The organism is Cobetia sp. BMC6, from assembly GCF_029991385.1.
Taxonomy (GTDB): Bacteria; Pseudomonadota; Gammaproteobacteria; order Pseudomonadales; family Halomonadaceae; genus Cobetia.
Genome location: NZ_JAKUMF010000004.1, coordinates 170,763 through 228,433 on the forward strand (window position 1 = coordinate 170,763; position 57,671 = coordinate 228,433).

At 63.0% G+C, this 57,671-nt stretch carries 46 protein-coding genes and 1 other RNA gene (1 of these 47 only partly in view); 24 read left to right on the top strand and 23 right to left on the bottom strand.

Going from position 1 to position 57,671, the window contains the following annotated elements; translation table 11 throughout:
- Positions 1-154 precede the first annotated feature (154 nt).
- Both secB and MKZ40_RS10300 read right to left on the bottom strand, forming a co-directional pair.
- A complete protein-coding gene (gene secB, locus MKZ40_RS10295) occupies positions 155-658 on the bottom strand; it encodes a protein-export chaperone SecB (RefSeq protein WP_043331620.1) in 504 nt (167 codons plus the stop codon).
- A gap of 126 nt (positions 659-784) precedes the next feature.
- Positions 785-1,204: a rhodanese-like domain-containing protein gene (locus tag MKZ40_RS10300; protein ID WP_043331622.1), complete on the bottom strand. Its 420-nt coding sequence runs from the start codon at positions 1,202-1,204 to the stop codon at positions 785-787.
- 444 nt (positions 1,205-1,648) lie between these two features.
- Here MKZ40_RS10300 and gpmI point away from each other — a divergent pair, with 444 nt between their 5' ends.
- The 3 genes from gpmI to MKZ40_RS10315 all read left to right on the top strand — a co-directional run bounded on the left by gpmI (position 1,649) and on the right by MKZ40_RS10315 (position 6,120).
- Entirely contained in the window at positions 1,649-3,211 is a 1,563-nt protein-coding gene (gene gpmI, locus MKZ40_RS10305) for a 2,3-bisphosphoglycerate-independent phosphoglycerate mutase (protein ID WP_175088951.1), read from the top strand.
- A gap of 118 nt (positions 3,212-3,329) precedes the next feature.
- On the top strand, positions 3,330-4,499 hold the full coding sequence (locus MKZ40_RS10310; RefSeq protein ID WP_175088950.1) for a peptidoglycan DD-metalloendopeptidase family protein: 1,170 nt from the start codon (positions 3,330-3,332) through the stop codon (positions 4,497-4,499).
- A gap of 235 nt (positions 4,500-4,734) precedes the next feature.
- The gene (locus tag MKZ40_RS10315; RefSeq protein ID WP_175089067.1) at positions 4,735-6,120 is read left to right on the top strand and encodes a S41 family peptidase; all 1,386 of its coding nucleotides are present in this window, start codon (positions 4,735-4,737) and stop codon (positions 6,118-6,120) included.
- Between the two features lie 210 nt (positions 6,121-6,330).
- On the opposite strand, the gene MKZ40_RS10320 is transcribed toward MKZ40_RS10315, so the two are convergent.
- The 4 genes from MKZ40_RS10320 to MKZ40_RS10335 all read right to left on the bottom strand — a co-directional run bounded on the left by MKZ40_RS10320 (position 6,331) and on the right by MKZ40_RS10335 (position 11,302).
- Positions 6,331-7,656, bottom strand: coding sequence for a UbiH/UbiF/VisC/COQ6 family ubiquinone biosynthesis hydroxylase (locus tag MKZ40_RS10320; protein ID WP_175088949.1), 1,326 nt, complete (start codon positions 7,654-7,656; stop codon positions 6,331-6,333).
- 217 nt (positions 7,657-7,873) lie between these two features.
- The gene (gene ubiH / locus MKZ40_RS10325) at positions 7,874-9,136 is read right to left on the bottom strand and encodes a 2-octaprenyl-6-methoxyphenyl hydroxylase (protein WP_175088948.1); all 1,263 of its coding nucleotides are present in this window, start codon (positions 9,134-9,136) and stop codon (positions 7,874-7,876) included.
- A gap of 4 nt (positions 9,137-9,140) precedes the next feature.
- Positions 9,141-10,484 (bottom strand): Xaa-Pro aminopeptidase, encoded by a 1,344-nt coding sequence (pepP, locus tag MKZ40_RS10330; protein ID WP_175088947.1) that lies wholly within the window; start codon positions 10,482-10,484, stop codon positions 9,141-9,143.
- Between the two features lie 176 nt (positions 10,485-10,660).
- Positions 10,661-11,302 (bottom strand): UPF0149 family protein, encoded by a 642-nt coding sequence (locus tag MKZ40_RS10335; protein ID WP_064503223.1) that lies wholly within the window; start codon positions 11,300-11,302, stop codon positions 10,661-10,663.
- 260 nt (positions 11,303-11,562) lie between these two features.
- Here MKZ40_RS10335 and MKZ40_RS10340 point away from each other — a divergent pair, with 260 nt between their 5' ends.
- The 3 genes from MKZ40_RS10340 (at position 11,563) to MKZ40_RS10350 (ending at position 12,935) form a co-directional block, all read left to right on the top strand.
- Complete coding sequence (locus MKZ40_RS10340; protein ID WP_175088946.1) at positions 11,563-11,940, top strand: cell division protein ZapA; 378 nt, start codon at positions 11,563-11,565, stop codon at positions 11,938-11,940.
- Positions 11,941-12,013: 73 nt separating this feature from the next.
- Positions 12,014-12,196: non-coding RNA, 6S RNA (gene ssrS, locus MKZ40_RS10345), on the top strand.
- Between the two features lie 22 nt (positions 12,197-12,218).
- Positions 12,219-12,935, top strand: coding sequence for a 5-formyltetrahydrofolate cyclo-ligase (locus MKZ40_RS10350; RefSeq protein WP_175088945.1), 717 nt, complete (start codon positions 12,219-12,221; stop codon positions 12,933-12,935).
- A 765-nt stretch (positions 12,936-13,700) separates the two neighbouring features.
- On the opposite strand, the gene ilvA is transcribed toward MKZ40_RS10350, so the two are convergent.
- Positions 13,701-15,224, bottom strand: a complete 1,524-nt coding sequence (gene ilvA, locus MKZ40_RS10355; protein ID WP_279878201.1) for a threonine ammonia-lyase, biosynthetic — start codon at positions 15,222-15,224, stop codon at positions 13,701-13,703.
- A gap of 236 nt (positions 15,225-15,460) precedes the next feature.
- Between ilvA and rpiA the strand changes: the two genes are divergently transcribed.
- Together rpiA and MKZ40_RS10365 are read left to right on the top strand one after the other, a co-directional pair.
- Complete coding sequence (rpiA, locus tag MKZ40_RS10360) at positions 15,461-16,132, top strand: ribose-5-phosphate isomerase RpiA (RefSeq protein ID WP_175088943.1); 672 nt, start codon at positions 15,461-15,463, stop codon at positions 16,130-16,132.
- Positions 16,133-16,141: 9 nt separating this feature from the next.
- Positions 16,142-16,867 (top strand): DUF3157 family protein, encoded by a 726-nt coding sequence (locus MKZ40_RS10365; RefSeq protein ID WP_175088942.1) that lies wholly within the window; start codon positions 16,142-16,144, stop codon positions 16,865-16,867.
- Between the two features lie 103 nt (positions 16,868-16,970).
- On the opposite strand, the gene MKZ40_RS10370 is transcribed toward MKZ40_RS10365, so the two are convergent.
- Positions 16,971-17,840, bottom strand: coding sequence for an outer membrane protein OmpK (locus MKZ40_RS10370; RefSeq protein ID WP_175088941.1), 870 nt, complete (start codon positions 17,838-17,840; stop codon positions 16,971-16,973).
- A gap of 348 nt (positions 17,841-18,188) precedes the next feature.
- Complete coding sequence (locus tag MKZ40_RS10375; RefSeq protein WP_043331634.1) at positions 18,189-19,457, bottom strand: NupC/NupG family nucleoside CNT transporter; 1,269 nt, start codon at positions 19,455-19,457, stop codon at positions 18,189-18,191.
- A 319-nt stretch (positions 19,458-19,776) separates the two neighbouring features.
- On the opposite strand from MKZ40_RS10375, the gene MKZ40_RS10380 reads away from it, so the two are divergent.
- Positions 19,777-20,553, top strand: coding sequence for a DeoR/GlpR family DNA-binding transcription regulator (locus tag MKZ40_RS10380; protein WP_175088940.1), 777 nt, complete (start codon positions 19,777-19,779; stop codon positions 20,551-20,553).
- A gap of 149 nt (positions 20,554-20,702) precedes the next feature.
- Here the strand turns inward: MKZ40_RS10380 and waaA are convergent, their stop codons facing one another.
- Genes waaA through MKZ40_RS10395 form a run of 3 tightly spaced genes read right to left on the bottom strand, consistent with a single transcriptional unit; the run spans position 20,703 to position 24,621 of the window.
- Positions 20,703-22,025, bottom strand: coding sequence for a lipid IV(A) 3-deoxy-D-manno-octulosonic acid transferase (gene waaA / locus MKZ40_RS10385; protein ID WP_175088939.1), 1,323 nt, complete (start codon positions 22,023-22,025; stop codon positions 20,703-20,705).
- Positions 22,026-22,027: 2 nt separating this feature from the next.
- Positions 22,028-23,458: a bifunctional D-glycero-beta-D-manno-heptose-7-phosphate kinase/D-glycero-beta-D-manno-heptose 1-phosphate adenylyltransferase HldE gene (hldE, locus tag MKZ40_RS10390; protein ID WP_175088938.1), complete on the bottom strand. Its 1,431-nt coding sequence runs from the start codon at positions 23,456-23,458 to the stop codon at positions 22,028-22,030.
- Complete coding sequence (locus tag MKZ40_RS10395) at positions 23,458-24,621, bottom strand: glycosyltransferase family 9 protein (RefSeq protein ID WP_175088937.1); 1,164 nt, start codon at positions 24,619-24,621, stop codon at positions 23,458-23,460. The genes hldE and MKZ40_RS10395 overlap by 1 nt, the downstream gene beginning before the upstream one ends.
- Positions 24,622-24,625: 4 nt before the next feature.
- Between MKZ40_RS10395 and MKZ40_RS10400 the strand changes: the two genes are divergently transcribed.
- From MKZ40_RS10400 to MKZ40_RS10410, 3 genes are all read left to right on the top strand, one after another.
- The gene (locus MKZ40_RS10400; RefSeq protein WP_348994697.1) at positions 24,626-25,408 is read left to right on the top strand and encodes a 3-deoxy-D-manno-octulosonic acid kinase; all 783 of its coding nucleotides are present in this window, start codon (positions 24,626-24,628) and stop codon (positions 25,406-25,408) included.
- A gap of 202 nt (positions 25,409-25,610) precedes the next feature.
- Positions 25,611-26,456, top strand: a complete 846-nt coding sequence (locus tag MKZ40_RS10405) for a glycosyltransferase family 2 protein (RefSeq protein WP_175088935.1) — start codon at positions 25,611-25,613, stop codon at positions 26,454-26,456.
- A 2-nt stretch (positions 26,457-26,458) separates the two neighbouring features.
- The gene (locus MKZ40_RS10410) at positions 26,459-27,592 is read left to right on the top strand and encodes a glycosyltransferase family 4 protein (protein ID WP_175088934.1); all 1,134 of its coding nucleotides are present in this window, start codon (positions 26,459-26,461) and stop codon (positions 27,590-27,592) included.
- A gap of 148 nt (positions 27,593-27,740) precedes the next feature.
- Here the strand turns inward: MKZ40_RS10410 and MKZ40_RS10415 are convergent, their stop codons facing one another.
- The 3 genes from MKZ40_RS10415 to rfaD all read right to left on the bottom strand — a co-directional run bounded on the left by MKZ40_RS10415 (position 27,741) and on the right by rfaD (position 30,742).
- Entirely contained in the window at positions 27,741-28,652 is a 912-nt protein-coding gene (locus MKZ40_RS10415) for a hypothetical protein (RefSeq protein ID WP_175088933.1), read from the bottom strand.
- Positions 28,649-29,668, bottom strand: a complete 1,020-nt coding sequence (gene waaF, locus MKZ40_RS10420) for a lipopolysaccharide heptosyltransferase II (protein WP_175088932.1) — start codon at positions 29,666-29,668, stop codon at positions 28,649-28,651. Before waaF ends, MKZ40_RS10415 begins: the two co-directional genes overlap by 4 nt.
- 117 nt (positions 29,669-29,785) lie before the next feature.
- Positions 29,786-30,742, bottom strand: a complete 957-nt coding sequence (rfaD, locus tag MKZ40_RS10425) for an ADP-glyceromanno-heptose 6-epimerase (protein ID WP_175088931.1) — start codon at positions 30,740-30,742, stop codon at positions 29,786-29,788.
- Between the two features lie 169 nt (positions 30,743-30,911).
- On the opposite strand from rfaD, the gene glyQ reads away from it, so the two are divergent.
- The 5 genes from glyQ (at position 30,912) to MKZ40_RS10450 (ending at position 36,681) form a co-directional block, all read left to right on the top strand.
- Positions 30,912-31,868, top strand: coding sequence for a glycine--tRNA ligase subunit alpha (gene glyQ, locus MKZ40_RS10430; protein ID WP_107335756.1), 957 nt, complete (start codon positions 30,912-30,914; stop codon positions 31,866-31,868).
- 2 nt (positions 31,869-31,870) lie between these two features.
- A complete protein-coding gene (gene glyS / locus MKZ40_RS10435) occupies positions 31,871-33,940 on the top strand; it encodes a glycine--tRNA ligase subunit beta (protein WP_175088930.1) in 2,070 nt (689 codons plus the stop codon).
- A 376-nt stretch (positions 33,941-34,316) separates the two neighbouring features.
- On the top strand, positions 34,317-34,946 hold the full coding sequence (gene gmhB, locus MKZ40_RS10440; protein ID WP_175088929.1) for a D-glycero-beta-D-manno-heptose 1,7-bisphosphate 7-phosphatase: 630 nt from the start codon (positions 34,317-34,319) through the stop codon (positions 34,944-34,946).
- A 137-nt stretch (positions 34,947-35,083) separates the two neighbouring features.
- A complete protein-coding gene (gene luxS / locus MKZ40_RS10445) occupies positions 35,084-35,596 on the top strand; it encodes an S-ribosylhomocysteine lyase (protein WP_175088928.1) in 513 nt (170 codons plus the stop codon).
- Between the two features lie 155 nt (positions 35,597-35,751).
- On the top strand, positions 35,752-36,681 hold the full coding sequence (locus MKZ40_RS10450; RefSeq protein ID WP_175088927.1) for an alpha/beta fold hydrolase: 930 nt from the start codon (positions 35,752-35,754) through the stop codon (positions 36,679-36,681).
- A 146-nt stretch (positions 36,682-36,827) separates the two neighbouring features.
- Here MKZ40_RS10450 and gyrB read toward each other — a convergent pair whose 3' ends face one another.
- The 4 genes from gyrB to dnaA all read right to left on the bottom strand — a co-directional run bounded on the left by gyrB (position 36,828) and on the right by dnaA (position 43,262).
- Positions 36,828-39,245: a DNA topoisomerase (ATP-hydrolyzing) subunit B gene (gene gyrB / locus MKZ40_RS10455; RefSeq protein ID WP_175088926.1), complete on the bottom strand. Its 2,418-nt coding sequence runs from the start codon at positions 39,243-39,245 to the stop codon at positions 36,828-36,830.
- A 19-nt stretch (positions 39,246-39,264) separates the two neighbouring features.
- Entirely contained in the window at positions 39,265-40,350 is a 1,086-nt protein-coding gene (gene recF / locus MKZ40_RS10460; RefSeq protein ID WP_153636738.1) for a DNA replication/repair protein RecF, read from the bottom strand.
- Between the two features lie 175 nt (positions 40,351-40,525).
- Positions 40,526-41,629: a DNA polymerase III subunit beta gene (dnaN, locus tag MKZ40_RS10465; protein WP_175088925.1), complete on the bottom strand. Its 1,104-nt coding sequence runs from the start codon at positions 41,627-41,629 to the stop codon at positions 40,526-40,528.
- 145 nt (positions 41,630-41,774) lie between these two features.
- Positions 41,775-43,262: a chromosomal replication initiator protein DnaA gene (gene dnaA / locus MKZ40_RS10470; RefSeq protein ID WP_175088924.1), complete on the bottom strand. Its 1,488-nt coding sequence runs from the start codon at positions 43,260-43,262 to the stop codon at positions 41,775-41,777.
- 885 nt (positions 43,263-44,147) lie between these two features.
- Here dnaA and rpmH point away from each other — a divergent pair.
- The 6 genes from rpmH to MKZ40_RS10500 all read left to right on the top strand — a co-directional run bounded on the left by rpmH (position 44,148) and on the right by MKZ40_RS10500 (position 51,960).
- Positions 44,148-44,282, top strand: coding sequence for a 50S ribosomal protein L34 (gene rpmH / locus MKZ40_RS10475; RefSeq protein WP_043331656.1), 135 nt, complete (start codon positions 44,148-44,150; stop codon positions 44,280-44,282).
- An 11-nt stretch (positions 44,283-44,293) separates the two neighbouring features.
- Entirely contained in the window at positions 44,294-44,683 is a 390-nt protein-coding gene (gene rnpA, locus MKZ40_RS10480) for a ribonuclease P protein component (protein WP_175088923.1), read from the top strand.
- Between the two features lie 119 nt (positions 44,684-44,802).
- Positions 44,803-46,467, top strand: a complete 1,665-nt coding sequence (gene yidC / locus MKZ40_RS10485) for a membrane protein insertase YidC (protein WP_175088922.1) — start codon at positions 44,803-44,805, stop codon at positions 46,465-46,467.
- A 210-nt stretch (positions 46,468-46,677) separates the two neighbouring features.
- Positions 46,678-48,096 carry a tRNA uridine-5-carboxymethylaminomethyl(34) synthesis GTPase MnmE gene (mnmE, locus tag MKZ40_RS10490; protein ID WP_175088921.1) on the top strand — a complete coding sequence of 473 codons (1,419 nt, stop codon included), beginning with the start codon at positions 46,678-46,680 and terminating at the stop codon, positions 48,094-48,096.
- Positions 48,097-48,250: 154 nt separating this feature from the next.
- Complete coding sequence (locus MKZ40_RS10495) at positions 48,251-50,146, top strand: ABC transporter transmembrane domain-containing protein (protein WP_175088920.1); 1,896 nt, start codon at positions 48,251-48,253, stop codon at positions 50,144-50,146.
- Complete coding sequence (locus MKZ40_RS10500; RefSeq protein WP_254627023.1) at positions 50,143-51,960, top strand: ABC transporter transmembrane domain-containing protein; 1,818 nt, start codon at positions 50,143-50,145, stop codon at positions 51,958-51,960. The genes MKZ40_RS10495 and MKZ40_RS10500 overlap by 4 nt, the downstream gene beginning before the upstream one ends.
- A 114-nt stretch (positions 51,961-52,074) precedes the next feature.
- Here the strand turns inward: MKZ40_RS10500 and rlmJ are convergent, their stop codons facing one another.
- From rlmJ to rdgB, 4 genes are all read right to left on the bottom strand, one after another.
- The gene (gene rlmJ / locus MKZ40_RS10505; protein ID WP_175088919.1) at positions 52,075-53,769 is read right to left on the bottom strand and encodes a 23S rRNA (adenine(2030)-N(6))-methyltransferase RlmJ; all 1,695 of its coding nucleotides are present in this window, start codon (positions 53,767-53,769) and stop codon (positions 52,075-52,077) included.
- Positions 53,770-53,997: 228 nt separating this feature from the next.
- A complete protein-coding gene (locus MKZ40_RS10510; protein ID WP_043331663.1) occupies positions 53,998-54,660 on the bottom strand; it encodes an OmpA family protein in 663 nt (220 codons plus the stop codon).
- A gap of 85 nt (positions 54,661-54,745) precedes the next feature.
- Positions 54,746-55,945 (bottom strand): radical SAM family heme chaperone HemW, encoded by a 1,200-nt coding sequence (gene hemW, locus MKZ40_RS10515; RefSeq protein WP_175088918.1) that lies wholly within the window; start codon positions 55,943-55,945, stop codon positions 54,746-54,748.
- Positions 55,945-56,565 carry an RdgB/HAM1 family non-canonical purine NTP pyrophosphatase gene (gene rdgB, locus MKZ40_RS10520; RefSeq protein ID WP_175088917.1) on the bottom strand — a complete coding sequence of 207 codons (621 nt, stop codon included), beginning with the start codon at positions 56,563-56,565 and terminating at the stop codon, positions 55,945-55,947. The genes hemW and rdgB overlap by 1 nt, the downstream gene beginning before the upstream one ends.
- Positions 56,566-57,047: 482 nt before the next feature.
- Here rdgB and MKZ40_RS10525 point away from each other — a divergent pair, with 482 nt between their 5' ends.
- Positions 57,048-57,671 carry the 5' portion of a LuxR C-terminal-related transcriptional regulator gene (locus MKZ40_RS10525; RefSeq protein WP_052384307.1) on the top strand. The gene runs 15 nt beyond the window's last position, so 624 of the gene's 639 nt are visible here — the first part of the coding sequence; its start codon is at positions 57,048-57,050; its stop codon lies off the right edge, out of view.

The following is a 57,671-nucleotide window of genomic DNA, read 5'->3' on the forward strand; positions in this document are numbered from 1 at the left end:
CGCGGACAGAGAAGCAGTGAAAGTGAGCCGCGATGAGTCAATGCAGCATCGCAGGCAAGGCGGCGGCCATTGTCGCCCAGAAACGCAGCGACGGGCCACTGGGGCCCGTCGCTGGTCGTACCTGTCATGTGGCCCATCAAGGCCGGCTCACTGATCAGTGAGCGGTCGCCTCGGCGGCGCCCTGGGCTTCACGCTGCTTGCGCTGCGCGTACATGGCCTCGAAGTTGACCGGAGCCAGCATCAGCGGAGGGAAGCTGCCACGGTTGACCAGGTTGTCGATGGCTTCACGCGCATACGGGAACAGCACGTTCGGGCAGAAGGCGCCCAGGGTGTGGTCCAGCTGCTCGGCAGACAGGCCAGCGATACGGAACAGGCCAGCCTGCTCGACTTCCGCCAGGAAGGCAGTGGTCTTGTCTTCGCCGTTGGTGACCTGAGCGGTGACCTTGATGGAAACTTCGAACAGCTCCTCACCGACCTGCTGGTGCTCGGTATCCAGCTCCAGCGCGACCTTCGGCTGGAACGGCTGGGAGAAGACCGCCGGAGAATTCGGGGCTTCGAAGGACACGTCCTTCACGTAGATGCGCTGCAGGGCAAACTGGAGCTGATCCTGAGCCTGTTCTGCGCCTGCTGCAGCCTGTGCGTTCTGTTCTTCAGCCATGAGACATATCCTTGAGGGTTCGGAGATTTATTCTTGGTTGCGAGCCGGCTTCCAGCAGGCCCGCAAACTTGCCCAGCCAGCGGAGGCAATGACAGCTGGCAGACACTCGGCGAGCGAGCCTGCGACTCAGCGAGTCACGACCGGCAGGCTGTCGGCTTCCCACTGGCCCATGCCGCCCTTGAGCTTGACGGCCTGCTTGAAGCCATCCTTCTCGAGGCGCGCTACCAGCGGTCCCGCCGTCTGGCCGTGTTTGCAGACGATGATCACCGGGCGTTCCTTGTACTTGGCCAGCGGAGTGGTCTCGCTGGTCAGCTGACTGCTGGGAACGTTGACGGCACCGGCGATATGCCCTGCCTTGAATTCCTTGCTGTCGCGGATGTCGATGAAGACACCCTCTTCGCGATTGACCAGTCGCGTGGCCTCGCTGACGCTGACGCCGTGGTTGCCACGCATGGTTTCCATGACAATGAGGGCGACCAGCAGGGCGACGAAGGCACCGACCAGCAAGGGATGATTCTGCGCGAACTGAAGCAGCTGTTCGATCATGAGACGGGCTAACTCCGCTGTGACGTGCATGCCGACGCGTACGCGGCAAAGGAAATAGACCGCTACCTGAGGTAACGGAGCCAGCATTATACATGACAGGCCCAAGCATGAATGCCGCTGCATGGCATCAAAAAGGCGTAGCCGAGCGATGCGCCGGCTGCTGTCAGCTCAGCCGGGCCGGAGCGATCCACCGATAGCGCGACCCAATCCCGGCGATACACTTGCGACACTTGCACTCGGCACCTTACCACCCCTCTAATAGAGGGCAGAACGAGCAGGTAGTTTTATCACTACATGTCGTCTCCGCCGAGGACTCTGCCTCGCGGATGCGCCACAGCATGGCCACAGGACATGACAGCTGCATGATGTGTCTCCCGCCGAGCATCATCCTGGTATCCCGGCCCCTGCTCACCCCAGATCATTCGTCATCACAGCGAGGAAGTCATGGCAGCTCAAGCACAAGGTCCGCGTCCCGTCGCCCTAATCATTCTGGACGGCTACGGTCATAGCGAAGAGGAGAAGGACAACGCCATCCTCGCCGCCGACACGCCGGTGATGGACCGCCTGCGTCGTGAATATCCCAGCGAACTGATTCACACCGATGGTGGCTTCGTCGGCCTGCCGGACGGCCAGATGGGCAACTCCGAAGTCGGCCACATGAACCTCGGTGCCGGACGCATCGTCTATCAGGACTTCACGCGCATCACCAAGGCGGTGCGTGAGAATGCCCTCAAGGACAATGAGGTCCTGACCGCGCCCATCGATGCCGCCGTCAAGGCCGGGCGTGCCGTGCACCTGATCGGCCTGCTGTCACCGGGTGGCGTCCACTCCCACGAAGACCACACCCTGGCCATGGCCGACCTGGCCGCCGAGCGGGGCGCCACGCGCATCTATATCCACGCCATCACCGATGGCCGTGACACCGCGCCCAAGAGTGCCGAGGCCTCCATCGCGCGTGCCGATGAGCACCTCGCGGGCCTGGGCCTGGAAGACGGCCGTGTCGCCACGCTGGTCGGTCGCTACTTCGCACTGGACCGCGACAACCGCTGGGACCGCGTCGAGCAGGCCTACCGCCTGATCGCCAACGGCGAGGCCGAGCATGAAGCCGCCACCGGGGTCGCCGGTCTGGCTGCCGCCTACGAGCGCGACGAGACCGATGAATTCGTCACCGCCACCCGTATCGGCGATTCCGTCGCCATGCAGGAAGGCGATGCGGCCATCTTCATGAACTTCCGCGCCGACCGTGCCCGCGAGCTGACCCGCGCCTTCGTCGAGCCGGACTTCGCAGGCTTCGAGCGCACGCCGCCCAAGCTGGCCCACGACGGCCTGGTAATGATGACCCAGTACGCCGCCGACATCCCGGCGCCGGCAGCCTTTCCGCCGACCGAGCTGCACAACACCCTGGGCGAGGTCGTGTCCGACCGTGGCCTGACCCAGCTGCGCATCGCCGAGACCGAGAAGTACGCGCACGTCACCTTCTTCTTCTCCGGTGGCCGCGAAGAGGAATACCCCGGCGAGACGCGCATCCTCGTGCCGTCCCCGCAGGACGTGAAGACCTACGACGAGAAGCCGGAAATGAGCGCCGGCGAAGTCACCGACAAGCTGGTGGAAGCCATCGAATCCGGCAGCTACGACCTCATCGTCTGCAACTACGCCAACGGCGACATGGTCGGCCACACTGGCAAGTTCGACGCCGCCGCCCAGGCCGTCGAGTTCCTCGACAAGTGCGTGGCCCGCGTGGTCGAGGCGCTGGAGAAGGTCGGTGGCGAATGCCTGATCACCGCCGACCACGGCAACGCCGAGCAGATGGTGCACCCGGAAACCGGCAATCCGCAGACTGCGCACACCACCTTCGAGGTGCCGCTGATCTACGTGACGCAGCGCGATGCCAAACTGGCCGCCGACGGGCGTCTGTGCGATCTCGCCCCGACCCTGCTGACCATGATGGGCCAGTCGGTGCCGGAAGAGATGGATGGCAAGGTGCTGGTCGATTATGCCGAGGCCTGATAGCAGGCTGCATGGCGCGCCCTTCGGTGCGTCATGCCTCTCGCCCTGCCCGAGCACATCGCTCGGGCAGGGCGACCGCCCCCGAATCTCAAAGCGCCGGAGCCGAGTCTCCGGCGTTGTGCTGTCTGCCTGGCTGCTGAGTCTCGCCCCGCTGGCACTCGCCCCCGTAACGTCCGCCACTGCGCTGGCCGCTGACGACACCGCCACTCTGACCCAGAAGAAGCAGGCCTCCGAGGCGGACCTCAAGCGCCTCAAGCGCGAGATCCAGGCGATGCAGGGCGAGCTCAAGGCCACGGCAGCGCGGCGCAGTGACACCCGCAACGGGCTGGAGAAGATCGAGCGCCAGCTCAACGCCACGCGCCAGCAGACCGGCAAGCTCGAGGATGAGCGCGATGACATCCAGCAGCAGCTGGTGGCGCTGACGCGCAAGCGTGAAGCCCTCAGTCAGCAGCAGACGGCCCAGAAGGCGGCGGTCGCCGAAGAGATGGCTGCCCTCTATCGCCTCGGTCGTCAGCCTGAACTGAAATTGCTGCTCAACCAGGATGACCCCGCACGCCTTGAGCGCCTGCAGATCTATCTGAACCACCTGAGCGAATCACGGCGCGCGGCGCTGGAGCGCCTGGCCGAGCTGAACCAGTCACTGGCCGACACCCGCGCGCAGCTGCTGGCCCGCCAGACGCGCCTGGATGACGTACAGGCAGACCTCAAGCGGCAGGCCAGTCAGCTGATCGCGCAACAGAATGAACGCGCCGCCCTGCTGCGCAAACTGGATGCACGCTATGCCAGCCATGAGGCGAAGATCGCCGAACTGGACCAGGACCGCGCACATGCCAATCAGCTGATACAGACCCTCGAGAAGCGCCTCAAGTCGATCAAGAGCGCACCGCCGCCCAAGACCCGCATCACGCGTGCAATGGGCAAGATGGACTGGCCGGCGCCAGGCAAGGTGATCTCCGCCTATGGGCGTGGCGAGGGCGTCAACCGTGATGGCGTGCTGATTCGCGCGACGCAGGGTACCGCCGTCACGGCGCCGCACGCCGGTCGCGTGGTCTTCGCGGACTGGATGCGCGGCTATGGCAACCTGCTGATACTCGATCATGGTGACAACGTGCTGACGCTCTACGCCCACCTGGCAAGCTTCAGCGTGGGCCCGGGCGACAGCCTGTCACGTGGCCAGCAGCTGGGCAGCGTCGGCAGTAGCGGCGGGCGCGATGGCCCGGCGCTCTATTTCGAAGTGCGCCGCAGCGGTCAGCCGACAGACCCGAGTCGCTGGCTCTCGCGCCGCTGAAGTGCCTGGCAGCGGCACCTCGCGCATCGTCTGATTGTCAGACAACGCTGAATGCCACCGCTACCCAGCGGGCTAGTCGCCAGGCACTCGCGCGGGATATGCTCGCAGTAGCCTGTGACTGCGAGCATGCTGGGAGGTGTGTCCCCTGACATGCCTCGACATCCGGCCCCGGCGCTCAGCGCATTTCGGTACCAGTCGAGTCAGTATCCGTCGAGAAGGAAATCGCATGTCTGCAATGTCGCCGTTCCGTCCTGCCCCGCGCCGCCTGCGTCAGCTGGCGGTCAGCGTGCCGCTGAGTTTTGCCCTGCTGGGTGGCGGACTGCCGGCCAGTGCAGAAGATGTCACCGCGCCGGTCGACAGCGCTCAGGACGCCCGTCAGGGCACTGACCTGCCGCTGGATGAGCTGCGCACCTTCGCCGAGATCTTCGAACGCATCAAGCGCACCTACGTCGATCAGGTCGATGACCGCACGCTGCTCAAGAATGCCATGCGCGGCATGCTCGAAGGGCTGGACCCGCACTCCGCCTATCTGGATCAGGAGGACTGGCAGGACCTGCGCGAGAATACCGACGGCGAGTTTGGCGGCATCGGTATCGAGGTCGGCACCGGCGACGATGGTCAGCTGACCGTCATTGCCCCCATCGATGACACCCCGGCGGCCCGCGCGGGCCTGCAGCCGCGAGACGTCATCCTCAAGATCGACAATACGCCGCTGGATGGCCTGTCGATGTCGGAGTCGGTCAAGTTGATGCGCGGTGAGGCAGGCTCTCGCATTCGGCTGCTGATTCTGTCCGAGGGCGCCGACATGCCGCGCGAAGTGGTGCTGGAACGGGCCATCATCAAGAGCAGCAGCGTCAGTCAGCGCCTGCTGGATCCGGGCTATGGCTATCTGCGCATCAGCCAGTTCCAGAGCGCGACCGGTGACGAGGCCCACACGGCGCTGGCCAGACTGCAGGAAGACAACGATGGTGAGCCGCTCAAGGGGCTGGTGCTGGATCTGCGCAACAACCCCGGCGGGCTTCTCTCGGCCGCCGTCGAGATCAGTGACCTGTTCCTGTCCAGTGGCCGCATCGTCTACACCGAAGGCCGCCTGCCCGACAGCGAGCTCTCCTTCTCGGCCAGACCCGATACCCCGGCGGGCGACACCCCGCTGGTGGTGCTGATCAATGGCGGCACGGCCTCGGCCGCGGAAATCGTGTCCGGCGCGCTGCAGGACCAGCACCGCGCCATCATCATGGGCACCGACAGCTTCGGCAAGGGCTCGGTCCAGACAGTGATGCCGCTGGGCAATGGCGATGGGCTCAAGCTGACCACCGCGCTCTACTTCACGCCCGGCGGACGCTCGATCCAGGCCGAGGGCATTCGCCCGGATGTGGAGGTCGTGCGAGGTCGTCTCGAGCGCGACACGCGGCGTGACTTCAGCGTGCGTGAGGCTGACCTCGAGGGGCGCCTCGACAATGCCAACGCCGCCAGCGAGTCCGCCAGCAGCAAGGCACCCGACAGCCCGGTAGTGGCGGAAAGCGACTATCAGCTGGGTGAGGCGCTCAATCTGCTCAAGGGCATGAACGTGCTGGGGCGCAGCGCGGCGCTCAAGGCCACCGTGCCCACAAGCGACGAGTAAGCATCACGCCATGGTCACCAGATCATCAGGCCACAACGACAAGGCCCCGCCATCTGGCGGGGCCTTGTCGTTGCAGGGGGCATGACATACGCACTTGTATAGAAACATGCAGCGGCATGTGTGGCAGCGGTCGGTCAATCCTGCGCCCAAGCGATGATAGTTTGCGCCCACATACCCGGCAACACAGATACTACATCACCTTCATTCTTGTTACGGCCTGCAGCTGGCAGGCAACTCACCCCGCTGCCCCATTGCCTGACGCATCAGGATACGCTTCAACTCGCCTTGGCCGTCGACGAAACCAAGCCCGAAGTTGCGCAGCAGACGTACGCCCGGCTGACGGCTGCCGAACAACAGCCGGAAGCCATCCATCATCTTGAGCATCATGGCATTGTCGCTGCGACGCCGGCGACGATAGCGCGCCAGCCAGCGCTCATCGCCAAGCGCCACCCCGCGGCGATGCCCTGCCAACAGCTCGTCTGCCAACACCGCCACATCCATCAAGCCCAGATTGACGCCCTGCCCTGCCAGCGGGTGAATGGCATGCGCGGCGTCCCCCACCAGCGCCAGCCCCGGCAGCACATAGTCTTCGGCGTGGCGCTGATGCAGCGGGAAACTGAAGCGCTCACTCGCCCATTCGATGGCGCCCAGCTGGCCTTCAAAGGCGTCTTCCAGCTCACTGCAGAATGCCGCTGGTGACAGTGCCAGCAGGCGCTCAGCCTCTTCTGGTGTGGTCGACCACACGATGGAGCAATGCCGCTCTGCAGCCGAGGCTCCCTCAGCCGGCTGAGCCAGGGCGTCATTGACGGCCAGCGGCAGGAAGGCCAGCGGCCCGGTCGGCAGGAAGCGCTGACGCGCGACGGCCTGATGCGCGAGTTCGGTGCGCACCGTGGCCACCAGCGCAACCTGGCCGGTGTCGTGTTCCCGCGTGGCGATCCCGGCCAGCTCGCGCAGCCGTGAGCGCGCACCATCCGCCGCAACCACCAGCGCCGCAGTGACTGTCCGGCCATCGGTCAGCGTCAGGCTGGTCACTTCCGCCGCTTCTAGCTGGTAAGCATTCACTACTGAGGTAGCGCCCGAGCGTGGCAGCGCCATACCTGCTACACGTGCCCCGAAGCAGCGCGTGATCGCAGGGCAGGTATCGATGGCCTGCTCCAGCGCGGCGAGCGTGACCCGGTTCTCGACGATATGACCCAGCACCGGCACGCCGCTGTCCTCGGCGCTGAACTGGATCTCGCCATTGCCCTCCGCGTCCCACACCTGCATGCCGGTATAGGGCATCAGACGACTGGCGGCGATGGTCGGCCACACACCCAGGCCGCTCAACAGCTGCTGAGAGACCGGCGTCAAGGCACTCACCCGTGGCTCGGGGGCGCTATCTGGTTGCCAGCGGGTCGCGGACTCGCGACCCTCGACCAGCATGACCCGCAGCCCCGCCTGCCCCAGCAGCAACGCCAGGGTGGCACCGACGATACCGGCACCGACGATGGCGACATCGGCATCATGTGCGCTACCTGCTGATCGACCGTCCTTCATGCCTGCTCCCTGTCTCGTAGTACTGTCTCGTAGTACTGTCTCGTAGTACTGTCTCGAAGTTCTGTCTCGTAGCCTGATCTCGAAGACCAATCTCGTGCCCTGATTTCGAAGCCCTGTCTCGTGGTTAGATATCAAGGCGCTGTCAGTGAGGCCCTGTCAGTGACGCCCTGTCTGCGAGGCTCTGCCCACGAGCCAAGTCAGCGAGCACTTACCAACCTCAGCGCTCAATACCCATCGAGCGCCTGGCCAACAGGCGCTTGAGCGGCGAGACCAGATTGAGTCCGATCAGGCCCGCTGCCCGTGCATGCCCCAACCAGCGACTCTCGACCCCGAACAGGCGGATCAGGCCATCGCTGAACAGCACCACATTGTCGCGATCCGCTCCGCGACGCTCCTCGAAGTCACTCAGCACGCTGGTGGCCCCCGGCGACTCGCCACGCGTCAGGCCCGCCTCGATGGCCGCGACCAGGTCGGTCACGCCGCGCAGCGCCAGATTGAAGCCCTGCCCTGCCACCGGGTGCAGGGCGTGGGCGGCATTGCCGAGCACCGCAAGGCCGGGGCGTGTGCCTTCGCTGGCACGCACCAACGACAGCGGATAGGCGTGGCGTTGCCCGACACGGCGAAAGCGTCCGGCGCGTTCACCGAAGGCGCGCTGCAGCGCCTGCAGGAAGTCGCTGTCGGGCAGCGCCATCAGGCTTTCCGTGTCAGCGGGGGAGCGCGTCCACACCAGCTCCATGCGCTTGCCGGCCAGCGGCAGCAGGGCCATCGGGCCTTCACTGGTAAAGCGCTCATAGGCGACTCCCAGGTGAGGCTGGCTCATCTCCACCGTGGCGATCAAGGCATGCTGCTCATAGTCCTGCGCCGCACTGTGGATGCCGAGGCGCTCCTTGAGTCCGGAGCGACCGCCATCCGCCAGCACGGTCAGCTCAGCCTCGATCAGGCGACCATCCTCGAGCGTGAGGCGATGGCCTTGTGCCGTGACAGCAATCTCTGCCACGCGCGCCGGGCAATACCAGGCCAGCGGCAGCTCGGCCAGCTGGCGATGCAGCACCTGGCCCATCCAGGCATTGGGAATCACGTGGCCGAGCGCGGCCACCTCGAGTTCGGAGGCTCGCATGCGCGTCGCACCCAGGAGGCCACGCTCACTGACATGGATGGTGCGAATCGGCGTGGCGTGCTCGCACATCGCCTCCCAGACCCCGAAGTCGGTGAACCGCTGACGTGAGCCCGCCGCGATGGCGCTGGCACGTGCATCGAAACTTGGCTGGAAGCGCCGGGCATCTGCCGTCGCGGCGGGCAGCTCATTGGCCTCGATCACGGCGACACGCAACGCTGCGGCCTCACGGCCCTTCTCGTCGGACACACGCGCCATCAGCGGCGCCAGCGCACAGGCCAGGCTGGCGCCCACCAGGCCGCCGCCGATGATCACGATGTCGAAGTGTTCGGCATCACGCCCGCTCATGGCGTCAGGCTCGCTCATGACGTCAGGCCTCCGCGCGCATCAGCGCCTCGATGGCCTCGACGGACTTGGGCACGCCATGACTCAACACCTCGTGACCAGAGGCAGTCACCGCGACGTCGTCCTCGATGCGAATGCCGATGCCGCGATATTCGACGGGAATGTCGCCGTCCTGCGGAATGTAGAGACCCGGCTCGATGGTCAGCACCATGCCCGGCACCAGCGGGCGTGGCTCACCCGCTTCGCGATAGCTGCCCACGTCGTGCACATCCAGCCCCAGCCAGTGCGAGGTGGAGTGCAGATAGAAACGACGGTAGGCATCGCTCTCGATCAATTCCTCAACCTCGCCCTGCAACAGGCCCAGCTCGACCAGCCCCGTGGTCAGGTCATGCACCACCTGCTGGTGAATGCCCACCAACGTTGCACCCGGCACCACGGCGGCCACCGCGCGCTCCTGCGCCTTGAGCACGATCTCGTACAGACGGCGCTGCGGCTCACTGAAGCGGCCATTGACCGGGAAGGTACGCGTGATGTCGCCGGCATACAGGGCGTACTCGGCGCCAGCATCGATCAATACCAGCTGACCATCCTCCAGCGGCGCGCGATTCTCGATGTAGTGCAGCACACAGGCATTCACGCCCGCCCCGACGATGCTGGTGTAGGCCGGAGCCGGCGCGCCCTGCCACTGGAATTCATGCTCGATCTCGGCCTGCAGATGATACTCGTGCAGGCCGGGACGGCTGATCTGCATCGCACGCACATGCGCGCGCGCAGAAATCTCGGCGGCGTGACGCATCAGTGCCAGTTCACGCTCATCCTTGATCAGGCGCTGCTCATGCAGCAGCGGCGCGAGATCCTCGAAGGCGGCCGGCGGTCGTGCTCCGCGACGCACCGCGGCGGCCAGCTCATCGCGCAGCGCTTGAGCCAGCGCCAGAGCTTCATCATCCTCGAACAGTACATAAAGGCGCTCGCGGCCATCCAGCAGGCTAGCCATCACCTCATCACGGGCCTCATTGGTGAAGGCCTGATCGAAGCCTGCCGTGGCGACGGCACCTTCGGCGCCGATGCGGATGCCGGTCCAGGCTTCGGCCAGCGGGTCCTTCTCCTGACAGAACAGCACGCTCTCGCCTTCGGCGCGTCCGGGCAGCATCAGCAAGGCGGCCTCGGGTTCCGGCCAGCCGGTCAGATAGTGGAAGTCGCTGTTCTGACGGAAGCTGTATTCACTGTCGCGGTTGCGCTGGGCCAGGCCCGACGAGACCACCAATGCGGCAGCCCCCTGCGGCAGCTGCGCGATCAGGCGCTGGCGGCGTGCACGAAAATCCTCTGCCGTCAGGGCAGCAGGTGCGGGCAGGATGGCTGGGGCAGTCATGGCAATCTCCGTCGAGAACCCGCCGGGCATGGCGCGTTCGAATGACAAACAGGCGTGATGCTGTAGATGGGGTCACCCGCCCTCTTGCACCAGCCCTGCGTCGGACGCGGTGCAAGTGGTGGGTGACCATCGATTCAGTGGCTAGCGATTGAGCAGATGCTGCTACAGATACTGACTCAGTGGGTGTCGGTACGCGAGCTGACGCCAAGGCTGCCCTCGAGACCGCCTTCCGGCAGCTGGTCATCGCTGGGCTTCTCGACGTCCGGGTTGCCCGGGTGCTGCTCGGTATACAGCAGCAAGGCCGCCATGCGCACATGGTCAGCCAGCGCGAACAGGTCGGCCTCGTCCTCGGCGTTGTCGTCGTCGAGGTCTTCGGCGTTGGCGAGGCCACTCGAGATGGCTTCGACATCGCTCAGCGCATCCTTGAGCGCCTGGCTCCAGCCACTGCGGACATCGTCATCGGCACCGGCCAGTTCTTCCTGGAAGCCCAGCGTCCATTCGCGCAGGCTCTGACCGCGTTCGGCCAGCGAGAACATGTCATCCGGCAGCAGCGGCTCGAAGCTCATCTCGCTGGCGGCCAGACGCTCCTGATTGCGCGTGCGCCAGGTGAGGAAGACTTCACCAGCTTCACGCGTGGCCGGCTGCTCTACCCCCAGCGAGGCGCAGACACGCGCCAGCCAATCCTCGGCACTGATGTCATCCAGCGCCAGTGCGGCTACCAGCTGACCGTCGAGGAAGGAGGGATTGTTGAGGCTGCCGTGAGCCAGGAAGTGGTCAGCGACGAGCGAGAAGTCGAAGGTATCGTTGATGATCGCCATGATGCGGCCCCATTGAGTCAGTGAGAAGTGGTTCTGTAGCGGGAGAATGGCATCTGGAGGATGTGCTGCAACACAAGGCAGCCGCGCCGCGCGGCGCGTTGACCCTCCAGAAGCGGCTCTCTATAGTGGCTCGAGAATGCCCCCATCTTACCGCACTGGCCCTCCTTCTGGCTTGCCGTCCTGACTGCGACGGTGACGCACTGACAGCAGGACGTCGGCATCAATCTGGATGACGCCGGACAAGGCCCGAGAGGATCTACATGAGCGATTCCGCCACCCCACGCAATACCACCGAGATCAGCCTGCTCGGCCGCAGCTATACCGTCAGCTGTCAGCCCGGCGAGGAAGATGGCCTGACCCGTGCGGCGGCTTATCTGGATCTCGCCATGCAAGGCATCCAGCAGCGCGGCAACACCATCAGCGCCGACAAGGTCGCCCTGATGGCCGCGCTCAATATCTCACATGAGCTGATCAACAGCCGTGACAGCGAGCGCGCCCTGCAGCACGACTTCGAGACTCGCCTCACCGCGCTGGACCGTCAACTGGATGCCGCGCTCAGTCAGCTGCCAGCCGACTATGCCGATCAGGCGAAGGCGCGCGCTGCTGAGCGTAAAAACGCTTCAGAATCAAACAACTGATACATTCAGGCAACAGATTGTTCCCGACAGGATTAGCCCTTGGGCAGGCAGGCGGGGTTTGGTAGACTGGATGAGTTCTCTGGGGTGTACGACAGTTGCCGATGTCCCTCGAGCTTATAAGCTATTCCCAGGGAGTCCACTGCGCAGTGCTGTGTGCATGTCCGTGCGTCGGAACGCCTGATGCGCTGCGCGGGACTACCCACCTTGAACCGCTGGGTTCAAGGGCCCCCGGTAACACCGGCACCTTGGAGAACCCTGTCTGACGGAGATTGTCAGGCATGCACAAGCCCCCCGCGGTCTATGCCGCACCCGCGAGCCCACGCTCGCCACTCCCTTCTGCAGCACTCGATACCACGCTCTGGGCGCTGCCCAGCGAGCTCGATCACCCTCAGGCCGACCGTCGTGCGCTTCGCCGTCTGCTGCGCCAACGCCGCCGTCAGCTACCGCCTGCCATTCGCCTGCAAGCCGAAGATGCGCTCCTGCGTCAGCTGAAACGGCTGCCGGAACTGCTGCGCGCCCGCCACGTCGCCCTGTATCTGCCCTACGATGGCGAGATCGATGCCACGCGCCTGTGCGATTGGCTGCAGCGACGAGGGGCGAAGGTCTATCTGCCGGTACTGCGTCCATTCGCGGCCAATTCGCTATGGTTCGTGCGCTACGACGGCCAGACACCCCTGGTCAGCAATCGCTTCGGCATCGCCGAACCGGACACCCGTCATGGTGCTTCCAGGGCGCGGCGCCTGCCTGCCTGGGCGCTGGATATCGTGTTGATGCCGTTGGTCGGCTTCGATGGGCGCGGGGCTCGTATCGGCATGGGGGGCGGCTTCTATGATCGCAGCTTCGCCTTTACCCGCCGCCCCGGCCCAAGGCCACTGCTGATCGGTCTCGCCCATCACTGCCAGAAGGTCCCCGCCCTGCCGGTACAGCCCTGGGACATTCCGCTGGATGCCATCGTCAGTGATCGCGAAGTCGTACGCCCTGCTCGTGCTGAATGAGACGCTGGGCGTTTTGACGAGATCGATGGCACGACCACGAGGCGACTGAGAGACAGTAGAGCGCGAGGGGGAAAAGCAGGCAGAAAGGGGGCTGTTTGCGAGGAGGCGAAGCAGCAACTCAGTGAAGTCAGATGGGGGCAAGCTGAGGGGAAGTCGGGGAGCTGGAAAGCTGGGAGTTGAAAAGCCTGACAGAAGGAAGGTCATGTCATCGGGGCGTGGCGCCAGAGAGACTGGCGCCAGCAGCACCGCTACCGCCGGTGAGGGCAGCAGCGCAGGATTCAGGAACCCATTACGGTCTGGGCGTAGCCGGTTGCCACTACACCAATCCCGAAAATGAATACCAGGGCCATGACCAGATCGGGCTTACGTTTCATGAGAGCGGGCTTCTTCTTATATCGTCAGTGGCTTTCGCGTGACGGTTGTCGATGACTGTCTTCCTGACAGTGACCAGATGATAGGCATCTGACTTCTGTATGACAATCACCATGCAATCGTTTGAATGGACGCTTTTCCACGCAGCTTTTGATGTCTGGTCACCCCTGCCGACCAGAGCTTCAGTCAGAAACACCGTTCTTTTTCGCACCTGGCATGAAATGTGGAATTTCCTGCGGCATGCCCGCCGGAAACGCATGAAAAAGCCCCGGCCTTCCACGTGAAGGACGGGGCTTTTCTATCCACGAATGTGACCAATGCAGCATGATGGGTCGCGCCTCAGCTCGCCGCCTTCAACGCCAATGACTCATATAGCCGTCATCGCCCCATCGCTCAGGACAGGAACAGGCGATAGGCGGGATTGTCGCTCTCTTTCCAGAAGCGATAGCCGATCTCATTGAAATATTCCTCGACACGCACACGGTCGCCATTGGGGATCTGCATGCCGATCAATACCCGCCCATGCGACGCGCCGTGGTTACGGTAGTGGAACAGCGAGATGTTCCAGTCCGCCGGCAGGTGAGTGAGGAAATTCATCAGGGCTCCCGGGCGCTCCGGGAATTCGAAGCGATAGACCTCTTCCTCGAGATCGCTGGTCGTTCGCCCACCGACCAGATGACGCGTGTGCAGCTTGGCCAGTTCATTGTCGGTCAGGTCTTCCACCGCATAGCCCGCCTCACGCAGCTTCTCGACCACAGCCGCACGGTCCTCACCACCCGGCTTGACCTGCACGCCGACGAAGACATGCGCTTCCTCCGGATTGGCGTAGCGATAGTTGAACTCGGTGACCATGCGCTTGCCGATCACCTTGCAGAACTGCTTGTAGGCCCCCGGGCGCTCCGGCAGCGTCACGGCCAGAATCGCCTCACGCTGCTCGCCCAGCTCGGTGCGCTCGGCAATGTGCTGCAAGCGATCGAAGTTGGTGTTGGCGCCGGAGTTGATGCAGACCAGCGTCTCCCCTTCCGCGCCTGACTGCTGGACGTATTTCTTGAGGCCCGCCAGTGACAGTGCGCCACTGGTTTCGGAGACGGCGCGCGTATCCTCGAAGATATCCTTGACCGCTGCACACATCTCGTCGGTATTGACGGTGATGACCTCATCGACGGTGTGCTGGATGAGCTCGAACGGTGCCGCGCCGATCTGCGCGACCGCCACGCCCTCGGCGAACACGCCGACCTGGTCCAGCACCACGCGTTCGCCGGCTTCCATGGCGGCCTTGAGGCAGGCGGCATCTTCCGCCTCGACCCCGATGACGCGGATCTCGGGGCGCAGGTACTTCACGTAGGCCGCGACACCGGCGATCAGACCACCACCGCCGACCGGCACGAAGATCGCATCGATCTTGCCGGGGTGCTGACGCAGGATTTCCATGCCGACGGTGCCCTGGCCGGCAATGACATCCGGGTCGTCATAGGGCGGGATGAAGGTATAGCCGTGCTCGTCCATCAGGGTACGCGCGTGGGCCAGTGCCTCGGGGAAGGCATCGCCCTTGAGAATCACCCGCGCGCCGCGCTCGCGCACGGCCTGCACCTTGATTTCCGGCGTAATGCGCGGCATCACGATTACTGCCTTGACGCCCATCAGCTTGGCCGCCATTGCCAGGCCCTGCGCATGATTGCCGGCCGAGGCCGCAATCACACCGCACGCCTTCTGTTCATCCGTCAGCTGGGCCATCTTGTTGTAGGCGCCGCGAATCTTGAAGGAATAGACAGGCTGCAGGTCTTCACGCTTGATGAAGATGTGATTGCCGAAACGGCGCGACAACAAGGGTGCCGGCGAGAGCGGAGTTTCATGGGCGGCCTCGTAGACACGAGCCGACAGGATTTTCTTGACGTAATGTTCGAGCATTATAGGAATGTCCTGATGTGTCACAGCGCAGGCCGCATGAGCGCGACCGAACCCCCATTGTTATCAGACCGCTGGCGAGAGCGTCCAGCGCCATCGCGGGGTTTGCCGTTATAATGTGGCGTTTTCCGGCGTTGCGCTTCACGTCAAGCCGTTTCCAGCGCCTGTCGGCGATAAACTGCTGGCCACGCAGGGAAGACCGCGCCAATACCCACTTTCACCACCGCCCCACCAACCCGAGGTATCATATGACCCAGGATGAGCTGAAGCAGGCCGTGGCCCGCGCCGCCCTTGACGAGATTCGCCCACTGCTGAGCCGCGACACCATCATCGGCGTCGGCACCGGCTCGACGGCCAATCTGTTCATCGATGCGCTGGCGGAAGTGCGTCACGACTTCGCCGGTGCCGTCGCCAGCTCCGAAGCCACTGCCGAGCGCCTCAAGGGCCATGGCATCGACGTCTTCGAACTCAACCATGTCGGCACCGTGCCGGTTTACGTGGATGGTGCCGACGAGATCGACCCATGCCTGGCGATGATCAAGGGCGGCGGCGCCGCGCTGACCCGCGAGAAGATCGTCGCGGCCTGCGCCGAGCGCTTCGTGTGCATCGCCGATGGCTCCAAGCAGGTGGATATTCTCGGCGGCTTCCCGCTGCCGGTGGAAGTCATTCCGATGGCGCGCTCCTATGTCGCGCGTGAGCTGGTCAAGCTGGGTGCCGACCCGGTCTACCGCGATGGCGTGCTGACCGATAACGGCAACCGCATCCTCGATTGCTACAACTTCCTTATCGAGGACCCGATCGCCATGGAAGCGCGCATCAATGCCATCGTCGGTGTCGTCACCAACGGTCTGTTCGCGGCACGCGGTGCTGATGTGCTGCTGGTGGGACGCGAAAGTGGCGTCGAACGCATCACTGCCTGAGGAGCTGGCATGACGATGAATCTGCGCCCACGACTGCGCCTGGCGACCGCACTGCTGCTGGCAGCCAGCGCAAGTCCGCTGGCGCTGGCCGATAGCCTGCCGATCAGCCAGCCAGTCACCGTGACGCTCGACAGTGGCGTCAAGATCCTGCTCAAGCCGGACCACAGCTGGGAATATCAGCTGGATGAGGTGCAGGCCGCGTCCGCCCCGACCACACAACCGTCCGGGGAAGCTGGCGCTGGCAGCGCGCTGGTGCCGACCTCGACGGCCGTGCCGGTGACGGCGGCGGTCATTGCGCCGGGCGACTCGGCCTCACCATCAGCCGGAGCGGCCGCCGCCAACGGCAGCAACGCGGCGCCTGACAGCGCGTCACGCCTCAACAGCAGCGCGCTGGCCAATCCGCGGCTGTTGAGTGAAGGCCACCGCGATGGTCTGGTCGCGCGTCTGTCCTCGGTGAGCGAAGAGGATGACGAGGCGCTTTTGCAGTTCAGCCTCGACAACACCGCCGGCCAGAGTGTCATCGGCGTGCAGGCCAGACTCCGCCTGTACGCCGATGATGGCCATCTGCTCGCGACGCGTGAGGTGCCACTGTGGGTCGGTGAATATCGTCTGCCCCAGACCTACCTGCGCCCCGGCCAGACACGCGATAGCCGCGAGGTACGCGTCTCGCTGCCCGAAGGAGAGTGGTCACGTCAGCTGGTGCGCGTGGAAGTCACCGAGGTGGAGTTCCGCTGATCTCCAGATGCCGGTCTTCAGGCGCCAGACGAAAAAACGGGAAGCCCTGAGGGCTTCCCGTTTCTGTTTTAGCGCCGGTCGCTCAGCGAGAGCGATGCGGTGATCAGAACTTGTAGTTGATGCTGAAGTAGTTGCCGAAGCCGGTGGTGTCCTGGCGAACGCCGGTGGCAGTGGAGCCATCGGTGAAGAACGCCATGTTGTTGTAGTACTTCAGGCCGTAACCGAGTGCAATACGCTGGGTGTGGTAGTAGATGCCATTGAACCACTCCATGCTGTTGACACTACGGCCATCTGCACTGCCCACCTCGTCAGCCTTAAACTTGTAGTCCAGGTAGCCCTGATAGGCGATGAAGCTGCCATCTTCGAAGTTGACGAACGGCTTGAACCAGTTGGTGGAAGCCATGTAACCATCCCATTTCTTCTCGTCTTCACCGCCGTAGTTCTCACGCACGTAACGCGCGTAGAGGTTGAAGCCCATCTTGCCGAACCACGGCACCTGCACATCGCTGCCCAGGCCGACGTAGTGCTCCCACAGGCCACTACCAACACCGTTCTCATCTCTCGCATTATCACCAATGTTGGTGACGGTGGCGATGTAGAGCTCATCCACCGGTCCGAAGGACAGGTCGTAACCGGTCATGGCGTCCAGCGAGAAACGCGGCGCCAGCTTGGCGAAGAAGTTGTCATTACCGTTCTGATCATCCGATCCATCATCGAAGATATCGAAGAAGTCGACATACCCGTAGAGATCGACGATGCCTGAGCGGCCGCCGAACTCCATCTCCAGGTAGGTATCTTCGCTGTTGCGGAACGGCAGGCGGTTGTCTTCACTGCGCATCAGGTTGAAGGTCAGCCACTTGTAATCATTGGCGTGGATATCGCCATTGAAGTCAGTAGCCTGCGCCGGTGCTGCAGCAGTCAACAGCGTGGTGGCAGCCAGAGTGCTGGCCGCGAGGGTCTTGAGCATGGTCATCGCGTAACGGTCCTGTCCTGAATGATGAGACTGTTCGAATTCTTGTGGTCTTGCCCGCTGAGCGGGTCTTGTCGCCATGAAGTCCGACGAAGGCGCGGGAGTGAAACTCGCAGGGGCCCAGTCCGGAAAGGCGGCGATGTTAGCACTTCCTCGCAAAAACGACAGAGCGACATTTCGAGGATGATCAACGTGCCATCGACGACAATGTGAACCGTTTCACACTCTCGCCAGGCAGCTTGTCACCCCCGGCTTTCCCGAGATGACGTCCCGATGTTTCCTCGCTTGCCGCCCGGCGCATGCCGGCAGGATGGCTTCCGTCGACTGACCGGGCGGAGAGCGAGGAATGCATCAGGCCGCCAGCGCCAGGAAGAAACCGGCAATCGCCGCCGACATCAGATTGGACAGCGTGCCGGCGAGTACCGCCTTGAGCCCCAGGCTTGCGATCTCATGACGGCGTGTCGGTGCCAGGCTGCCCAGCCCCCCCAGCAGGATGGCGATCGACGACAGATTGGCGAAGCCGCACAGCGCGAAGGACAGCACTGCCATGGTGTAGGGCGTCATTACCGCGCCAGTGGCCGCGACGATGCTGTCACCGCTGAGGTAGGGCGCCAGATTGATGTAGGCGACGAACTCGTTCACCACCAGCTTCTGGCCGATGAAGGAACCCGCCAGGGTCGCCTCGCTCCACGGCACGCCCAGCAGGAAGGCCAGCGGCGCGAACAACCAGCCGAGAATCATGTCGAGACTCAGCGTGTCCATGCCGAACCAGCCACCCACGCCGCCGAGAATGCCGTTGATCAGGCCGATCAGCGCGATGAAGGCCAGCAGCATCGCCCCGACATTGGCCGCCAGCTTGAGGCCGGAAGACGCCCCGGAGGCCGCGGCGTCCAGCACATTGGAAGGCGCATCATCATCCTTGAGGGCGGCATCGGCGAGAGCGATCGAGTCGTCCGGCTTCTCTGTCTCCGGGAACAGCAACTTGGCGAACAGCAGTCCGCCGGGTGCGGCCATGAACGATGCTGCCACCAGATATTCCATCGGAATGCCCAGCGCCGCATAGCCGCCCAGCACCGAACCGGCGACGGAGGCCAGGCCACCGCACATCACGGCGAACAGCTCGGAGCGCGTCATGCTGGCCAGATACGGCTTGACCACCAGCGGCGCCTCGGTCTGACCGACGAAGATGTTGGCCGTGGCCGAGAGTGACTCGGTACGTGACGTGCCCAGCACACGCTGCAGGCCGCCACCCAGCAGGCGAATCACCCACTGCATGATGCCGAGGTAGTAGAGCACCGCGATCAGCGACGAGAAGAAGATGATGATCGGCAACACCTTGACCGCGAAGATGAAGCCGACACCACTGCCCGGATTGGCCAGGCTGCCAAACAGGAAGTTGATGCCCTGATCGGCATAGTTGACCACCTGGCTGACGGCACCGGAGACACCGGCCAGCACTCCCTGGCCGAAGGAGGTGTAGAGCACGAAGGCGCCGATGGCCAGCTGGATGGCAAAGGCACCACCCACGGTACGCAGGCGAATGGCGCGTCGATTCGACGACAGCGCCACGGCAATGAGGATGAGCGAAGCCATCCCGACGAGACTCATGAGGGGATTCATTGGGAAGATCCTGAGGGTTCTTGTGGTTGTTATGAGTGCTGCGTGCAGGGCTGCGACGACCCGTTCTCAACGTCGTGCAGTGTTATCCTGCATTCTCACCATGTTCAAAAAGTCACAGCCTGACCAAATAGTCAATACGTCCGTTTTACCTCACGCCCACTTGTCTTCCAGTGCCAGACTGGCAATGACAGGGGCATTTTTGAGGTTCTCCCTGTGTGTCAGTGGTTTATCATCTGCTTCTGACGTGGGACGTGGCGCTTCAGCCCAGTTTTTCGCCAACGCTCCCTCATCGGAACCGGCACCAAAGGACAAAAGCCGCATGAACAATCACAGCGCCGCCCGACTCGACCGCCTGCAGGCCATTCTGCGCGAAGGCAGCCCTCTGCAACTGAGCGACGCCGCACAGCTATGCGCCGTCTCGGAGATGACCATTCGTCGCGACGTGGCGCACAGCAACGGACTGCTGGAAATTCTGGGAGGCCGCCTGTTGCTGGTCGATTCATCCGCCGGCAGCGTCTATCGCCTGGATCGCGAGATCGACGCCAGCGCCCCGATCAAGCAAGCGCTGTGCCAGCAACTGGCCAATCATATCGAGGATGGCGACACCCTGTACGTGGATTGCGGCACCACGCTGGTCCATCTGGCGGCCGCCATCGACCGCCAGCAGACGCTGACCCTGGTGACCTGCGCCCTGAATGTGGCCAATGCGGTCGGCCATCTGCCCGGGGTGCGGCTGGTGATGCTGGGGGGCCTTTTTCACCCGGCCACGCAGTCATTCACCGCCACCGACATGCCGGAGGCCATCCGCCGTCTCGGCATCAACAAGGCCTTTCTCTCGGCGGGCGGAGTACATGCCGAGCGAGGCGTCAGCTGCTTCCATTTCCATGAGGTCGCGGCCAAGCAGGCCGCGCTGGAAAGCGCGATGCAGCGCTTCTTGATCGTCGATGCGCGCAAGTTCGAGATGGTGCGCCCCGCCTTCATCGCCCCACTGAGTGACTTTGATGTGGTGATCAGCAATGCCAGCCCCGCCGCACGTGATTGTCTGGGAGCGCTGGAGGCAGAAATGGGCGTGACGGCCGAGCTTGTCGACTGCTGAGCAGCTGATTGCCTTGCAGGAAGGAGCCAGGCCACTCGCAGCGCCAGACCAATGCCAAACACCTGGATTCATAGAATAACCGCCGCACGATTGTGCGGCGTTTTCTGTCTGACCAGACAGTCAATGCACACTTAGCGTGCGCGGGGACGTCACAGCGGCAGGTGGTGCTCGAGCATCGCCAAGGTGCCGCTCAGCGCGCCACGATTGCGCGCCACGACCTGACTGGCCGCCAGGCCTGCCATCTGCTGCGCGGCCTGATCCGAGAACAGCGCATTCACCGCTTCGGCCAATGCCGCGTCATCCGCGACGACCTGGAGCGCGCCTTCCGCGGCCATCGCCTCGGCAATCTCGCTGAAGTTGTCCAGCGATGGGCCACTCAGCAGTGGCAGCCCCAACGCAGCAGGCTCGAGCAGGTTGTGCCCGCCGATGGGTACCAGACTGCCGCCGATGAAGGCGATATCACTGGCCGCATACAGCGTCAGCAATTCCCCGAGACTGTCACCGACCAGTACCGATACGGCATCAGCCACGTCGGTGCCGCTCTCTGACATGTCACTGCGCCGCAGGCTGCTCTCGCCGCGCGCCTGACACCACTGCGCCGCCTGAGCGGCCACTGCCTCGAAGCGCTGGGGATGGCGTGGCACCAACAGCAGCAAGGCTTGAGGATGCTGGTCACGTACCACGGCATGCGCCGCGAGCATCTGGCCGTCCTCGCCGTCATGCGTCGAGGCTGCGATCCATACCGGCCGCTGCGCGAATGACTGGCGCAGCGCCTGTCCGTCGGCAACGACCTGTTCAGCAATGTCCAGTTCGAACTTGAGCGAGCCGACGGCCGTGCCGCGCGCTGGCGGCAGGCCGAGCGCCATGAAACGCTCCAGATCCTGCTGCGACTTGGCCGACAGACCACTGACGTGGGCGAGGCTGTCGCGCATCAGGGCGCTGATCCTGCGATAGCGCTGGAAGGCGCGCGGTGACAGGCGGCCATTGATGACGCACAGCGCAATGCCATCCCGCGCGCAGGCGGCCATCAGGTTGGGCCACAGCTCGGTTTCCACCATGATCGCTAGCGCCGGACGCAGCCGGCGCACGAAGCGCCGCGCGCTCAACGGGAAATCCAGCGGCAGGTAATGGTGTCGGGCTGGGGCATGCTCCGACGAGCCCTGCGGGGTGTGCAGCAGACGTGCGGCCTGCGCAGCACCGGTGGCCGTCATGGTCGTCAGCACCAGCGGGCGCCGTGGGTAGCGCTGACGCAGCGCCTCGACAAGACTCGCCACCATCACCACCTCGCCCAGCGAGGCGGCGTGCAGCCAGATGGGGCGCTCACTGTCGGGCGTAGTGTTCGGCGTGGAGGGGATGATACCCAGCCGCTCCAGGCGCGGGTGCTGGGCATCGTGCTCGCGCCAGACCCGCTGCCAGATGAGGGGCGACAGCAAGGTCAGCGCGGTGCTGTAAAGGCCACGGGCAAGGCTCACGCCTAGTCCTCGCGATCGAGAATGGTGGCGATCATCGCGGTGGTGGAGACGCCATCCTCGAACCCGAGCACACGGACTTCACCGCCATTGGCGATCACCGCCTCTCCCCCGGCGATCTCTTCGGGGCGATAGTCGCCGCCCTTGACCAGCACATCCGGCAGCACGGCTTCGATCAGACGTGCCGGGGTGTCTTCGCTGAAGGGCACCACCCAAGCGACCGCGCCGAGGCCCGCCAGCACCTGCATGCGCCGCAGCACCGGGTTGATCGGGCGTGTCGGCCCCTTGAGGCGTGCTACCGAGCCGTCGTCGTTGACGGCCACGATCAGGCGATCGCCATGGCGCGCCGCTTCCTGCAGGTAGGCCACGTGACCAGCATGCAGGATATCGAAGCAGCCATTGGTCATCACCACGCGCTCGCCGCGTGCCTGGGCGGCCTTGACTGCCGGGATGAGCGCCGCTTCCTGGATCACGCCGAATTCCGCCAGCTTGTCGCCGTGCAGTGCGGTGTAGAGCTCCGCCACCGACAGGGTCGCGGTACCCGGCTTGGCAACCACCAGACCCGCGGCCAGGTTGGCCAGCATCACGGCTTCCGGGAAGGCGTGACCGGCCGCCAGCGCCAGACCCAGCACACCGATCACGGTATCGCCGGCACCGGTGACGTCGTAGACCTCACGCGCATGCGTCGGCAGGTGCAGCGGCTGATAGCCCTCGCGGATCAGGGTCATGCCCTTTTCGCTGCGGGTCACCAGCAGGGCTTCCAGCTCGAGCTCGGCACGCAGCGCCTCGCCCTTCTCGGCCAGTTCCTCATCGCTGCGGCACGGCCCGACGATGGTCTCGAACTCGGTCAGGTTGGGGGTGATGATGCTGGCGCCGCGATAGCGCGAGAAATCACTGCCCTTGGGGTCGACCAGCACACGCTTGCCCGCCGCACGCGCGGCGGCGATCAGCGCCTCGACCTGATTCAGCGAGCCCTTGCCGTAGTCGGAGAGAATCATCACGCCACTGGCGCCCAGTTCGTCCTCGACCTGGCTCACCAGCGCGCTGGTATCCACCTCGTGCAGCGGCTCCTCGAAATCGAGGCGCAGCAGCTGCTGGTTGCGGCTCATCACGCGCAGCTTGGTGATGGTCGGCACGCTGTGACTGGCCTGAAAGCGCGTGATGACATTGGCGTTTTCCAATGCGCGGGTAAGGATGGCGGCGTTGTCATCCTGACCGACGACACCGGCCAGGGTGGCGTGTGCGCCGAGCGAGGCGATGTTGAGCGCGACGTTGGCAGCACCGCCGGGGCGGTCTTCGCTCTCGCCGACTCGTACCACCGGTACCGGCGCTTCCGGCGAGATGCGTGAGGTGCCACCGTGCCAGTAGCGGTCGAGCATCACATCACCCACGACCAGCAGGCGAGCCTGTTCAAGCGCAGTCAGATCAAGCTTCATCAGGCGTCTCCGCGTGCAGAGGGGGATTGGGAAGAAGAGGTATCCGTAGAGGAGACAGCCGCGACCGGCAGACGTTCGCAGCTCTGGCCGCGAATGACGCCATCGGTGTCCGCCAGCAGCTCAGCGAGACGCGCGATGACATCCTCGGCGCGGATCAGGCTCATGGCGTCCTGATGGCGCACGCGCTGGCCCCAGTTGATCTCGTCCATCTGCTTGTGAAGATAGGTCTTCACGGCGTCCGGATAGCGATTGACCACCAGATGCTGCCAGCAGTACGGCGCCGCACGCTCGGGATTGGTGGTGGCGTACAGGCCGATCACCGGAGTGTTGAGCGCATTGCCCATGTGCACCGGGCCGGAATCCGGCGCGATCACCGCCACTGCGCGATCGATCATCGCCAGCAGGCCCTTGAGCGAGGTGCCACCGATGGCATCGATGACCGCGCCTTCGCTGACCAGCGCCTTGATGCGTGCGCCCATTTCACGCTCCTGCGGGCTGCCGCCACCGGTCATCACGCTGCGGATGCCATATTGCTGCCAGGCATGATCGACGACCGCCGCATAGCCTTCCGGCGACCAGTTGCGGAAGTTGCGCAGTCGCGGATTGGCACACGGGCTGATGATCAGATACGGCGCCTCGCCGGTGACGCGTGCGGCTTCGGTGTAGGCCTCGGACGGCACATCGAGCCGCCAGTCGAGGCGGCAGTCCTCGACACCCAGCGTACGCGCGAAGTCCATGAACGACTCCAGCACGTGGGCGCGCTCTCGCGGGGCCAGCTGATGGGTGGTAAAGAGGTACTGCCAGTCCTTGGCGCGCGCACGATCGTAACCGATGCGCACCTTGGCCTTGAGGCCCAGCGACAGCGCACTGGCGCGCAGCGCCTGCTGCATGTGCAGCAGCACATCGAAGTGCGTGTCCTTGAGCTGTCGCCAGATGGCACGCATGCCCGCAAGACCGGTGGACTTGTCGTAGACCACGAACTCGACCCCGGTCAGGCCGGACAGTAGACTGTGCTCCCCCTTGCCGACGATCCAGGTAATGCGGGCCTCAGGCCACTGACGCTGCAAGGCGCGTACCGTTGGCACAAGATTGCAGACATCGCCGAGAGCGGAGAGCCGGAGCACGCAGATATGTGCGGGCTGGGCAGGGAGAGGATGCTTCATGCGGATGGCAGTTTTCCGAAATGAGAATGCCCACATTCTATATGATGGCGAAACAGCGCCACAAATGACGCCGGACTGGTTCATGCCATCGTTCTGGCGTGAACACGACGCCGTGACCGGCGAAGCGCCGGGGCGCGGGGCGAGTCTGTTCCTTGATGTCTGTCGTTTGCCAGCCGAGCTGCAACCCGCCAATACCACCGCGACACCGGCTCGCCGCTGGGCACTGCGCCCCTATCGTCGCGGCGGCCTGATCGCGAAGCTCGCCAGTCAGCGCTACCTCTATACCGGCCTTGAGCGTACCCGCGCCTTCGCCGAACTGCGCCTGACGGAGCGTCTGTATCGCCAGGGGCTGCCGGTGCCAGAGCCCGTCGGCGCCTGCGTGTGGCGGCATGGCCTGACCTACGAGGCCGCCCTGATCACGGTGCTGATTCCCGGCGCACGCGCCTTCGCCGATGACCTGATCGCCCTCGAAGCACAGCGCCTGCCTGCCGGGGCCGAGCTGCCCGACACCTTGCTCCGCCTGCTCGATACGGCTGGCCACGCCATCCGTGCCGTGCATGACGCGGGGCTTGAGCATGTCGATCTCAACGCACGCAACCTACTGATCGATGAACGCGGACGCGTCTACGTGATCGATCTAGATCGCTGCCAGCTGCATGCCAAGACTCCCTGGGATGCACGCTGGCGCGAAAGCAACCTCTCCCGCCTGGGCCGCTCGCTGGCCCGCTTCACCCCGACACATCATGCGGCGTGCCTGGCACGCATCCGCAGCGCCTATCAAGCCTGAGCCGACCAGGACTGCCCCTTCACGCATGGCGCTTCCGATCGGCACTTCAGAACACCGCCCGGCAAGGCATCGTCGGCCATGCGGTGTACGATAGCGACATGAATCGTCGGCAGACGCTTCGCCCAGGCGAGCCTGCCACTGCGTCCCATCGGCGCCTGCCACACCCCGTCGTGCTGCAGGCGCTCTCAAGACAGAGACCGTCATGAACACGAGCGACGAGGCCTCGGCCGCCCCTTCACCCGATGGCAAGCTGCGCACTGCGGTGCCCATCACCGGCTGCGTCATCACCCTCAATGAAGCCCACAACATCGAGGACTGCCTGCGCTCGCTGGCCCAGGTCTGCGATGAGTTGATCGTGGTGGACTCCGGCTCCACCGATGCCACCTGCGAGCTGGCGCGCGACATGGGCGCCGTGGTGATCGATCAACCCTACCTGGGCGACGGGCCGCAGAAGAATGTCGGGCCGAGCCATGCCAGCCACCGCTGGGTGCTGTCACTGGACGCCGATGAGCGCCTGACCGACGGCGCCGTCAGCGCCATCCGGGCACTGGCACTCGACAGCACGCCTCACGATGGCTTCGCGCTGCGCCGTCGCAACTTCATCGGCTCGCGCTGGGTACGGCATGCCGGCTGGTATCCCGATTACTGCCTGCGCCTGTATGACCGCGAGAAACTCGCCTTCCGCGATTCGCGTCAGCACAGCTCGGTGCAGGCCAACCATCCCTGCGAGCTGGACGCCGATCTCGAGCATTACAGCTTCGCCAATCTCGGTGAACTGTTCGTCAAGGCCAGTGGCCGTTTCTCGAACCGCGCCGCCAAGATCATGTATCAGAAGGGAAAACGCGCCAACGCCTTGACTCCCTTCCTACATGCCAGCAATGCCTTCATGCGCAAGTTCGTCTTCCAGGCCGGCTTCCGCGATGGCGTCGATGGCTTCTCGGTGGCGCTGTCGGCCAGCGTCAATGCCTACCTGAAATACGCCAAGCTGCTGGAATTCCAGCGCGACGCCAAGGTGCGTGAGGCCGAAGATTTCAACAAGGTATGGTGACCATGACCTCTAGCTGTGAGCCGACTGCCGCGCGAGGTGTGACGCGCCCGCTTCACGTACGCCATGTCAATCTGGCACGCGGCTTTCGCGGCGGTGAGCGCCAGACGCTCAACCTGATCGCGGACCTGGCGCGACGCGCAAGCCCGGGGAAAGACGGGGAAGCCGGCGCGCCGATCCGCCAGTCACTGGTGTGCCTGCAGGGCTCGCCCTTGATCAGCGAACTGGCGGCGCTTGAGCTGGCCGTCACGGTGGACGTGATCGAGGTCAGCGGACGCTTCAAGGGCCATCTCGGCCAGCCCCGCGCCGATATCGTGCATGCTCATGAAGCCAAGGCCGTGCACTGGGCATGGCTGCATCAGCGCCTCACCGGCACGCCTTACCTGCTGACACGCCGGGTGCCCCAGCCGGTGAAGGACAAGCCGTTCAATCGCCTGACCTATCGTGCGGCCGCCTGCCGGGTGGCGATTTCGTCGGTGATCGAATCTCACCTGCGGGAGCGCCAATGGGGTGAGACGGCGTTGATCCCCAGCACTCTCGCCCACCTGCCCAGCGACAAGCAAGCCGTGGCCGAGCTACGCCAGCGCTTCGGTAATACGTCCGCGGGGGGGCGCATCGTCATCGGGCATGTCGGCGCACTGGTGGACCGCCACAAGGGCCAGCGAGTGCTGATCGAGGCGGCCCGCAGGCTGCGCGACAGCCACCCGCAGCTGCTCTTCGTCTGCCTGGGTGCCGGCGAGGACGAAGCGGCCTTCAAGGCGGAAAGTGCCGATCTCGACAATCTGGTCTGGGAAGGCTTCCACACCAATGTCGGCGACTATCTGGAAGCCTTCGATCTGTTCGCCTTTCCATCACGCAATGAGGGCCTCGGCTCGATTCTGCTCGACGTGATGGATCACGGTGTACCGATCATCGCAAGCGATGTGGATGGCATCCCCGATATCGTGCATGACGACAGCACCGGCGTGCTGGTGCCCACCGGCGATGCACAGGCATTGGCTGCCGCCATCGAGGCACTCGTCGCTGATGCACCACGTCGGGAGCGACTGGTCGAGGGGGCACGGGCGCATCTGGCACGCTTCACTCCCAGCGCCATGGGCGAGGCCTATCTGGGGCTTTATCAACGGCTGGCACGCTAGACCGCTTTTCATCCCAGACACCTGGCCCACAAGCACCTATCATGCAGGCACCCATCACCCGGCTAGAGAACGAAAAAAGCCCTGTTTCATGTGAAACATCACAATGAAACAGGGCTTTTTTCGCTTTTCCAGACAGCAGGTCAGCAGCTCAAGCGCGCGAGTCACCGTCCTCCAGACCGCGGAGATCCGGCCAGCCTTCGTCCACACCCAGCACGGGATAGGTTCTGGGGTCCAGCGGGCCGGGCTCGCTTTCGGGACGACACTCTTGCAGCACAGCCTGCAGACGCTGCAGAGCCTCATCGCCTTCGGCACCGGCGGTCACCCTGTCCCAGAACTCGCGGTGCACCGCCTTGATGACGACAGGCACGCTGGGTACACCAACCTGTTGCGCCATCGCCAGGCGATGCAGGCCACGATTGATCTTGAGCAGACGGCCATCGCGCGTCACCGCGACGCCCATCTCGTCCTTGGTGATGCCCTGGCGGAAGCCATTGGCGGCCATGTCCTGCAGATAACCGCGATAACAACGCAGATAGCCGAGAATCTTCTCTTCGCTGTCCATCAATAGCCCATCACGCGGTGACGACCACGGCTTGCCTGCATCCAGCAAGGCCTTCAAGTGCTGATAGCGCTCCGTCACCGTCAGGTCATCGCCATGCTCGATCAAGTCCCGCATAAGACGCGAGCGTGAACCGAAGCGGAAGGCACCGCGCCGCAGGTCCCAGTCGCCATTCCAGATGAAGGCGTTGGAGGAAGGCCGGTTGCGCTTGTCACGCCCGAAGTTGACGTCACGCACCAGCTCACGCGGATTGACCCAGACCGTCAACGCCTCATGCCCCATCACGTCTTCCAGCGCATGACGCGGCAGGCCACGGCGCTCAAGGGACTGATGGCGTGCACGCTGGCGTTTCCAACGCATCAACCAGCAACGACTGAACGGCAGAATCAGGTGGTGCTCGCACCAGGCACGCAGCGCCTCTATCCGCTGAGCACGCTGCATTGCCCCGCGCATGCGCGGGTGGATCAGATCATCCGTCGTGCGGTTTCTCGGCAGGTTCACCGCGCATCCTCATCCAGCGAGATCGCCGTCAACAGACGCTCGGGAGCAATATGGTTCAGACAATTGGTATGCCCCAGCGGACAGACGCGCTTGAAACAGGGGGAACACTCCAGCGCCAGCCAGTGGATCTCGCGATTGGCCGTCAGCGGTGGTGTGTAATGCGGCGACGAGGAGCCGTAGATGCCCTGAATACGGGCCCCTACCGCGGCCGCGACATGCATCAGGCCGGAATCATTGCTGACCACTTCCCGACACTCGGCGATCAGGTCCACCGCATCCGCCAGCCGCGTCTTGCCACACAGGTTATGAACGCCCGCAAGCCCCTGGGCGATCTCCTCCCCCGCCGCGACATCCTTGGGGCCACCGAAGATGCGCACCTCGGCCCCCTGGCGAGTCAATGACTCGGCAAGCGCGCGAAAGTGCGCCAGTGGCCACTGCTTGGCCGGGCCATACTCCGCCCCCGGCATCATGCCGATGATGGGCGCTGGCGGCGCCATCAGCCCCAACTCGCCGCGCAAGCGCAACTGATTGGCGCTGTCGGTGACCAGAGCGGGCTCCGGAATGCCCACTGGCGGATTGGCCTCCTCAACGGGCAGGCCCAGCGACGTGAAGCGCTTGACGGTCTGATCGAGCACCGACTTGTCGAGCTTGCGGCACTCGGTGAGCAGGCCGTAGCGCTGCTCACCAGTGAAGCCGACGCGCACTGGAATGCGCGCGAAGAACGGTACCAGCGCTGACTTCCACGAGCGCGGCAACACGATGGCGCGGTCGAAGCGCCCTCGCAGCGAACGCCCGAGCTGCCAGCGCGCCTTGAGAGCAAAGTCACCATGCCCCGCCGGCAGCGCCAGTACCTCCTCGACCTCGGGCATGCGCTCGATGATCGGCTGCGACCAGGCGGGCGCCAGCACACTGATCCGGCAGCCGGGCGAGCGCTGCTTCAGCGTCATGAACAGGCTCTGCGCCATCACCATGTCGCCGACCCAGCTGGGCCCGACCACCAGAATGCGCTCACTCATGCCTTGCTCCTCTTCACGGCCAATCCTCCTTGCGGGTGCGCTTGCCCTGCCTCGTCACCCTTGCGAGGCAGGCGCTCGCACTCAGTCCACCCGTGCTCAGTCCATACGTGCTCGAACTCAGCGATTCAGCCATTCGAGATAGGCGCGGGTGCCCTGGGCAACGGTCTTGAATTCGACGTTGCAGCCGGCCTTGCGCAGCTTGCCGATGTCGGCACGCGTGAAGCTCTGGTAGCGGCCCTTGAGGTTTTCCGGGAAGTCGATGTACTCGATCTCGCCCTTCTCGTAGTACTCGATGACGGTCTCGGCGATCGCCTTGAACGGCTCGGCGCGGCCGGTACCCAGATTGAAGATGCCGGAGGCTTCCGGGTGATCGAGGAACCACAGGTTCACGTCGACCACATCACCGACATAGACGAAGTCACGGCTCTGCATGCCGGCTTCAAAGCCATCGTAGGCACCGAACAGCTTGGGGTTCTCGCCCGCCTTCACCTGGGTGTGATGGTGATAGGCAACGCTGGCCATCTTGCCCTTGTGCTGCTCACGCGGGCCGTAGACATTGAAATAGCGGAAGCCGACGACCTGGGTGGTCAGGCTGTCCCAGCGCTGGCGCACGTGCTGATCGAACAGCAGCTTGGAGTAGCCGTAGACGTTGAGCGGACCTTCGAACTCTGGCGTTTCCTTGAAGACCTGGCTGTCGCCGTAGGTCGCCGCGGAGCTCGCGTAGAGGAAGGGAATCCGGTTCGCTTCGCAGAAGTTGAGCAGCACCTTGGAGTACTCGAAGTTGTTCTCGAGCATGAACTGGCCGTCCCACTCGGTGGTATCCGAGCAGGCACCTTCATGGAAGATCGCCTCGATCTTCGGCAACTCGGCATACTCGCCCATCAGGCTCGACTGGACACGAATCAGGAAGTCGTCCTTGTCGAGGTAATCGGCGATGGTCAGGTCCGCCAGATTGACGAACTTGGTGCCGTCACTCAGGTCATCCACCACCAGGATATCGGTACGGCCGCGGTCATTGAGTGCCTTGACGATATTGGCACCGATGAAACCGGCGCCTCCGGTAACGACGATCATTTGAGCTCCCAGAGCCTCTAGAGGCTTGTAGGCAACGCGCGCGTTCAGGAACGCGACACATCAGAATTTGGAAATGGCACGCACTCGGTTTCGTCTGCGGCCTATAACCCGATAAGCGGGGATTGTATACTCGGCAGTTCTCGAATTCATGGGCCAACGGGCTTCACCAATGACACAGCCAGACGTGAAAACCTTCCAGGGCCTGATTCTGGCCCTGCAGCAATACTGGGCCGAACAGGGTTGCATCATCCTGCAACCATTGGATATGGAGGTTGGCGCGGGGACTTTCCACCCGGCGACCTTCCTGCGTTCCATCGGTCCTGAAACCTGGAACGCTGCCTACGTGCAGCCTTCCCGCCGTCCCACCGACGGCCGCTACGGCGAAAACCCCAATCGCCTGCAGCACTATTATCAGTTCCAGGTGGTGATGAAGCCGTCACCGGCCAACCTGCAGGAGCTCTATCTGGGCTCGCTGGAGCGTCTGGGCATCGACCCGCTGGTCCACGACATCCGTTTCGTCGAGGACAACTGGGAATCTCCGACGCTGGGCGCCTGGGGCCTCGGCTGGGAAATGTGGCTCAACGGCATGGAAGTGACCCAGTTCACCTACTTCCAGCAGGCAGGTGGCATCGAATGCTTCCCGGTCACCGGCGAGCTGACCTACGGCCTCGAGCGCATCGCGATGTACCTGCAGGACGTGGACAGCGTCTACGACCTGATCTGGACCACCGCGCCGGACGGCTCCGTCGTGACCTATGGCGACGTCTTCCTGCAGAACGAGAAGGAGCAGTCGGCCTACAACTTCGAGCACGCTGCCGTGCCGGAGCTGTTCGCTGCCTTCGATCACTGCGAGAGCGAGTGCCAGAAGCTGCTGACCGCCAACCTGCCGCTGCCGGCCTACGAGCAGGTCCTGAAGGCATCGCATACCTTCAACCTGCTGGATGCGCGCCACGCCATCTCCGTCACCGAGCGTCAGCGCTACATCCTGCGCGTGCGCACTCTCGCCCGTGATGTGGCCCACGCCTATTACGATTCGCGCAAGGCCGCCGGCTTCCCGCTGGCCCCGCAGGCGCTGCGTGATGAGCTGCTCGCCGCCGATGACACCACTACCGAGGGAGACGCGTAAGCATGGCCTCCGTGAATACCCTGTTGATCGAACTGGGCTGCGAAGAACTGCCGCCGGGCGCCATCGACGCACTCGCTGACAGCCTCGCCAACGGCCTTGCCGAGGGCCTGCGCGACGCCGAAGTCGCCTTCGGTCAGGTACGTGCCTACGCCACACCGCGTCGTCTGGCGGTGATGATCGAATCCCTGGCCGAGCGCCAGCCGGACCGCGAGATCGAGAAGCGCGGACCGGCCAAGGCCGCCGCCTTCAAGGATGGCGAACCGACTCGCGCGGTGCAGGGCTTCGCCCGCTCCTGCGGTGTCGAAGTCAGTGACCTGATCGAGCTGGAAACCGACAAGGGCACCTGGCTCGGCTATCGTTACACCCAGCCGGGCGAGCACCTCTCCGCCCTGCTGCCGGCCATGCTGGAGCAGGTAGTGGCTCGCCTGCCGGTGCCGAAGAACATGCGCTGGGGTGCCTCACGCATCGAGTTCTCGCGTCCGGTGCATTGGCTGGTCGCGCTCTACGGCAGCGAAGTGATCGAGGCCAGCGTGCTCGGCCTCGACTCCGGTCGTACCACTTTCGGTCACCGCTTCCATGCGCCGCAGGCCATCACGCTGGCGCACGCCGAGGACTACCTCGACGCGCTGGAAGGTGCCCGCGTGCTGGCCAACCGTGAGGTGCGTCGTGAGCGTATCCGCGAACAGGTCCAAGCCGAGGCGGAAGTCTATGGTGCCAACGCCGTCATCGAGGAAGCCCTGCTCAACGAGGTCAACGGCCTCGTGGAATGGCCGGTGGCACTGACGGGTACCTTCGACGAGCGCTTCCTGGAAGTGCCGGCGGAGTGTCTGATCTCCTCCATGAAGGCCAATCAGAAGTACTTCCACCTGCTGGACAATGACGGCAAGCTCAAGCCGGCCTTCATCACCATCTCCAATATCGAGAGCAAGGACCCGCAACAGGTCATCTCCGGTAACGAGAAGGTGATTCGTCCGCGTCTGGGCGACGCCGCCTTCTTCTACGAGACCGACCTGCGCAGCACGCTGGAATCGCGTCGCGAGAAGCTCGAGAGCGTCGTCTTCCAGCAGAAGCTGGGCAGCATGGCCGAGAAGGCCCGTCGCAGCGAAGCCGTGGCACGTCACATCGCGGAACGCATCGGCGCCGATGTCGACCACGCCGCACGTGCTGCACAGCTGGCCAAGACCGACCTGGTCACCGAGATGGTGCTGGAGTTCCCGGAACTGCAGGGCATCATGGGCCACTACTACGCCCGTCACGATGGCGAAGATGCCACCGTCGCTCTCGCGCTGGAAGAACAGTATCTGCCGCGCTTCGCCGGCGATGCGATCCCCACGACCAAGGCCGGCATGGCGATTGCCCTGGCCGACCGTCTCGACACCCTGACCGGCATCTTCGGTATCGGTCAGCGTCCGACCGGCGCCAAGGACCCGTTCGCGCTGCGTCGCGCCACCATCGGGGTGCTCAACATCCTGATCAAGGGTGAGCTGGACCTCGACCTGCGCGAGCTGCTGACCGTCAGCGCCGAGCAGCATCGTGATCTGCCCAAGGCCGAAGGACTGGTCGAGGACGTGCTCGAGTACATGCTCGATCGCTTCCGCGCCTGGGCCAGCGACGAAGGCATGGGTGCCGAGCTGTACCTGGCCGTGCGTACCCTGAAGATCAGCAACCCGCTGGACTTCGCGCGGCGTCTGCGTGCCGTGCACGCCTTCGGCGAACGCCCGGAAGCCGCTGCTCTGGCGGCAGCCAACAAGCGAGTCTCCAACATCCTCGCCAAGGCCGAGCACGATGGTCGCACCGAAGTGGACGCAAGCCTGTTGAGCGAGCCGGCCGAGCAGGCACTGGCAGACGCCCTGACGGCACGTGGCGCGGAAGTGGCACCACTGTTCGAAGCGGCGCGCTACCAGGAGGCCCTCGATGCACTGGCCAGCCTGCGCGAACCGGTCGATGCCTTCTTCGATCAGGTGATGGTCAATTCCGACGATGCCGCCGTGCGTGCCAATCGTCTGGCGATGCTGGCGAGTCTGCAAGGCCTGTTCATGGGTGTGGCCGACATCAGTCTGCTGACCCAATGAGATCTGCCGATCCACGGTGTCCCTGACATCGTTGAACCGCAGCCTCTGCAAAAGAACCCCGCCACGGCGGGGTTCTTTTGTATCCGGGGTCCTGAAATGCCGTGTTGCGTGACAGGATTTCACGCAACACGGCAGCGATGTCACAATTTCTGCCTTGATCCCCTACCTAGGTCGCACTAGTATTCCAGTATAGAAACAGTGTTCGAAAAGCGCGGCAGCCTGTCGCACCACGCACTTCGAGCACTCGGCGCCATTTGCCCATCCCCACGTGCGAGCGTCATCTTGTGACTCGGCTCACAATTTCCCAGGCAAAGCGGCGACCCCTGACAAGCAGCCCGGCTGACGCCCCTGACTGCCCTGAAGTGAAGAGTTGACCATGCAAAAACTGATCGTGCTCGACCGTGATGGTGTCATCAATGAAGACTCCGATGCCTTCGTCAAGAACGCCGAGGAGTGGATCGAATACCCCACTTCCATCCAGGCCATCGCCCGTCTGACTCGCGCTGGCTATACCGTGGCCGTGGCGACCAATCAGTCCGGCATCGCCCGTGGCCATTTCGGCCACCGCGAACTCGACCAGATGCACACCAAGATGATGCAGCTGGTGAAGGAAGCCGGTGGCGATATCGCTCACATTGCGTACTGCCCGCATGGCCCGGACGACGGCTGCGATTGCCGCAAGCCCGAACCCGGCCTGCTCCACCAGATCCAGGATGCCCTGCAGATTCCCGACTTTGAAGGAGCCTGGATGCTGGGCGACAGCCTGCGTGACCTCATCGCGGGCCAGAAGGCCGGCTGTCACGCCGCGCTGGTGATGACCGGCAAGGGCCAGAAGACGCTGGCAGATGGCGAGGGCCTCAAGGACGTGCTGGTAGTGGCCAACCTGGCCGACTTCACCAACCGCCTGCTCGATGGTGAGCTCAACCACCCCATATCGGATGGTGAGCCGGGAAAGTCCCAGCGCCGCTGCGTGAGCTGTGAAGCCGCTGCCGAAAGCTATCTGTGAGGCGCGCCTGCCCGGCGAGAACCCTGCGCACGGCGCGCTTGCCTCTCTAATCAACAGCGGCGATATGCTACCCTTCAGACATGAATCCGGGCGGGCAACTGCCTGCCTGTCTCACTTCCTCATGCTGGAGGCTTCACATGCCACTGCTGGATAGCTTCACTGTCGATCACACCATCATGAAGGCGCCTGCCGTGCGCGTGGCCAAGAAGATGGGCACCCCGAAAGGCGACAACATCACCGTCTTCGACCTGCGCTTCTGCGTGCCGAATGAAGAGATTCTCTCCGAGAAAGGCATTCACACCCTCGAGCACCTGTTTGCCGGCTTCATGCGCGAGCATCTCAACGGTGATGATGTCGAGATCATCGATATCTCACCGATGGGTTGCCGTACCGGCTTCTACATGAGCCTGATCGGTGAACCGGAAGAAGCTCGCGTTGCCGCAGCCTGGTCTGCTGCCATGCAGGACGTGCTCAACGTGGCGCGTCAGGAAGAGATTCCGGAGCTCAACATCTATCAGTGCGGCACCGCACAGATGCACTCTCTGGAAGAAGCCAAGCAGATCGCCAGCAACATCCTGTCCCGCGATATCGGCGTCAACCGCAATGACGAGCTGAAGCTGGATGAAGGCTTCCTCAATCAGGCGCACTGAGTCTTGAGGCAGCAAGCCTTGAAACATCGAGCCTTGAGGTACCGGGCTTGATCAGCCTGTCGAGTGCGCCGAGCACTTGAACGAAAAAGCCCGCTATCTGACCGGTTCAGATAGCGGGCTTTTTTCATGACGTGGCCTCCGAGCGAGTGTAGCCAATGCCAGATTCCAGCAGCCATGCCTTTGATTTCACGACCTTCCTGGCAGACAAGGAAGCGTGGTCAGCGCCGAATGAACTCGTCCCCTACCGCTGCCGCGATGACAGTAGCCTGGGCTGTCGCCATTATCCCGCAGCAGGCATGTCAGGGAGCCGCTCACACCTCATCCTGCTGCATGGCTCCAGTGCTGACAGCCGTTATCTCGCATCGCTGGCAACGCGCCTGGCTAAGGCCGGCCATCATGTGCATACGCCGGACTTGCGCGGCCACGGCCCAGCTCCACAACGACGTGGCGACATCGACCACCTGCTCCAGCTCGAGGAAGATCTCGAGGACCTGATCCTGTCGCTCGAGTTACCAGCCGATGCCAGGGTCATCGTCGCTGGTCACTCTGCCGGAGGCGGCCTGGCACTGCGCTTCTCGGCCGCTGTCTGTCAGCACCAGCGTGCCGATATTCCGTTGCACGGCGTGATACTGCTGGCGCCGTACCTGCATCACCTCGCACCCAACATGCGACGTGATTCACGCTGGGCACAGCCACGCATCGCGCGGATGCTGGCCTGCGCACTCCTGAACCGGCTCGGCATCCATCGCCTGGATCATATTGAGGTGCTTGGCTTCAGTATCCCACCAGAGTACCGCGATGCACATACCACCGACGCCTACTCGTGGCGCCTGATGACGGGCCTCAATCCTCGCGACTATCAAGGTGACCTCAAGGCGCTCGCCCATCATCAGGTGCCAGTGATGGCGCTGATCGGCGAGCATGACGAGGCATTTCATGCCGAACGTCTTGCCCAATGTCTGCAACCCCACCATCCCGTGGCGCAGGTGGAAATCCTCGAGACGATCAATCACCTGGGGCTTGCGACAGCCTTTATCACGGCAGAGCGAATCATCGCCTGGCTGAACGAGCAACGCGCCGGCTGAGACTGAGCCAAGCCCTGTCCCGCACTGTCATCCTTGTTAATGATTGCAGCAACACGCACATGCAAAAACGGCCCCTGATCGAAGATCAGGGGCCGTTTTTCTGGCTTGACTTGGCAAGACATCCGCCAAGCGCTAGCTCAACGCCATCATACGTCGAGGTTGGCCACCAGCGCGAAGCGCTCGATGAAGTCACGGCGCGGTTCGACTTCGTCACCCATCAGGGTGTTGAACATCTGATCGGCACCGATCGCATCCTCGACGGTCACACGCAGCATGCGACGGGACTCCGGATCCATGGTGGTTTCCCACAGCTGATCCGGGTTCATCTCGCCCAGCCCCTTGTAGCGCTGGATACTGAAGCCACGTGCCGCTTCCTTCATCAGCCAGTCGAGGGCTTCGTAGAAGGTAACGACTTCCTTCTTGCGCTCACCGCGCGAGACGTAGCTGCCAGCTTCCAGCAGGCCTTCCAGCATGCTGCCCAGCTCACTCATCTCGCGGTAATCGGCGGACTTGAAGAAATCGACATCCCACAGGTAATCACTGCTGACACCATGTGCCGTCAGCGTCACTGCTGGGAGATAGAGATTGCGCTCGCCGTCGTGGCTGAGAGTGAAGCTGTAGTGCGGGCCACCCTCATAGGCGATCAGGTCATCCATTTCCTTCTGGAGACCGTCGATCCAGCCTTGCGCCTGAGACTGGTCCGCGAGTGCGGCCTCATCCAGATGCGGAGCATGCACGATCTTGCGCAGCACGGCAGATGGATAGACACGCGCCAGACGATCGATGCGCTTCATCACGCCACGATACTGGTTGACCAGTGCTTCCAGCTGAGCGCCCGCGATGCCCGGGGCATCGGCGTTGACGTGCAGCTTGCCGCCGTCCAGCGCTGTGGCGGTCAGATAGTCCTGCAGCGCCTGCTCGTCCTTCAGATACTGCTCATGCTTGCCACGCTTGATCTTGTAGAGCGGCGGCTGGGCAATGAAGATATGACCGCGCTCGATCAGTTCCGGCATCTGGCGGAAGAAGAAGGTCAGCAGCAGCGTACGGATGTGCGAACCATCGACGTCGGCATCCGTCATGATGATAACGGAGTGATAGCGCAGCTTGTCAGGGTTGAACTCTTCACGACCGATACCGCACCCCAGCGCGGTGATCAGCGTGCCGACCTCGGCAGACGACAGCATCTTGTCGAAGCGCGCCTTCTCGACGTTGAGGATCTTGCCCTTCAGCGGCAGGATCGCCTGAGTACGACGATCACGGCCCTGCTTGGCGGAACCACCGGCGGAATCACCCTCGACCAGATACAGTTCGGAGAGGCTCGGGTCCTTCTCCTGACAGTCAGCCAGCTTGCCCGGCAGGCCTGCGATATCCAGGGCCCCCTTGCGTCGCGTCATGTCACGCGCCTTGCGGGCGGCTTCACGTGCGCGAGCCGCATCCAGCATCTTGTTGACGATGGCCTTGGCTTCGTTGGGCTTCTCGATCAGGTACTCGGAGAACAACCGGCCCATCTCCTGCTCGACCGCTGTCTTGACCTCGGAAGAGACCAGTTTGTCCTTGGTCTGCGAGGAGAACTTCGGGTCCGGCACCTTGACCGAGATGATCGCAGTCAAACCTTCACGGGCATCATCCCCGGTCGTACCGACCTTGGATTTCTTGAGCAGACCTTCCGCCTCGATATAGCTGTTGAGCGTACGCGTCAGTGCCGCACGGAAGCCGGCCAGGTGAGTCCCGCCATCACGCTGAGGAATATTGTTGGTGTAGCAGAAGATATTCTCGGCGAAGCCTTCATTCCACTGCATCGCCACTTCGACGGCAATGCCATCCTCACGCTCCATCTCGAAATGGAACACCGGATTCAAGGGCGCCTTGTTGGTGTTGATATGGTCAACAAACGCCTTGAGGCCACCTTCGTAATGGAACAGCTCTTCCTTGCCGCTGCGCTCATCAATCAAACGGATGGCGACACCGGAATTCAGGAAGGACAGCTCGCGCAGGCGCTTGGCCAGCACCTCGTAGTGGAATTCGATATTGGCAAAGGTCAGCGGCGAAGGCTTGAAGCGTACCAGGGTACCAGTCTTCTCGGTCTGGCCCACGATGCCCAGCGGCGACTGCGGCTCGCCATGGCGATAGATCTGCTCGTGGACATTGCCTTGACGCCAGATGGTCAGCTTGAGCTCTTCGGATAGCGCGTTGACGACCGAGACACCCACACCGTGCAGACCGCCGGAGACCTTGTAGGAGTTGTCATCGAACTTACCGCCTGCGTGCAGCACGGTCATGATGACTTCCGCTGCGCTGACGCCTTCCTCTTCATGGATCTCGGTCGGCACACCACGACCGTTGTCGCTGACGGAAACTGACTCGTCGGCATGAATAACGACCCGGACTTCGCTACAGTGACCGGCCAGCGCCTCGTCGATGGAGTTATCCACCAGCTCGAACACCATATGATGCAGCCCCGTGCCGTCATCGGTATCACCGATATACATGCCGGGGCGCTTGCGTACGGCATCCAGGCCCTTGAGGACCTTGATGCTTGATGAGTCGTAAGCCTGTTCGCTCATTGGCTTCTCCGTCGTGAAATCATTCCGTGTGCAGTCGCCCGTGTTCCACGTGAAACATCCTGACATCAGTGTTCGGCAACCATACCCGATCCAATGTTTCGGGTTCGACGCAGGTCACGAAGACCTGGCACTCGAGGCCTGCCAACAGCTGGCAGAACAGACGGCGATGCTCGCCATCCAGTTCCGCCGGCAGATCGTCGATCAGGTAGACACAGGTACGTCCGTTCATTTCTTCAAGCAAGCGACCCTGAGCCAGCTTGAGAGCGCTGACCACCAGCTTCTGCTGGCCGCGAGACAACACCTCGACTGCAGGGCGTCGCCCCAGGCGAATACGCAGGTCGGCGCGTTGTGGGCCGGTCTGGGTAAAGCCCATATGGCTATCACTGTCGCGCCCTGCTGCCAGCACGTCGCCCAGAGGGCGTTTGGCATCCCAACCGCGCTGATAGCGCAGAGTCAGCTCGGGTAAATCAATCAGCTCGGCAAGCGTGGCTTGAAACAAAGGCGCCAGCGCCTGCATATATTCCATGCGCAGGGCATCAAGACGCTCGCTCCAGTGAGCAAACTCTCGATCCCAGACGTTAAGTGCCTGAACGTCCATCTTACCATGCCTGAGCAGTGCGTTCCGATGTTTGAGCGCCCGACGCACGCGGCGCCAGACGTCGAAGAAGTCGTGTTTCACGTGAAACACACCCCAGTCGAGGAACTCACGTCGGGCAGAGGGCGAACCTTCCAGCAAACGGAAGGCATCAGGGTTGATCAGCTGCAATGGCAAGGCCTGAGCCAGCTGGGCGACTCGCTCGACCTTCTCGCCATCCAGCCGCATCTCCAGCCCATCTGCGGCCTGATCGCGCCTTACCCCCAAGGGGCGCGGCGGATCGCCTGCCAGGCGGCCAAACAGCGTCATTCCCGCCGTGTCATGCGCAATGGCATGCTTGAGCTTGTGCGTGCGAAAAGAGCGCGCCAGCCCCAGCACATGGATACCTTCCAGCAGGCTCGACTTGCCACTGCCATTGGCACCACTGACCAGATTCACTCCTTTTCCTGGCGCCATATCGACTGTCGCCAGGTTACGCAGATTCTGGAATTGGAGTCGTTCAAGCGCCATGACGGCCTCATTCGATAGAGAGAAAGAGCCATGGCCGCCTTCGGGGCTCAAATACGACAACACCCGCCATTCAGGAGTGAAAATGGCGGGTGTTGTCGAGGCTCATTCTGCGATTGCGTGCATCAACTGCACCGCAATTACGATTCAAGTTTCTGATTTTCTTACAATTACGATATTACAGACGCATCGGCATCACTACGTAACGTGCATCACCTCCGCCCGGCTCTTCCAGCAGCGCTGAGCTGTTGGCATCGGAAAGCGTCAGCTGCACGCGATCGGCATCCAGCACTCCCAGCACATCGATCAGGTAACCGACATTGAAGCCGATCTCGAGGCCAGCCCCTTGATAATCAAGGGCAATATTCTCTTCGGCTTCTTCCTGCTCGGGGTTGTTGGCCAGCACGCGCAAGTTGCCTGCCTCCAGATAGAGGCGCACGCCACGGTACTTCTCATTGGAGAGGATCGCGGTGCGCGACAGTACCTGACGCAGCTCGGCACGCTCGGCCACGATGACCTTGTCACCGCCACGCGGGACAACGCGCTCGTAATCCGGGAACTTGCCGTCCACCAGCTTGGAGGTAAAGGTGAAGTCGCCGGTCTGGGCGCGCACGTGCGTCCCGCTGACCGTCAATGTCATCAGCTCGTTGCTGCCGTCGAGCAGGCGCGTCAGCTCGAGGATACCCTTGCGCGGAATGATCAGCTTCTGCGCTTCCGGCACGCTGATGTCAGCGGCCTGCTCGCAGACGGCCAGGCGGTGACCATCGGTCGCCACGGTACGCACCAGGTTGCTGGTCAGTTCCAGCAGCATGCCGTTGAGGTAATAACGGACATCCTGCTGCGCCATCGCGAAGGAGGTCGCGTCGATCAGATGCTTGAGGGTACCGCGCGGCAGGCTGACGGTGATATCGCCCTGACCATCATCGATGTTCGGGAACTCGGCCACCGGCAAGGTCGACAGGGTGAAGCGTGAGCGGCCGCTGCGCAGAATGGCACGCCCTTCTTCCAGCGCGAGAATGATCTCGCTGCCTTCGGGCAGTGACTTGCAGATATCCATCAGCTTGCGTGCCGGTACCGTCGCGGAACCCGGCTCATCGACACGGCTGGGCTCGACACGCCCGATCAGCTCGACCTCAAGGTCAGTCCCGGTCAGCGACAGCTGCTGATCGGACACCTCAAGCAGCACATTGGACAGCACAGGCAGTGTCTGGCGACGCTCGACGACACCCGCCACCAGGGACAGCGGGCGCAGCAGGGCTTCACGCGAAATGGAAAATTTCATGGAGACTCCACTCTCTGGAAACGGGGCAATGCTCGCTGACAGGCAGCGCGCACGCAAAAGAAATTCGGGGCCGCGACAGGCAAGCCCGGAGCACAGCAGGTCGATAGCGTGATTGTCGCCAACCCGACCTGCCGCTGCAATTCGATCAGCTGGTCAACAGACGCAGCAGGTTCTTGTAGTCCTCGCGGATATCGGCATTCTCTTCTCGCAGCGAGGCCACCTTGCGACAGGCATGCAGCACGGTGGTGTGGTCTCGTCCACCGAAGGCATCGCCGATTTCCGGCAGGCTGTGGTTGGTCAGCTCCTTGGCGAGCGCCATCGCGACCTGACGCGGTCGGGCGACGGAGCGCGAGCGACGCTTGGAGTGAAGATCGGAAATCTTGATCTTGTAGTACTCGGCCACGGTGCGCTGGATGTTGTCCACCCCCACCTGCTTGTCCTGCAGTGCCAGTAGATCCTTCAGGGATTCACGGATGAAGTCCTGATTGATCGCGCGCCCCATGAAGTGGGAGTCGGCGATGACCTTCTTCAAGGCACCTTCCAGCTCGCGAACGTTGGAGCGGATCTTCTGCGCGATGAAGAAGGCAGCATCGTGAGGCAGATCGACCTTGGCCTGATCGGCCTTCTTCATCAGGATCGCGACGCGCGTCTCGAGCTCCGGCGGCTCGATGGCCACTGTCAGCCCCCAGCCGAAGCGTGACTTGAGACGCTCCTCGACCCCATTGATCTCCTTCGGATAGCGGTCCGAGGTCAGAATCATCTGCTGCCCGCCCTCGAGCAACGCATTGAAGGTGTGGAAGAACTCCTCCTGGGAGCGCTCCTTGCCAGCGAAGAACTGGATGTCATCGATCAGCAGCGCATCCACCGAACGGTAGAAACGCTTGAAGTCATTGATGGCATTGAGCTGCAGCGCCTTGACCATGTCCGCCACGAAGCGCTCGGAGTGCAGGTAGACAACCTTGGCATTCTCGCCGCCCTGCTTGGCCAGATGATTGCCCACCGCGTGCATCAGGTGGGTCTTGCCCAGACCCACGCCGCCATACAGGAACAGCGGGTTGTAGGCGCCGCCGGGATTCTCGGAGACCTGGCGCGAAGCCGCGCGAGCCAGCTGGTTGGACTTGCCTTCGACAAAGGTTTCGAAGGTGAAGTTCGGATTCAGGCCACTGGAATGCTTGAGGCTACCTTCTACCTGCACCTGGCGCGTGTTGCGACGCGGTGCCTGTTCCTGGGCGCCATCGCCGGCCATCTCACGCTCTTCCGCAAAATTGCCTCGCGGTGGCGTATGCACGGAAGGGGCACGCGGGCTCGGCATCTGACCCGGCGCCGGCGCCTGGGCAGATACCGGCGACGCAGCCGCGCCTTCCGGACGCGGGTTCGAGACGGTCCGACGGCTACCGACGCTCAGCTCGACCTTGGGCGGCTTGCCCGGTGCCAGCTCACGCAGCAGCTCGTGGATTCGTTTGAGGTACTTGTCATTGACCCAATCACGCACGAAGCGGTTGGGGGCGAGCAGGCACAGCTCTCCGCTGTCGCCTTCCTCGGCCTGCAGGGGACGAACCCAGGTATTGAACTGCTGTGAATTCAGCTCGTCTTGCAGGGCGTCAAGACATTGTTGCCAAAGTGCGAGCGACACGCGACCTCACATCCAGTTGTCGAAGGGGCGGCCATTGTATAGGCCAAGCCACGAGTTATCCACACGACATCTGCCGCAAAAAGCACTGTGGACAACATCGGTATTCTTCAAGTATCCGCATCGGGACAAGCTGGGGAGCGTCCGAGCACAAGATTTCGACTGTGGACAAGACGACAGTTATACACATAGCCATACACAGGCTGAATGCAGGTTGCCCACTACTTATCGCCAGAGCTGTCCTATCGACATGCAATTGAGCAAGATACGAAAAAACAGGTTATCCACAGGAACTGCCCTCCTTTACAGTTATTGGTTATTCAGAATGACTTTCTAGTAGTAATGACAGTAGCCCCGCGATCTTCAAATCACGCGAGGTGCGAGGGGCTGTGATAGCGCCGGCAGAATTTCGGGTTATCCACTGCGACGTTTCGGCGCACTGACGCGCCAGCGGCGTGAGTGCACAACCGCTCTGCAGAAACGCGAGTCCTTGAGGCTCACGACCGAACACAGGACTTGCCCCTTCCCCCGCATCGCCATGGCGGGCGATGCCAATCACTCAGCCCCACTGAGCGCTGAAAAAGCGCTGATCGCTTGCCTGGCGAGCGGTGCCTGTTGGCTCAAGGACGCCGAAACGAATTTTTTTGTGCCCGAAGGCCTGTCTTGCGCATGATCCGCGTGAGACACGAAGCGCCATATGGCGGGCGACGTAGACGATATCTGTCGTCAAATGCCGCGAACGGGCTGTGGACAACTTCCAACGCGACATTGCAAGCCACTTGCAGATTCACTAGAATCCCTGCCCCTGACCAATCTGCCCTGTCCTCATGTGGATACAGGGCAACATTCGTTGACCTTTTCCAAACAACCACGTGGGAAGAAGCAGCTATGAAACGCACATTTCAGCCGAGCGTCCTGAAGCGCAAGCGCACACACGGTTTCCGTGCTCGTATGGCGACCAAAGGTGGCCGTGAGGTCATCCAGCGTCGTCGTGCGAAAGGCCGTAAGCGTCTGAGCGCCTGATCGAGGCCCGGATGTCCCGTCAGGGATTTCCCCGGCAGCTTCGCTTGCTGACTGCCGGGGATTACCGGCACGTCTTCGATCACACCACCCTCAAGGTACACGGCAAGGGGCTTCTGGCCCTGGCGTGTCCGAATGACCTGGGACATGCCCGCCTGGGGTTGGTGTTCAGCAAGAAGAACGTGCGCCGTGCCGTAGATCGCAACCGCCTCAAACGTCTGACGCGCGAATCCATTCGCCTCCGCCAGCAGCGCCTTCCGGCCGTCGACATCGTCGTACTGGCCAAACGAGGCGTGACCGAGCTGGACAACGAGACTCTGCATCGCCAGCTGGACGGCATGTGGGCTCGTCTGGAGAGGGACGCCAGACGCCAGAAAGCGGCCAAGTCAACGCCACCTGCCTGACGCGACACCTGCCCGGTGCGTCCGGCATGTGGCGTTTTTTTCGTTATACGCCCTACCGTTCGTGACCGGACTCATCTGACTCCCCGCCAGATTGATTCACCCTCCAACGGGTATACACCATGGACGTCAAACGATTACTCCTCGTGATTCCGCTTGCGGTTGTCGCCTATCTGATGGTGGTCCAGTGGAACAAGGACTACGACCAGCCGGCTGCGGAAACACAGGCTCCCCAGGTTGCCTCTCAGGCCGCCAATGCCACTGCGCAAGGCCTTGAAGCCCCGAGCAGCAGCACGACTGCCAATGGCGATACCGGCCTCTCCACGCCGGATAGCGCAGCAAGCACCCCGAGCAACAACCTGATTGAAGTCAAGACTGACGTGCTGGACCTGCGTATCGATCCGCAGGGCGGCGACGTGGTCTATGCAGCGCTGCTCGCGCACAAGCAGAACAATGCTTCCGAGTCGCCCTTCGTGCTGCTGTCCGACAATCAGTCACGCAGCTACGTGGCCAAGTCCGGCCTGCAGCTGGATGGCCACAAGGGCCGTATCGCCTTCTCTGCCGACAGCAACAGCTACACCCTTGCCGAGGGTGACGACAGCCTGCAAGTGGACCTGAAGGCCGACATCAATGGTGTTGCGGTCATCAAGCGCTTCACCGTCAGCCAGGACAGCTACCAGATCAAGGTCGACTACCTGCTGGACAACCAGACCCAGCAGCCGATCAATGCTCGCTTCATCGGCCAGCTGGCCCGTGACAACAGCGCGGACCCGACCAGCGGTGGCGGCATGGGCATGAAGTCCTATCTGGGGGCAGCGTTCTCTTCTGAAGAGAATCACTACCAGAAGGTCGATTTCGAAGACATCCAGGACGGCAGCTTCAAGAATGTCGACGTCCAGGGTGGCTGGGTCTCCATGATCCAGCACTACTTCGTGTCTGCCTGGGTGCCGGCTGACAACCAGAAGAACCTCTACTACGCCAACGTCGACAAGCAGAACCGCAATGTCGCCGCCTTCGCGAGCCCGACGACCCAGATCGCCGCGGGTCAGCAGGCTGAGCTCGGCGCGACCCTGTTCGTTGGCCCGAAGGATCAGGACCAGCTGGAAGCGACCGCTCCCTACCTGGAGCTGGTTGTCGACTTCGGCTGGCTGTGGTTCCTGGCCAACCCGCTGTTCTGGCTGCTGGAGCACATCCACGCGCTGGTCGGCAACTGGGGTGCCTCCATCATCCTGCTGACCGTTCTCGTCAAGGTCGTGCTGTTCCCGCTGTCCGCGACCGCGTACCGCTCGATGGCCAAGATGCGCAAGATGGGCCCCGAGATGCAGCGCATCAAGGAAAAGTACGGCAGCGACCGCCAGAAGGTCTCCCAGGAGATGATGAAGTTCTACCAGACGGAGAAGATCAATCCGCTGGGTGGCTGTCTGCCGATCTTGATCCAGATGCCGGTCTTCATCGCCCTGTACTGGATGCTGATGGAATCCGTCGAACTGCGCCACGCACCGTTCATGCTGTGGATCCAGGATCTGTCAGTGAAGGACCCGCTGTTCATCCTACCGATCATCATGGGCCTGACGATGTTCATTCAGCAGCAGCTGAACCCGACGCCTCCGGACCCCACTCAGGCGAAGATAATGAAGATGCTGCCGATCGTCTTCACCTTCTTCTTCCTGTGGTTCCCGGCGGGTCTGGTGCTGTACTGGATCGTCAACAACACACTGTCGATCGCTCAGCAGTACGTCATCACCCGTCAGATCGAGAATGCCGAGCCAACCAAGAAAGGCGCATGATGCCTTTCAGGTTCGCCTGACATGACTCACCCACGACCCTCGCCTCGGCGGGGGTCGTGGCGTTTCGGGGCTCTGATTCCGGCGGCTGTGCCGACACTCCCGCCGCAAGGCGCCTCCCCCATCACCCCGCTTGCTGTCACGGGCCTCCAGCCGCGACAATAGCGGCCATCTCCTTCATCTTCATTCCGGCTTCGCGCCCGAGGTTTGTGCATGTCTACCGCCTACCAGCCTGACTCCATCGCGGCCCTGGCCACTCCGCCCGGCCGTGGTGGCGTCGGCATCATCCGTGTCTCCGGCCCGGCCTGTCAGGCCATCGCCCAGGCCATGCTGGGCCAATGCCCGCCGGCACGCCGCGCCCACTATGGTCCCTTCATGGGGCTGGATACCCAGGGCAACCCCATCGCCCTCGATGAAGGCATCGCGCTCTACTTCCAGGGCCCGAATTCCTTCACCGGCGAGGACGTGCTGGAGCTGCAAGGGCACGGCGGCCCGGTGATCATGGACCTGCTGCTGGAGCGCTGCGTGCAGCTGGGCGCACGCCTGGCACGCCCCGGTGAATTCAGCGAGCGCGCCTTCCTCAACGACAAGCTGGATCTCGCCCAGGCCGAGGCCATCGCCGACCTGATCGACGCCAGCTCACGCGCAGCGGCCGAGAATGCGCTGCGCTCGCTCAAGGGCGAGTTCTCGACGCGCGTCAGCGCGCTGGTGCAGCGCCTGATCGAGCTGCGCATCTACGTCGAGGCCGCCATCGACTTCCCCGAAGAGGAAATCGACTTCCTGGCCGACGGCCATGTCGCGGCGCGCCTCAATGAGGTCAAGGCAGAGCTGGTGGGCGTGCGCGCCGCTGCCAACCAGGGCGCTCTGATGCGCGAGGGCATGACGGTGGTGATCGCCGGCCGCCCGAATGCCGGCAAGTCGAGCCTGCTCAATGCGCTGACCGAGCAGGACACCGCCATCGTCACCGACATCGAAGGCACCACCCGCGACGTGCTGCGTGAGCACATCCATCTCGACGGCATGCCGCTGCATATCATCGATACCGCCGGGCTGCGCGACACGCCGGACGCTGTCGAGCGCATCGGCGTGCAGCGCGCCTGGGACGAGATCGAGAAGGCGGACCGCGTCCTGCTGCTGGTCGATGCCGCGACTACCTCGGCGACGGACCCGATGGAGATCTGGCCGGAGTTCGTCGCGCGCCTGCCGGACCCGTCCCGCCTGACGCTGGTCCGCAACAAGATCGACACCAGCGGCGAGACGCCGGGGCTGACCGCCATCACCGCAACGCAGGATGGTGATGCCGAGCTGGCACGCCACCAGGCCAGCGTGGTGCGCATCTCGGCGCGCGACAATCAGGGCCTCGATGCGCTGCGTGATCACCTCAAGGACATCATGGGCTTCACCGGCACGGCAGAGGGTCGCTTCAGCGCCCGCCGCCGCCACCTGGATGCGCTGGAACGCGCTGGCGAGTCCCTCGACAACGGCGACGCCCAGCTGCATGGCGCCGGTGCCGGGGAGCTGCTGGCTGAAGACCTGCGCGCCGCCCAGATGGCGCTGTCCGAGATCACCGGCGAATTCTCCGCCGATGACCTGCTCGGAGAAATCTTCGGCAGCTTCTGCATCGGCAAGTGATTGCACCGAAGTGATCGCACCGAGCTGACTCCCGCCCGCAGGCGGACTCTCCTCTTGCCGACAGTGCTTGCGTCTGGCTGTCTCCCTCTCGTTATACTGCCTCTGCCGACCCCTCCGAGTGGCGGAGGCGGGCAGAGGCAGACGGGGAGCCGACATGGCGGGACGCGCGACATCGAACAGACCGCAGGATGCCCATCGCGAGTCCCGTGACTCCAGTGCCTCACCCCCGCCGGCCCCTGACGCCGAGCTGACTACCGGGCCTCTCCCCGAGGCCCCGTTGCGTCACCTGCTGCTCGACTTCTTCACCCGCCATTGGCCCCGCTATCTGCTGGCCATCGCGTTCCTGATCGGGGTCGCGGGGCTGAATCTGCTGTTGCCGTGGGCCATCGGCGCCACCATCGACGCGTTGCGTGACGGCAGCCTCGACCACGACGCCTTGCTGAACCGCCTGTTGTGGCTAGTAGGCGCGGGGCTCGCGCTCTATGCACTGCGCTATGCCTGGCGCGTGACGCTGTTCGGTACCGCCTATCAGCTGGGGACGGAGCAACGTGATGCCTTCCATGCCAAGCTGACGCGCCTGGCCCCCGGCTTCTACCAGCGCCATCGCACCGGAGACCTGATGGCGCACGCCAGTCAGGACATCGATGCCGTGGAGATGGCCGCCGCAGAAGGCGTGCTGTCCAGTGTCGATGGCGCCATGACCTTCGTGCTGGTGCTCGGCATCATGTTGATCGCCATCGATGTGCCGCTGACGCTGCTCGCGCTGTTGCCCTTCCCTTTCATGGCCTGGGCCTTCGCACGCATCTCGCGGCGGATCGGAGAGCGTTTCCGCGAATCGCTGGAGCGCTTCTCGGACCTGAATGACCAGACCCAGGAAGCCTTCGCCGGCATTCGCATGCTCAGAAGCCATGCCTTGCTGGAGGATGAAGGCGCAAGGTTCTCTCAGCGTGCCGCCGCCGCCGAAGCCGTCGATTATCGCGTCCAGAAGCTGGAGGCAGCCTTTGATCCGGTGGTGTTCATTGCGCTCTCGGCGGCGACGCTGATGACACTGAGCGTAGGTAGCTGGCGCTATCTGGATGACGCCATCACCCTGGGCCAACTGACCAGCTTCACGCTCTATCTGGCGCAGCTGATCTGGCCGATGTTCGCGCTTGGCTGGTGCCTGAATATCCTGCAGCGCGGCGCGGCAGCCGCACGGCGGCTGGCTACCTTCCACGCCGCACCAGAAGCCCTTGAGGATAGCGGCACTCTGGACGAGGTCAGTGACCATTCACTACGCCTTGAAATCAATGAATTCCACTACCCGGGCAGCCAACAACGTGCCTTGGGCCCCCTCTCCCTTCAGGTGGCGGCAGGGGGGAGTCTGGGGATCGTCGGCGCGACCGGCAGTGGCAAGTCCACCTTGCTGCGTCTGCTGTCGCGCAGCTGGCCTCTGACACCTGAGCAAGGGGTCCTGACGCTTGGCGGCAGAGAAGCGAGTAAGTACACACTATCTGTCTGGCGTCAGCAGTTCTCACTGGTCCCCCAGGACCCGTTTCTGTTTGCGCTCTCGGTGGCCGACAATGTCGCTCTCGCCTGCCCCGAGGCCTCTGACGAGCGAATTCGTGAGGCGCTGCGCGCAGCAGCCTTCGAGGAGGATCTGCGCCGCCTCCCCCAAGGGTTGGAAACGCTGGTGGGTGAGCGAGGCATCACACTCTCCGGCGGCCAGCGTCAGCGACTGGCATTGGCACGCAGCCTGCTCAGCGAGGCGCCTATCCTGCTGCTGGACGACATCCTCTCGGCGGTCGACCAGGTCACCGAACGCACTCTGCTGAAGACTCTGGCGCGTCTGCAGCAACCCGATCACCACGGCCTCAAGCGCACGCTGATCATCAATTCCCATCGCCTGTCTGCCGTACAGGCCTGCCAGCAGATTCTGGTGCTCGAGGACGGGTGCATCCTGGAACAGGGCGATCACGCCAGTCTGCTGGCCGCCCGCGGCGCCTACTGGCGCCTATGGCAGGCCCAGCAGGTCAACCGCGAAGACGATTCCAAGGCGGAGCGCTCATGAGCCAGGATGCCGCGACACGACCCGACACCCTCAGCGGCACTCGCCTGCTCAGCCGACGGCGGCTGACATTGCTCTGGCAACCGCTGGGCAGGCGCCGCGCAGAGATCCTGCGCGCGCTGTTGATCCTGATCGCGGCGACCGTACTGGATGTGCTTGGTCCGTGGCTGACCCAGCGCTATCTGGATGACTACCTGATTCCCGGCAACCTCGCTCCCGAGGCTCTGGCCGGATTGGTGGCCATCTACGTGATCACCCAGCTGGGCGCCGCCGCCGGGCGCTATTTCCAGCAGCTGCGCTTTGCCCGTCTGGCCCTCGCCAGCGTGCGCGATATCCGTGAGCGAGTCTTCACACACCTGCTGCATCAACCACTATCGACCCTCGACAATATCGCCGCCGGTGAATTGGTGGCCCGCGTGACCAACGACACCGAGTCGCTCAAGGAGCTGTATATCGGGGTGCTGGCGACACTGATCGGCAATGTGGTGCTGTTGATCGGCATCCTGTCGGCGATGGCCCTGATGGATGGCACCTTGGCGATGATCGCGACGGCGCTGGTACCGCTCTCCATCGGCATGATCTGGCTGTATCAGCGCTTCTCCGGGCGTGCTGCACGCGAGGTACGCCGCCTGCGCGCCTTGCAGAATGCCAGAATTGCCGAGGCGATCGGCGGCATGAGTGTGCTGCAGGCAAGCAACCAGACCGAACGCTTCAGTCAGCGCTACCATCACCTCAACGTCTCCCAGTATCAGGCGCGCATGCGCACGGTGCGTGTGTCGGGGCTGCTGTTGCGTTCGGCCATCGACCTGATGGCGATGCTGATCACGCTCTCGCTGGTCGCCGTGTTCGGGCTGCGCGAACTGGGCGGCGGTGCAGAACTGGGGGTGCTCTACGCGTTCATCGCCTGGTTGGGTCGCATCAGCGAGCCCCTGATCCAGATCACACAGCGACTGCAGGTCTTCCAGTCGGCGCTGGTGGCGACAGGCCGGCTGGAAGAGGTCCTGGACCGGCCGCGCGAGACGCCTGAGCCAGATAAGCGCGCCGCGAGGAAATCCACGCATGGGCACACGGACAACACCGTGATAGCGAGTGGTCACTATCAACTCGAGAATCTGACGTTCCGCCATCAGGGTGCGGAGGGCTCGGCCCTCAAAGGCCTGACGCTTGCCATCGAGAGCGGTGAGTTTCTCGGCGTGGTCGGCCCGACGGGCAGCGGCAAGTCCACCCTGCTCGATCTGCTCAGCGGGCAGCGCCCTGCCCCGGGGTCTCAGCTGCTGCTGGATGGTCGTCCGCTGATGGAGTGGTCGACTCGACAGCGCGCTACCGCGATAGCCGTCGTCCCGCAGGAGCCCTTCATCCGCGCCACGACACTGCGCGACAACCTGCTGCTGGGACGTGAGATCAGCCAGCATCACCTGTCACGGGTTCTGCACAAGGCGCATCTGGCGCCGCTGGTCGATAGTCTTCCGCTGGGGCTCGACACCTTGCTGGGCGAGCGCGGCCTGAGTCTTTCCACGGGTGAGCGCCAATTGCTGGCGCTCGGACGCGCACTGGTCACGACACCACGCGTGCTGTTGCTGGATGAGGCCACCGCCAGCATCGATAGCCATACCGAAGCCCTGTTGCAGCAGGCACTGCATGAGCTGCGTGGCGAAGTGACCTTGATCGTGGTGGCACACCGGCTTGCCACAGTGCGCGATGCAGACCGCCTGCTGGTGCTGGAACAGGGCCGCATCACCCAGCTGGGGCCCCATGATGCCCTGATGGCAGAATCCGGCCTCTATCGGCGGTTATGGCGAGAAGACATCGCGCACTGATCAGGCAGGCCAACGGCCCCCATGATGCAAACGCCCCCACAGGCATGGCCTGCGGGGGCGTTGTCAGTCCGAGCTCTTGATATGACGCTCAGCGTACTGCGTTCATCTCAGTCATCACGGCTTGCGCGGGCCGCGTGGCTTGTTGCCCTGTTTCTTGCCAGACGCTGCCTTGCCTGAATTCGTCTTGCCAGCTGCTGACTTGCCAGAGCTTTCCTTGCTGGCGCCGCCCTTGGCAGCCTTGCCTTTCATGGCATTGCTTTCCTGCTTCTCACGCAGGGCACGCGCTTCACGCGCATCCAGCGGCTTGCCGACATCCTTGTTGTCTTCAGGGCGCTGTTTGGCCGCGTACTTTCTGGGCAGCTTGGTCGTGCTGTTCGGATTGACCTGACCATCACGGCCGATCGCCGGCGTACTGCGCATGCTGACCCGCGTGGTACCTTCGCGGCGGCCCTTGCCCGGCACGCTGGAGGACCAGTCGCTCCAGCTGGCAGAATCCTTGCCCGCCCCCTTGCCTGCCGTCTCGCCCTTGCCGCGCGGACGAGTGGGCTCGACAGCGGCCGTCGACTTGCGCTCGGCAGGCTTCTCACTGACGCGCTTCTCACTCGGCGCCGAATGCCCGTGCACCTGATCCTTGATCTGCGCCTTGATGCTGGTCTTGGGCTTGGCAGTCGCGGAATGACGCTTGCCCTTGGCCTTGGGCGTCGCACTGTCATTGCGCACGCGAGGCTTGGCCCAGCCTTCACCACGCTTGAGCTTCTCGCGCTTGGGCTTGGCCTGGGTCACCTCGACATCGCTGTCGCGCTTGACCTTCTGATTGAGCTTGCGCAGCGCCAGTAGTCGTTCACGCGGCATCGGCTTGGGCTCACTGCGCGCACGGGCGACCTCTTCCGACAGCCACCACAGGCCCTTGTGCTCGACGGCAACCGACTGCGGAGCCGGCAGCGCGCTCTTGAGCACCTCGACCACTTCCTGCATGGCGATGGAGAACTGACGATCGAACTGCCACGGTGGATTGATCACCAGCATGCCGGAACCGTACATGCCGTGATCCCCCTCCGGTGAATCGATCGTCAGCTCACTGCGCCACATCGGTGCCGGCGAATGCTTCTTGAGACGCTCGAGCAGGTCATGCTGACGCCCTGCCGGCAGCAGCGGATACCAGATCATGATGGTGGCATGACGTGACTTGCGCAGGGTCTCGACCACGACATCTGCCACATCACGGTAATCATTCTTCAGCTCATAGCTGGGGTCGATCAGCACGGCGACGCGCGGCGTGGTGACCGGCACGGCCGCCAACAGACCGGACAGACCATCCTGCTGACGACGCATGACCTTGCCGAGGCTGTCACGCTGCACCGGCGCCTGATCGAAGTGGTAGATCTCGCCCGGATGCAGCTCATAGGCCAACAGGCGATCGCCGCGGCGCAGCGACTGGCTCAGCCACCAGGGCGAACCGGGATAGACGCTCAGCTCGCTGGCGCCGCCCTTGGCGACATCCGGCTGCATGTCCGCCAGACGTGCCAGCCAGCGAGCCAACGGCTTGTCAGCTGACGAAGACTTCGGCTCACCCGCATCGGTCAGCCAGCGATCACGCACCTGCCACAACGGCAGAACGCCCTGCTCGTATTCTCGCAGCTGTTCCGTCTCGCGGGCCGCCAACGGATACCAGCCACGACCGGCGTGAGTGTCGATAAACGTAACGGGAGATTCTTTACGTAATAACTGCTCGGCCAGGGTGGTGGCGAGCAGGTGCTTGTGCAGGTCGGCAAAATTGCCAGCGTGATAGGCGTGCTGATAGGCGAGCAAGAGCGCCTCCTTGATACGGCGATATCTGCCACATCCAGCGAGGCAGCAGATAGAAATCGGGGGGCGGCGACGAGAGGAAAACCAGACAAGGCCGCCGAAGGGGCTGAAGGATAGCAGAGATGATCACTTGTCACCCCAAAAGCCGTGCTTGCCAAGCAACGAGGCCCACGCAAAAGCGCAGGCCTCGTGGTCATTCACCATCATGCCGCCATGGCAGCTGATGGATACTCAGCTTTCCATCGGCGTCAGCGTGATCTCGACGCGACGGTTCTGGGCGCGCCCGGAGGCGGTGTCGTTGGATGCCACCGGGCTGGCTTCACCATAACCGCGCATGTTCAGACGGTTGAAGGCGATGCCACCACTGGCCAGATAGTTGCCGACGGCCTGGGCACGCAGCTCGGACAGGTTCTGGTTGTAGTTGCTGGCACCGGTGGAATCGGTATAGCCCGCGATGTTGACGCGGGTCTCGTCGTATTCCTTGAGCACGGTGATGACGCCATCCATGACCGGCTGAATCTGACCGGACAGGGTGCTGGAGTCGGAGCCGAAGGTGACGTTGGACGGCATGTTGAGGATGATCTGGTCGCCGACACGGGTCACGCTGACGCCGGTGCCCTGCAACTGATCGCGCAGCTTGGCTTCCTGAACATCCATGTAATAGCCGATACCACCGCCCGCGGCGGCACCCGCAGCGGCGCCGATCAGCGCCTTGTCGAGACGATGGTTACCACTCTTGGTCGCTCCGGCGATTGCACCGACGACCGCACCGATGCCGGCACCCTTCGCCGCACTGGAGGTCTGCTGCTCATTGGTATACGGGTTGGTCGTGGAACAACCCGCCATCGCGACGGCGGCTGCCAACGGCAGGGCCAGGAGTACAGACTTCTTCATGGTAACGCTCCCTATCTACACACTCATTAAAGGCAAGATGACAATTGCGCAAATAATCGTCATGCCTCCGATAATGCCTGATCAATCAGGTGTCGAACATGGCCAGCAGGTCATTGAGGAACAATAAGCCCCGGGGCGTGGCGCGCAACAGCACGTCATCCTCAACGATGAGCCCGCGCGAACGCGCCTGGCTCAGGCCCGGCTCCAATGCCTCGCGATCCAGCCCCGTCGTGCGACGCAGATCCTCGAAGCTGACACCCCCGGTCAAGCGCAGTGCATTCATCATGAACTCCAGCGCCAGCTCATCGCGGTCAATTTCCTGCTGCCCCGCCACGAACCCGCGAGGGTCCTGCATCCTGCGCAAGTACGCTTCAGGCTGACGACTTTTCCAACGTCGTTGGAGCTGCAACTCACCGTTCAAGTTCCCAGCCGGGTCGGCTTTCAACAACGTCAACTTGCCATGCGCGCCCGCTCCGATGCCCAGGTAATCACCGAATTTCCAGTAATTGAGGTTATGACGCGCGCTGCGCCCTTCAAGGGCATAGGCGGAAATCTCGTAACGATGGAAACCGGCAGCCTCCAGCTCGGCGTGACCATGATCCTGGATATCCCACAGCAGGTCATCCTCCGGCAGTACCGGCGGGCGCGAATAGAACTCGGTATTCGGCTCCAGCGTCAATTGATACCAGGACAGATGGGTCGGCTTGAGTGCCAGGGCACGCCGGATATCATCCAGCGCCGTCTCCAATGTCTGGCCCGGCAGGCCATGCATCAGATCGATATTGAAATTGTCGAAGCCCGCCGCCCGTGCGCTGGCCACCGCGCGCTCGGCTTCTTCAGCGGAGTGGATACGCCCCAGCACCTCGAGCTGCTCCGGCTGGAAGGTCTGCACGCCCAATGACAAGCGATTGATGCCGGCGGCGCGATAGGCGGCAAAGCGGCCCTGCTCCAGCGTGCCGGGATTGGCCTCCAGCGTGACCTCGCAGTCGGCAGAGAACGTCATGCGCGCCCGCAGGCCATCGAACAGTCGCTGGTAAGCCGCTCCGCTCAGCAGGCTCGGCGTGCCGCCGCCGATGAAGATGCTGTGCAATTCACGCTCGGGCTGGCCCTGCAGCAACTGCAGGTCCTGATCGAGATCGGCCAGCAGTGCCGTGATGTATTCCGCTTCAGGCAAGCCGGCATCACGCCCGACCCCGTGGGAGTTGAAGTCACAGTAGGGGCACTTGCGCACGCACCACGGCACGTGAATATAGAGCGACAGAGGCGGCAGGTTCGCGGCGGACATCACGCTTGACCGCTCTGCGCGGCAAGCGCCTCGAGCAACTGCTGCATCGCACGTCCCCGGTGGCTGAGACGGTTCTTGGTCTCGGCATCCAGGGCCGCGGCGGTCATGTCATGCTCCGGCAACCAGAAAAGCGGGTCATAACCGAAGCCACCCTCGCCTTGTGGCGCGTCAAGAACACACCCCTCCCAACTGGCCTGAACGATGATCGGCACCGGGTCTGCCGCATGGCGCAGATAGACGAGCACGCACCAGTAGCGCGCCGTACGCGCTTGCTCAGGCACGCCCTCAAGCGCTGCCAACAGGGCGGCGTTGTTGTCACCATCACCACTACCTTGCTGACGCCGCGCGGCAAAGCGTGCGGAATAGATGCCCGGCTCCCCGCCCAGCGCATCGACTTCGATCCCGGAATCATCTGCCAGCGCCGGCAGGCCGGTGGCCTCTGCGGCGTGGCGCGCCTTGATCAATGCATTCTCGACGAAGGTCAGCCCTGTCTCTTCGGCGTCACTCACTCCCAGCTGCCCTTGAGGAATCGGTTCGATCCCCAGCGGCGCGAGCAGGTGGGAAAATTCACGTAGCTTGCCGGCATTGCCACTGGCCAGTACGAGAGAAGAAGCGGACATGTGAATCTCCGGGATAGGAACAACGAGAATGCGGCCGCGTGTGAGTCACACGGGCGAGGCGCTTGCAGCACCCCATTCTAGCGCGTGCATCCGATGCGTACACGCGAGGGGTCTGCGCCAGGCACGACTGAGATCCATGGTGTCATGGGCCGATATCACTCATGTGCTCAACTTGATGACTGACAGGCCGATACAGGCTATCTGCCCCATAGCGGGCTAATGCCAGTGCAGGATTTGTCTGTGCCTCGCGGCTCAAGCAAGTAAGCATCAACCGAAAGAATCGCGTAACTCGATGATTTGTATATCTTTAAATTGAGAAATAAAAGGAATATGCGTTATGCCATCTAACACTATGCGCAGCGCCAGCCCCCAGATGACACTCGACTAGACTTCAAGACAACCATCGAATCACCGTGGATTCATGTCTCCGCCTCAGCCTGCTGATGATGAGCCCCCCCAACGCTTGCGACAGGAGCGCCCCCATGACTGCTACCAGAGTCCTGTTCGTGACAAGCCCTTCACCGCAGACCGAACTGTTCGTCGAGTACCTGCAAGAGACACTGAAATGTGTCGTCGAGGCCTGCCACCATGAAGCCCCACTGCCGTCATCTCCCTGCCTGGTGCTGATCGACAGCACCCAGTGCAGTCTGGCCCAGATGATGCGATGGAGTCATATCGACAAGATCGCTGCCTTCAATGTCGAACATGAAGACGATGCCATCTCACTACTTCTGAATATTCCTTTCAGTGGAATCTTCTATCGCCAGGACAGCCTTGAACAGATCAGCAAGGGAATCGGCAAGATACTCGAGAATGAAAACTGGCTGACTCGCAATATCATGCAGACGCTGATTCGTCATTATCGTCAACAACAACAGATTGCCTTTCAGCCTGTCATGGGACTGACACAACGAGAACTGGAAATATTGTCACTCATTGCCTCACAGCAAAGTAATGCAGATATCGCGCATAGATTGATGTTGAGCCAGCACACCGTGAAATCTCATTTATATAACATTTTTCGCAAGATCAGAGTCCACAACCGCCATCAGGCGATCCAGTGGGCCCACGAGCACCTCAACCTTTACATCCCCAAGCGCACGACG

Bases quoted from the DNA above. Each gene is read 5' to 3' on its own strand.
- secB (WP_043331620.1), bottom strand. From the start codon at position 658: ATGGCTGAAGAACAGAACGCACAGGCTGCAGCAGGCGCAGAACAGGCT.
- MKZ40_RS10300 (WP_043331622.1), bottom strand. From the start codon at position 1,204: ATGATCGAACAGCTGCTTCAGTTCGCGCAGAATCATCCCTTGCTGGTC.
- gpmI (WP_175088951.1), top strand. From the start codon at position 1,649: ATGGCAGCTCAAGCACAAGGTCCGCGTCCCGTCGCCCTAATCATTCTG.
- MKZ40_RS10315 (WP_175089067.1), top strand. From the start codon at position 4,735: ATGTCGCCGTTCCGTCCTGCCCCGCGCCGCCTGCGTCAGCTGGCGGTC.
- MKZ40_RS10320 (WP_175088949.1), bottom strand. From the start codon at position 7,656: ATGAAGGACGGTCGATCAGCAGGTAGCGCACATGATGCCGATGTCGCC.
- ubiH (WP_175088948.1), bottom strand. From the start codon at position 9,136: ATGAGCGAGCCTGACGCCATGAGCGGGCGTGATGCCGAACACTTCGAC.
- pepP (WP_175088947.1), bottom strand. From the start codon at position 10,484: ATGACTGCCCCAGCCATCCTGCCCGCACCTGCTGCCCTGACGGCAGAG.
- MKZ40_RS10335 (WP_064503223.1), bottom strand. From the start codon at position 11,302: ATGGCGATCATCAACGATACCTTCGACTTCTCGCTCGTCGCTGACCAC.
- MKZ40_RS10340 (WP_175088946.1), top strand. From the start codon at position 11,563: ATGAGCGATTCCGCCACCCCACGCAATACCACCGAGATCAGCCTGCTC.
- MKZ40_RS10350 (WP_175088945.1), top strand. From the start codon at position 12,219: ATGCACAAGCCCCCCGCGGTCTATGCCGCACCCGCGAGCCCACGCTCG.
- rpiA (WP_175088943.1), top strand. From the start codon at position 15,461: ATGACCCAGGATGAGCTGAAGCAGGCCGTGGCCCGCGCCGCCCTTGAC.
- MKZ40_RS10365 (WP_175088942.1), top strand. From the start codon at position 16,142: ATGACGATGAATCTGCGCCCACGACTGCGCCTGGCGACCGCACTGCTG.
- MKZ40_RS10370 (WP_175088941.1), bottom strand. From the start codon at position 17,840: ATGACCATGCTCAAGACCCTCGCGGCCAGCACTCTGGCTGCCACCACG.
- MKZ40_RS10375 (WP_043331634.1), bottom strand. From the start codon at position 19,457: ATGAATCCCCTCATGAGTCTCGTCGGGATGGCTTCGCTCATCCTCATT.
- MKZ40_RS10380 (WP_175088940.1), top strand. From the start codon at position 19,777: ATGAACAATCACAGCGCCGCCCGACTCGACCGCCTGCAGGCCATTCTG.
- hldE (WP_175088938.1), bottom strand. From the start codon at position 23,458: ATGAAGCTTGATCTGACTGCGCTTGAACAGGCTCGCCTGCTGGTCGTG.
- MKZ40_RS10395 (WP_175088937.1), bottom strand. From the start codon at position 24,621: ATGAAGCATCCTCTCCCTGCCCAGCCCGCACATATCTGCGTGCTCCGG.
- MKZ40_RS10400 (WP_348994697.1), top strand. From the start codon at position 24,626: ATGGCAGTTTTCCGAAATGAGAATGCCCACATTCTATATGATGGCGAA.
- MKZ40_RS10405 (WP_175088935.1), top strand. From the start codon at position 25,611: ATGAACACGAGCGACGAGGCCTCGGCCGCCCCTTCACCCGATGGCAAG.
- MKZ40_RS10410 (WP_175088934.1), top strand. From the start codon at position 26,459: ATGACCTCTAGCTGTGAGCCGACTGCCGCGCGAGGTGTGACGCGCCCG.
- waaF (WP_175088932.1), bottom strand. From the start codon at position 29,668: ATGAGTGAGCGCATTCTGGTGGTCGGGCCCAGCTGGGTCGGCGACATG.
- rfaD (WP_175088931.1), bottom strand. From the start codon at position 30,742: ATGATCGTCGTTACCGGAGGCGCCGGTTTCATCGGTGCCAATATCGTC.
- glyQ (WP_107335756.1), top strand. From the start codon at position 30,912: ATGACACAGCCAGACGTGAAAACCTTCCAGGGCCTGATTCTGGCCCTG.
- glyS (WP_175088930.1), top strand. From the start codon at position 31,871: ATGGCCTCCGTGAATACCCTGTTGATCGAACTGGGCTGCGAAGAACTG.
- gmhB (WP_175088929.1), top strand. From the start codon at position 34,317: ATGCAAAAACTGATCGTGCTCGACCGTGATGGTGTCATCAATGAAGAC.
- luxS (WP_175088928.1), top strand. From the start codon at position 35,084: ATGCCACTGCTGGATAGCTTCACTGTCGATCACACCATCATGAAGGCG.
- MKZ40_RS10450 (WP_175088927.1), top strand. From the start codon at position 35,752: ATGCCAGATTCCAGCAGCCATGCCTTTGATTTCACGACCTTCCTGGCA.
- gyrB (WP_175088926.1), bottom strand. From the start codon at position 39,245: ATGAGCGAACAGGCTTACGACTCATCAAGCATCAAGGTCCTCAAGGGC.
- recF (WP_153636738.1), bottom strand. From the start codon at position 40,350: ATGGCGCTTGAACGACTCCAATTCCAGAATCTGCGTAACCTGGCGACA.
- dnaN (WP_175088925.1), bottom strand. From the start codon at position 41,629: ATGAAATTTTCCATTTCGCGTGAAGCCCTGCTGCGCCCGCTGTCCCTG.
- rpmH (WP_043331656.1), top strand. From the start codon at position 44,148: ATGAAACGCACATTTCAGCCGAGCGTCCTGAAGCGCAAGCGCACACAC.
- rnpA (WP_175088923.1), top strand. From the start codon at position 44,294: ATGTCCCGTCAGGGATTTCCCCGGCAGCTTCGCTTGCTGACTGCCGGG.
- yidC (WP_175088922.1), top strand. From the start codon at position 44,803: ATGGACGTCAAACGATTACTCCTCGTGATTCCGCTTGCGGTTGTCGCC.
- mnmE (WP_175088921.1), top strand. From the start codon at position 46,678: ATGTCTACCGCCTACCAGCCTGACTCCATCGCGGCCCTGGCCACTCCG.
- MKZ40_RS10495 (WP_175088920.1), top strand. From the start codon at position 48,251: ATGGCGGGACGCGCGACATCGAACAGACCGCAGGATGCCCATCGCGAG.
- MKZ40_RS10500 (WP_254627023.1), top strand. From the start codon at position 50,143: ATGAGCCAGGATGCCGCGACACGACCCGACACCCTCAGCGGCACTCGC.
- MKZ40_RS10510 (WP_043331663.1), bottom strand. From the start codon at position 54,660: ATGAAGAAGTCTGTACTCCTGGCCCTGCCGTTGGCAGCCGCCGTCGCG.
- hemW (WP_175088918.1), bottom strand. From the start codon at position 55,945: ATGTCCGCCGCGAACCTGCCGCCTCTGTCGCTCTATATTCACGTGCCG.
- rdgB (WP_175088917.1), bottom strand. From the start codon at position 56,565: ATGTCCGCTTCTTCTCTCGTACTGGCCAGTGGCAATGCCGGCAAGCTA.